The organism is Bosea sp. 685 (assembly GCF_031884435.1).
In the GTDB taxonomy this organism is placed as follows: domain Bacteria; phylum Pseudomonadota; class Alphaproteobacteria; order Rhizobiales; family Beijerinckiaceae; genus Allobosea.
Window position 1 is genome coordinate 6,342,266 of sequence record NZ_CP134779.1, and the last position, 54,271, is coordinate 6,396,536.

Here is a 54,271-nt window from a genome sequence, read left to right on the forward strand (position 1 = left end):
GCTCGGCGCCGTAGCCGGTCAATCCTAGAGAGCGCCCGCCACGGTTGATCCAGGCGCAGGTGAGGCCGAGGCGGTTGGCTGGCGTGATGTCGGCGCGAAGACTCTGGCCGACATGGAGAATGCGCCTGCGCTCGATGCCGATGGCTGCGAGTTCCCGAATGGCCGTCTCGAAATGCGGCGTGTCCGGCTTGTAGGCGCCGACGCGTTCTGCCGTGACGACGAGGTCGAACGAGACATCGAGATGCCGGCTGGACGAGGCGAGCGAGCTTTCGTCGATATTGCTCAGCGCGCCGATTTTCGCGCGTGCCTGCAACGTCTTGAGACCTTCATGGCTGTCGGGATAGGCGAGCCAGGAATGGGGAGCGCGGGAGAACTCTTCCTTCAGCTCCTCGTCCACCGCCACGCCGAACTCGGCCGAAATGCGATCGAAGCACTGGCGCAGCACGTCCGGGTAGAGAAGAGCGGGGCGCTCCTGCTGGATTTCGGCGCGGGCCCGATCGAAAGCCATGAGCAGATCCGGGCCGGGTGCGACGATCCCATGCTGCGAAGTCCATCGCGACAGGAAGGCGATGATGGACGGTTCCCAGTCGATCAATGTCCCGTAGACGTCGAATGTGACGGCATCGAAATCCGACAAGCGCAGGCCCACAGCAAATCTCCATTCCACTCGGTTGCTTGATTAGCGATAAACGATTATCGCTAATCAAGCAACACCGCTCTTGCTGGAGCCGCATCGCCATAACCATCCTTTTTGGATCGATCGCGTCCGGCTCGTCGCGCATCGCCGCTGCCTGCTTGCGCTGGGCCTTGCCGGATCTGCCGGCGACCCTGCCTGGCTCGCGGCCATGCTTCCTTGTCGGCGCTTCCCGACGGCGCGCACCGGAAGCTTGAAACCCACCTACAGCATCAGACCGAATATCGTATTCGGCCTGATGCTGTAGGGTTTTGATCTTGCATCGGCTTGTCCCGAAAACCGGTTCCCTCTTTTCGTAGCCGATGCTCTGGCCTTGACGGCCTATCGGAATCTGCGCCAAGCCTTTGCTGCCAGCGCAAATCGATAGCCTCGGAGAAGACCGTGTCGCGTTCGGCGATCTTGCCCCAATTGCAAGCCAATCAAGTGGACAATCGCTCGGCGGCGGAGACCGTTGCCGACGCATTGCGACGTGGCATCTTGCGGGGCCAGATCGAGGGCGGCGAGCGGCTCAGGCAGGATCACATCGCCTCGCAGTTCGGCGTCAGCCAGATGATCGTCAGGGAGGCCTTCAAGCAACTCGGCTCTGAAGGCTTTCTTGTTTTCGAACCTCGGCGCGGCGTCAGCGTGACGCCTCTGAGCGTCGACGAGGCGTTCGAAATGACCAAGCTGCGCAGCCTGCTCGAGGCCCAGGCGCTGGAATGGGCGATCCCCAATCAGTCCAAGGACGACATCGCCTCTGCCGCCCAGCTTCTCGACGAGCTCGATGTCGCTACAACCACGGATGAGGTCATCGCGCTCAATGCCGCGTTCCATGAAACGCTCTATTGCCCATCTCAGCGGCACCGGACGCTGCGCCTTATACGAGCGATGCGGCTCAACTTTGAACGCTATCTTCGCTTCACATGGGACCGGATGCCTCAGCATCGCGCTCAATCGCAGGCCGAGCATCGGAGGCTCCTGGATTTGTGCAGAAACGGCCGATCCGATGAGGCTTGCGCGCTCCTAAGGGAACACATCACTGCAACGGGCGACTTGCTGACCAAGAGCCTGAGGTTGATCGACCGGCAAAATTCTCAAGAGCAAGATTCTTAAGAGCAAAATTCTCAAGAGAAAGTGCCGACGCCTGGCGGGATGGCTGATTGAACGCCGCACACCACCCGATCTGCGCTCACACATGGCAAGATCGAGGTGGTTCTGCCTTGTGCGCCCGGAATGACGACGCTTGGTCGAAATCCGGTCATTCGCCAAGGGATGTCAGAGCATGCGCTCGTAATTGATCATGAAATTCTTCGGATCGGGGCGGCGCTGGGTGTCGAGATTGTAGACCGAGACCGTGGTCTCATAGCCTTGCGGGTCGATCACCACCCAGCCGCGCAATTCATTGGCGGTGATGTCGTAGTTCAGGGTGATCTTGGAGGTGCCGCCCAGCGTCGAGCGGTCCTCGATCCTGACTGACAGGATGTCGCCCTTGGTGCTGGCGCCCATCACGACCGAATCGCGCGCCAGATCCATGCGCTCCTTGACCAGGAATTTCAGCGGGGTCTGGCCGATCGAATAGATATCCTGCGTCGCCAGCTTCTTGTCACGGATGGCGACGGAGGTGCCGTCGGCGATGACCTCGGTCGTCACCGGAGCGCGATACTCGAAGCGCATCTTGCCCGGGCGCTGAATGTAAAGCTTGCCCTCAAGACGGCGCCCATCGGGGGAAAACTGGATGAAATCGGCCTGCAGAGTGGCGAATCCATTGAAATAGGTATTCAGCCGCTCGACGGCCTCGTCCTGCGTCTGCGGAGCGGAGGACTTGCCCGATGCTTTCGCCGGGGTGGCCGCGATGCGCTGAGGCGCTTCGGCGGAAGCGGTTTGCACAGGCGTCGCCGCCGACGCCATGCGCGCCAATCCGAGGCCCTCAGGCCGCACGGGAGGCAGGCGCGTGCCGCTGCGCGACGGCTTGGCGGAGGCGATCGCCGGCTTGGACGGCTGCAGATTCAGCGGCTGGGCGCTGGCCCCACCGATGGAGGCTGCGAAGCCGAGCGCGGCGAGCGCGCCGATAGAGGCCCGCATCCGGAGGCGGCGTGTCATGAGCATGCAAGCTCCACTCAAAATCGGCCCAGAGGCCGGGATCATCGTGCCTTTGCCGGCACGTTGCAACAAACGGGTCATGGAGGCGAACCCACCGCCCCGGTCAAATCCTGGCGCGGGATTCATTCGAAAAACCGGTTCCCACTCTCACGAACCCGCTCCAATCAACGCATCGCGATCGCTGAAGGTTGCAGTACCGTCATGGCAATTTGAGGACGGGATAGCGGTGTTTCAATCCTCGTCTTCGCGGGCCCTGCCGGTTTCGACCAAGATCTCGCGCTTGCCGGCGTGGTTGGCAGGGCCGACGATGCCTTCGTTCTCCATCCGCTCCATGATCGAGGCGGCGCGGTTGTAGCCGATCTGGAGACGGCGCTGGATATAGGAGGTCGAGGCCTTCTTGTCGCGCAGCACCACCGCCACCGCCTGGTCGTAAGGGTCGTCGCTCTCGGCCTGGCCCATCGCGCTCTTGTCGAAGACCGCGCCGTCCTCGCCTTCAGCTGCGCCCTCCTCCTCCTCGGAGGTGACGGCCTCGAGATATTGCGGCCGGCCTTGCGTCTTGAGATGCGCGACGACCTTCTCGACCTCGGCATCGCTGACGAAGGGGCCGTGGACGCGGGTGATGCGCCCGCCGCCGGCCATGTAGAGCATGTCGCCCTGGCCGAGCAGCTGCTCGGCGCCCTGCTCGCCCAGGATCGTGCGCGAGTCGATCTTGGAGGTGACCTGGAAGGAGATCCGGGTCGGGAAGTTCGCCTTGATCGTGCCGGTGATGACGTCGACCGAGGGGCGCTGCGTCGCCAGCACGACATGGATGCCGGCCGCGCGCGCCATCTGGGCGAGACGCTGGATCGTGCCCTCGATCTCCTTGCCCGCGACCATCATCAGATCGGCCATCTCGTCGACGATGACGACGATATAGGGCAGAGGCTCGAGGTCCATGACCTCCTCCTCATAGATCGCCTCGCCGGAATGCTTGTCGAAGCCGGTCTGCACGGTGCGGGTGATGACCTCGCCGGCCGCCTTCGCCTCGCCGACGCGGGCATTGAAGCCGTCGATGTTGCGCACCGAGACCTTCGACATCTTCTTGTAGCGCTCCTCCATCTCGCGCACCGCCCATTTCAGGGCGACGACCGCCTTCTTCGGGTCGGTGACGACCGGCGTGAGCAGATGGGGAATGCCGTCATAGACGGAGAGTTCGAGCATCTTTGGATCGACCATGATGAGGCGGCACTCCTCCGGCTTCAGCCGGTAGAGCAGCGACAGGATCATGGTGTTGATCGCCACCGATTTGCCCGAGCCGGTGGTGCCGGCGACGAGCAGATGCGGCATGCGGGCGAGGTCGACGATCACCGGCTCGCCGCCGATGGTCTTGCCCAGCCCCAGTGCGAGCTTGTGCTTGGAGCTCTCGAAATCCTGGCTCGCCAGCAGTTCGCGCAGGAAGACGGTCTCGCGCTTGGCGTTGGGCAGTTCGATGCCGATGGCGTTCTTGCCCGGAATCACGGCGACGCGGGCTGCGATCGCGCTCATCGAGCGGGCGATGTCGTCGGCAAGCGAAATCACCCGCGACGACTTCGTGCCGGGCGCAGGCTCAAGCTCGTATAGCGTCACCACAGGGCCGGGGCGAACCTGGGTGATCTCGCCGCGCACGCCGAAATCCTCGAGCACGCCTTCGAGCAAGGTGGCGTTCTGCTCCAGCGCGTCGGTCGAGATCGCGTTGGCGGGCAGCTTCTTGGGTTCCGACAGATAGGTCAGCGGCGGCAATTCGAACTGGTCGCGGTCGAGCAGCGAGGGCTGGGCCTCGCGCTGCATGCGCTTTCCCGGCTTGGGCGCGACCGCAGGCGCAGTGACGCGTGGTGCGTTGAGATCGCGCAGATCCTGCGGCTCGTCGTCGTCTTCGGGCAGGTCGAGCGCAACGGGCCGCGACGGGCGTGAAACGGGCAGGGGCTCGGGCGCGAAAGGCGGGCTTGCGGCGCGTGGTGCGGCCTCGCCGAATTGCGGCTCGCGACGGACGCGGCCGGGCACGGGGGCCGAGGCGGCCGGGCCTGTATTGACCAGCGGCTCGGGCGGCTGCGGCAGGCGGCGCAGGATCATGCCCCTGAGCGACATCGCGCCATGGGCGAGCCAGCCGATCAGGATGACGGCGATGCCGGGTTCGTCGTCGCGACGATCCTCGCTCTCGCTCCAGGATTCGTCCTCATCCTCGTTCTCGGCGATCGGATCCTCATCGGTGACGAAGCCGAAGCCGGCCGCGGCGGTGATCGCAAGGATCGAGATGCCGGCATAAAGGAAGCCGACGAGGCCGCTCAGCGCATTGCCGGCGATGCCGACGAGGTTGCGGGTGCCGAACAGCAGGCCGTCGCCGATGACGCCGCCCATGCCGGTCGGCAGCGGCCAGCGCGGCGTGGCGGGGAGCGCGCTGGCGACCGCGCCGGTGGCGACGATGCCGACGACCCAGAGGCCGAGCTTGAGCGCGCCGCGATCGAACAGATGGAAACGCACCAGCCGCAGCGCCCAGATCACCGGCGGGAACAGCAGCGCGACGACGCCGAGCCCGATCAATTGCATCAGCAGATCGGCGACCATGGCACCGGGACGGCCGAGCCAGTTCCTGACGGCGCCGCTGGTGGCGTTGTTGATGCTGGGATCGTCGACCGACCAGGTCGCGAGCGCGATCGCGATCGCCGATGTCAGGGCCAGCAGGCCGAGCCCGACGAGCTCCGCCGCGCGCCGCGACAGGAACTCCCGCACCGGATCGGGCAGGCGGTCCATCAGCGAGGAGGAACGTCGGATCGTGCGCATGCTGGTGTCGTGCTTCGGGCTTCCGGCCGCGAGAGTCGGGCCTGTCCGGTCACGTTAGGAAGGTGAGGTTAAGACCCGCTTAACCTTGCGCCGTCCGGAAGGGGCAGTTGCACGCGGAACGAAGGCAGAGCCAAAAGCGTTCCGTGCTGAACCCGGGAGAGGGAGGGCGGCATGCTCGACGGCAATGGCGGCAAGGTTGCAACGATCGCACGGATCTGGCGTGGGCGCACGCTGGCGGAGAAAGCGGATGAGTATGCGGTCTATCTGCGCGAGGTCGGCGTACCTCCGCTGCTCGAACATGCGCTCGGCGCGCAGATGTTCCGGGAGGACCGCGCGACCGAAAGCGAGTTCCTCACGATCTCGTACTGGGAAAGCGTCGAGGCGATGTCGCGCTTCGCCGGGCCCGATCCACGCAAGATCCACCATTTGCCGCGTGATGAAGAGTTCCTGATAGAGCTGCCGGAGGGCGTGCAGGTGCTCGAGATCGCGCTGAACAAGGCGCCGGTGGGCTAACCTTCATTGCTTCGCTTGGCTCGCAACGACGCCAATGAAAAACCCCGGCGGTTTCCCGCCGGGGTTTTTCACGTGAGTCGCTGAGGCGAGAACCGCTCAGTCGTGATAGGCGCGCTCGCCATGCTCGGCGATGTCGAGGCCTTCGCGCTCCTGATCGGGGGCGACGCGCAAGCCGACGATGACGTCGACGATCTTGTAGAGGATCAGCGAGCCGACACCGCTGAACACCAGCGTGAACAGCACGGCCTTGGCCTGGGAGAGGAAGGCATCGCCCAGCACATAGGCGCCGACGGCGAGTTCACCGGGCTTCGAGGAGTAGTCCGGGATGCCGACGCCGCCGAGATCGACATTCACCAGGATGCCGGTCGCCAGGGCGCCGATGATGCCGCCGATGCAGTGGATGCCGAAGACGTCGAGCGAGTCGTCATAGCCCAGCGCGTTCTTGACGGTGGAGCAGAAGACGAAGCAGACGACGCCGGCGACAAGGCCCAGAATGATCGAACCCATCGGACCGGCAAAGCCGGCGGCGGGGGTGACCGCGACGAGGCCGGCAACGGCGCCCGAGACCATGCCGAGCATCGAGGGCTTGCCCTTGACGGCCCATTCCACGAAGAGCCAGCCGACTGCCGCCGCCGCCGTGGCGACGAAGGTGTTGATCATGGCGAGCGCGGCGGTGCCGTTGGCTTCCAGGTTGGAGCCGGCGTTGAAGCCGAACCAGCCGACCCAGAGCAGGGCGCCGCCGATCAGCGTCATGGTCAGCGAGTGGGGAGCCATCAGCTCCTTGCCATAGCCGATGCGCTTGCCGAGCAGCAGGCAGCCGACCAAGCCCGCGATGCCGGCATTGATGTGCACGACGGTGCCGCCGGCGAAGTCGAGCGCGCCCCATTTGAAGAGCATGCCGGCATCGGCGTTGACGGCGTCGAGCGCGGCCTGGGCCGCAACCTTGCCGTCCGCCCCGGCGTCAGCCAGCGCCTTGGCAGCGTTGCCGACAACGTCGGGACCGCCCCAGTACCAGACCATATGGGCCATCGGGAAATAGATGAAGGTGGCCCAGAGCACGCTGAAGAGCAGCAGCGCCGAGAACTTCATGCGCTCGGCGAAGGCGCCGACGATGAGGGCCGGCGTGATGCAGGCAAAGGTCATCTGGAAGCAGATATAGACATATTCCGGAATGACGACGCCGTTGGAGAAGGTCGCGGCCGTCGAGTTCGGATCGATGCCCTTCAGGAAGGCCTTGGAGAAGCCGCCGACATAATCGTTCAGGCTGCCGCCATTGGTGAAGGCGAGCGAGTAGCCGTAGAACACCCAGAGCAGGCAGACGATGCAGACGATCGCGAAGACCTGCGTCAGCACGGAGAGCATGTTTTTGCTGCGGACGAGACCGCCATAGAACAGTGCGAGGCCGGGAATGGTCATGAGCAGGACGAGGATCGTCGAGCTCATCATGAAGGCGACGTCGCCCTTGTTGGGAACGGGCGCGGGAGGGGTGGCCGGAGCCTGCGCGAGCGCGGTGCCAGCGGCCGCCGCGAGCGCCAGCCCGACAAGTCCGGCCCGGCTGAGGGTCTTGAAATTCATCGTTGGAAACTCCTGAAGGATCGCTGGCTCAGAGGGCGTCGCCGTCGGTTTCACCGGTGCGGATGCGCACGGCTTTCTCGATCGACGAAACGAAGATCTTGCCGTCACCGATCTGGCCGGTGCGGGCGGCGGCGGTGATCGCGTCGATCACCTTGCTGACGAGCTCGTCGGACACGGCGACCTCGATCTTGATCTTCGGCAGGAAGCTCACGGCGTATTCGGCACCACGGTAGATTTCCGTGTGGCCCTTCTGGCGGCCATAGCCCTTCACCTCGGTCACGGTCAGGCCATGCACGCCGATGGCGGTGAGCCCGTCGCGCACCTCCTCCAGCTTGAACGGCTTGATGATAGCCATCACGATCTTCATTGCAGGGTTTCCCCGTTTACGCCGCCCGGAAGTCAGCCCCGGCGATCTTGTTGCGCCTCGCGCACCTGTGAGAGTTTCGGCGCACGTCGGGAATCGGCAATTCAAGGCGCGTGCCAACTGCCCCGTGGTCACACCGGGGGTTGAATTCGCGAATCAGCGAATACGCCGGCGATGAGGCCGCCAGCGCTGATCAAGAAATATGCAAATGATGATTTATTGGGCTGATGCTTAGAAAGCGCTCATGCCATGTCCGGCCTCGGACGGATCAGCCCTTCCTGTGCAACCGAGGCGACCAGCTTGCCGTCCCGGTTGAAGATGAGGCCGCGTGAAAAGCCGCGCGCACCGGAGGTCGAGGGGCTGTCCTGGGCATAGAGCAGCCATTCGTCGGCGCGGAAGGGCCGGTGGAACCAGAGCGCATGGTCGAGGCTGGCGCCCTGGATCTGCTTGTCGAAAACGTTTCTGCCATGCGCGATCAGGCTCGAATCGAGCAGCATCAGGTCCGAAGCATAGGCGAGCACGCTCTGGTGGATCGCCGGTTCGTCGGGCAAGGGCTGCATCGTCTTGATCCAGACGTTGAATTTCGGCTCCATCTTGCCGCCGCTGGCATAGCGCGCCAATTCGACCGGCCTGATCTCGATTGGCCTTTCGCGCTGGTAATAGGCGCGCACGGCGTCGGGCATATGCGGCAGCACGCTGCGTTTCATGGTCTCGCGGTCGGGCAGATCCTCGGGCATCGGCACGTCGGGCATCGGCATCTGGTGCTCGAAACCTTCTTCCGCGACGTGGAAGGAGGCCGACATGGCGAAGATCGCCTCGCCCTTCTGGATCGCCAGCACGCGCCGCGTGGTGAAGGAGCGGCCGTCGCGCAAACGGTCGACCTCGTAGACGATCGGGATCTCGGGATCGCCCGGGAGCAGGAAATAGGCGTGCAGCGAGTGAGGCTGGCGATCCTCCACCGTCTTGCAGGCGGCGTAGAGCGCCTGGCCGATCACCTGCCCGCCGAAGACGCGCGCCCAGCCGACCTTGGGGCTGCGACCCCGGAACAGATTGCGTTCGAGCGGCTCGAGGTCGAGGATCGACAGCAGGGAGTCGCTGATCTGTGACATGGTCTGAAGGCTCTTCGGGCGGGCGCGATCGCAGTCTATGCTGCATCAGCACCGACGCATCGCGCGTCGTCAAGCCGGCGCGCCTTCTGCAGGGCCGTCGGGCGAGGAGTGGATTCCAATGGCGTCTGGACTGGGCCTGGCCCGCAACCGGATCGTGATCGCGGGCGGCGGGATCGCCGGATTGTCGCTGGCGCTGGCGCTGAAGCAGGCGCTTGGCGCAGGCTTCGAGATCGTGCTGGCCGATCCGTCGTTGAGCCTGGCCCCACGCGCCGACAGCCGCGCCTACGCGGTCGCCGCCGCGGCGCAGAACATGCTGGAGGCGCTCGGAATCTGGCCGAAGGTCGCGGCGACCGCCCAGCCGATGACCGAGATGGTCGTCACCGACAGCCGCAGCCCGGATCTGGTGCGCCCGGTCTTCCTGACGTTCGATGGCGAGGTCGAACCCGGCCAGCCCTTCGCTCATATGGTCGAGAATGCGGCGCTGCTGAGCGCGCTTCTCGACGCCTGCGGCGCTGCGGGCGTGGTGCTGCGCCCCGAGGGCGTGCGCCGTTTCGAGAGCAGGGATGACGAGGTCGAACTCCGATTCGCTGATGGCGAGCGGCTCCAGGCGGCTTTGCTCGTCGCGGCCGACGGGGCGCGCTCGAAGCTGCGCGAGCAGGCCGGTATCGGCTGGGTCGGCTGGGCCTATCGACAAACCGGGCTCGTGGCGACGCTGGGTCACGAGCGCCCGCATCATGGCCGCGCCGTCGAGCATTTCCTGCCGTCGGGACCCTTCGCCATCCTGCCGCTCAGCGATGGCGGCAAGCTCGGCCATCGCTCATCGATCGTCTGGACTGAAGGCGCGGAGAATGTGCCGGCGCTGCTCTCGCTCGACGCGGCCGATCTCTTGGCCGAGATCGAGCGGCGTTTTGGGCTGGAACTCGGCGAGATTGCGCTGGAGAGCGCTATCAGCGCGCATCCGCTTGGCTTCGGTGTGGCGCGGCGCTTCGTCGGGGAGCGGCTGGCCCTGCTCGGCGACGCCGCCCATGTCATCCACCCGATCGCCGGACAGGGGCTCAATCTCGGCCTGAAGGATGTCGCGGCCCTGGCCGAGGCGATCGTCGACGCGGCCCGGCTCGGGCTCGATCCGGGAAGCGCCGAGGCGCTCGAAGGCTATGAGCGTGCCCGCCGCTTCGACACGGTGGCGATGGGTGCGGTCACAGACGGGCTGAACCGGTTGTTCTCGAACGACGTCACCCCGGTGAGGCTCGCGCGCGATCTCGGCCTGGGCCTGGTCGATCGGTTGCCGGGACTGAAGCGCTTCTTCATTCGCGAGGCCGCAGGGCTCGCCGGCGCGACGCCCCGGCTGTTGCGGGGCGAGGCGCTTTAAGGGGCAGTACTACCGCGTCATGCTCGGGCTTGACCCGAGAATCTCAGGATCAGAAGGCTCACTCCAAAGGAAGCTTCTTTTGACTCGAGATTCTCGGGTCAAGCCCGAGAATGACGCACTGGTGCTACTAGAGCATTTCCGCGTTTCTCCGAATCGCGGAAATGCTCTAGCTCTTTGTTTTAACGCGTTTTCTTCACGCGAACCGGTATCCGCTTCGCTCGAAAACGCTCTAGCACTACCCCTCCAATTGCCTTGCCTCTTCCGGCAGCATGATCGGGATGCCGTCGCGGATCGGGTAGGCGAGCTTGGCGGCGCGGCTGATCAGCTCCTGCTTGGCCGCATCATATTCGAGCGTCGTCTTGGTCACCGGGCAAACCAGGATCTCAAGCAGCTTCGGGTCGATGCGGGTCGCGGTCGGTTCCGGTCCGGTCTCGGTCATGCGGGTCTCGTTCAACTGTGCTTGTTGGGCAGGTCGGCGAGCATGCCGGCCGCGACCATCAGCTTTGGCAGGGAGAGGCCCGACATGGCAATGGCCGAGACCGTGCTGCGGGTGCGCTCGGCATCCGCGCCGCGCGTGCCGAGCCAGGCGTCGAGAGTGCCGGCGCCGTTTGCCGCGCCCGCGATCTCCTGGGTCAGGCCGGCATGGGCGTCGACCAGGGTCTCGACGGCGCGCTCGCGGGCGAGACGTTCGTAATCGTCGGTCGCGGGCACGGCGGCGGCGGCGCCTTCCAGATTCGACAGGCCGAAGACCGAATCGACTCCGAAATGAATCCGCGCCACCTCGGTGATGTCGCGTCCGGTGCGCTCCGCGATATCGACGATGTCGGTCGCCTGGGCGAGCGCCGGCAGGCTGGCGATCCGGGCGGCGAGCACCTCGGGCACGCCTTCCGAGGTCAGCACCGCGATCCGGGCGATGCGGGCCTGGGCGGCGGCCTCCGGCAGCAGGGTCTCGAGTTCGGCCGCGAGCGCGGTCACGCCCCTGGCATAGCGCGCCACCGTCTGCTCGATCGCGCCCGGCTTGGCCACGCCACGGCGCAGGAACCAGCTCATCCGGTCGCTCACCAGCTCCTGCGCGGCGGCGTAGAGCCCGAGCTGGGTCTTGCCCGGTATTTTCGCGTCGAGCGCGTCGATTGCTGCGTTGAGCGCGATCAGATCGAAGGAATCGCGCGCGATCGCGTAGGCGGCGGCGATGGCTGGAGCCTCGGCGCGGGTCTGGTCGGCGAGCGTCGTCACGATCGCCGGGCCGCCGCGATTGACGATGGCGTTGGCGAGCTGTGTCGCGACAATTTCGCGGCGCAGCTTGTGGCCGGCGATCTCCGGTGCGTAGCCGTCGCGCAGCGCTTTCGGGAAATAACGGACCAGCTCGCTGTTCAGATAGAGATCGTCGGGCACTGGCGAGGCCAGAAGCGCGTCGTGCAGAGCAAGCTTGGCATAAGCGAGCAGCACCGAAAGCTCCGGCCGCGTCAGGCCTTCGCCGCGTTTCTCGCGTTCGGCGATGGTTGCGTCGCTCGGCAGATATTCGACGCTGCGGTCGAGACGCCCTTCGGCCTCGAGCGCCTGCATCAGGCGTCGCAAGCCCGGCGTTGCCGCCTGTCCCTGCGCTTCGGTTAGCGAGAGCGCCAATGTCTGCAGATAGTTGTTGCGCAGCACCAGCAGGCCGACCTCGTCGGTCATCTCGGCCAGGAGCGCGTTGCGGTCGTCCTCGGCGAGGCGGCCATCCTTGACCGGCCCGGCAAGCGTGATCTTGATATTGACCTCGACGTCGGAGGTGTTGACGCCGGCCGAGTTGTCGATCGCGTCGGTGTTGAGCTTGACGCCCTTGCGCGCCGCCTCGATGCGTCCGCGCTGGGTTGCGCCAAGATTGGCGCCCTCGCCGATCGCCCTCGCCCGGACATCGGCGCCGGTGATGCGGATCGCGTCATTGGCGCGGTCGCCGACCTGCGCATCGCTCTCGTCGGCGGCGCGGATATAGGTGCCGATGCCGCCGAACCAGAGCAGGTCGACCCGCGCCTTCAGGATCGCCGTCATCAGTTCGGGCGGCGTGACCTCGGCCTTGGGCAGATCGAGCAGCGCCTGCATCGCCGGCGAGAGCGAAATGCTCTTGGCCTGCCGCGAGAACACGCCGCCGCCGGGCGAGATCAGCGATTTGTCGTAGTCGGCCCAGGAGGAGCGGGCTAAATCGAACAGGCGCTGGCGCTCAGTCAGGGTCCTTGCCGGGTCCGGATCAGGATCGAGGAAGATGTCGCGATGGTCGAAGGCGGCGACCAGCTTGATCGCCGGTGAGAGCAGCATGCCGTTGCCGAAGACGTCGCCCGACATGTCGCCGACGCCCGCGACGGTGAAGGGCGTGGTCTGGATGTCGATGTCGATCTCGCGGAAATGGCGTTTCACCGCTTCCCAGGCGCCGCGCGCCGTGATGCCCATCTTCTTGTGGTCGTAGCCCTGGCTGCCGCCTGAGGCGAAGGCGTCACCGAGCCAGTGGTGCTTCTCCAGCGAGAGCGCATTGGCCGTGTCGGAGAAGGTCGCCGTGCCCTTGTCGGCGGCGACGACGAGATAGGGGTCGTCGCCGTCATGGCGCACGGTGTCGGCGGGCGGGATCACGGTCTCGCCGTCGAGATTGTCCGTCAGTTCGAGCAGGGTGCGCACGAAGATGCGGTAGCTCTCGGTGCCCTCCGCCAGCCAGGCCTGCCTGTCCGAGGGGGCGGGAAGCTGCTTGGGCACGAAGCCGCCCTTGGCGCCGACAGGCACGATGACGGCGTTCTTGACCTGCTGCGCCTTGACCAGGCCGAGCACCTCGGTCCGGAAATCCTGCGGCCGGTCGGACCAGCGCAGGCCGCCGCGCGCAACTTTGCCGAAGCGCAGATGCACACCCTCGACACGTGGCGAATAGACGAAGATCTCATAGAGCGGGCGCGGCAGCGGCAATGAATCGAGCTTGGCGCATTCGTATTTGATCGAGATCGTGCCGCGCGGGTGTCCGTCCGGGCCGATCTGGAAGAAATTCGTGCGCAGGCCTGAATCGATCAGATTGACGAGGCGGCGCAGGATGCGGTCCTCGTCGAGGCTGGTGACGTCGTTCAGCGCAGTCTCGATGCGTTCGCGCTCGGCGGCGACGCGGGTCTCGCGTTGTTTCGCATCGATGCGCGGGTCGAATTTAGCGAGGAACAGCGCAACGAGGCCCGAGGCGATGCCGGCATGGCGGGTCAGCGCGTCGGCGATGTAGTCCTGCGCATAGGGTGCGCCGACCTGGCGCAGATAGCGCCCGAGCGAGCGCAGCAGCGCCGCCTCACGCCAGGCCAGCCCTGCGGCCAGGACGAGCTGGTCGAAGCGGTCGGATTCGGCCAGGCCCCGGAACTGCGCCATCAGCGCCGCCTCGATGGTCGGGTCGAGCCGTTCGACGTCGATCGCGCCGTCATCGGCGCGCTCCAGCGTCATGTCGTGCAGCCAGACGGGGGCGGTCTCCGAGCCTTCGCTCGTGGCCGGCTGCGGCAGGATGTTGTAGGTGCGCTCGTTGACGACGCGGAAGCCCATATTCTCCAGCACCGGCACACGGGCCGAGAGCGAGATCGCCGCGCCGCGCGAGAACACTTTGAGATTGGCGCGTGTCGCCGGGTCGCCTTCGCGGCGGTAGAGATTGACCGCCCGCGTGCGCTGGCCGGTAAGCTGCTGCAGCATCTCGATATCGACAAGCGCATCGCTGGCCGAGAAGCGCTCGCGATAGGCGGCCCCAAAAGCCTCGGCATAGCGCTCGACCAGCGCCCGGGCGGAGGGGCCGGCCTTCTCGTTGTCGAGCACATCCTTGAGCCCGTCGCCCCAGGTGCGGACGATCGCCGTGATGCCGGCTTCCAGCGTGGCGCGGTCGATCTTCGGGGTTTTGCCCTCGTCGCGGCCGATGATGTAGTGCGTGCGGGCAAGCGGCCCGTCGGGATAGGCGGGATAGGCGGCGGAGATGCGGCCCTCATAGATGCGGGCGAGGAATTCGCCGACGCGGCGACGCACCTGGGTGTCGTAGCGATCCTTCGGGATGAAGACGAGGATCGAGACGAAGCGATCGAACTCGTCGACGCGGGCGAGCGCGCGGATGCGCGGCCGCTCGGTCAGTTGCAGGATGTCGAGCGCGAAGCTCTCCAGGGTCGCGGTGTCGATCTGGAACAGCTCGTCGCGCGGGAAGGCATCGAGCACGTTCAACAGGGCGCGGCCGGAATAGCTTGCCGCGTCGAAGCCGGTGTTCTTGGCGACGCGGGCGACCTTGAGACGCAGATAAGGGATCGTGCGGGCGCTACCGGTATAGGCGTTGGAGGTGAGCAGGCCGACGATGCGCAATTCGCCGTCGAGCCGGCCATCGGGCGTGAACAGCTTGACCCCGACATAGTCGAGATGGACGCGCCGATGCACCCGGCTCTTGACGTTGGCCTTGGTGATGATCAGTGCCTGGGGTTTGGCCAGGAAGGCGCGGATTTCGGGCGTGGTCACTACCATTTCGCGGTTCTTGCGCAAGACCCGGACGGAGGGGTCGCGCAGAATCCCCAGGCCCGAACCGTCGATCGGGTCGGCAGCGGCATCGCCGCCCGGGAAGCGATAGGCGCGGATGCCGAGCAGGGTGAAATTATCGCCGGTGATCCATTCCAGGAACTGCAGTGCTTCGCTGACCTCGTCCTCCGGCAAGGGTGGCGGATTGGCGCGGTAGGCCTGGATCACCTCGGTGATTCGTCCGCGCATCGCCGCCCAATCGTCGACCGCCAGGCCGACATCGGCATAGACGCGCTCCAGCCCGGCCCGCAGCCGTTCGCGCGCCTCGGGCGTGTCGATGCGGTCGAGATGGATATGGATCAGGCTTTCGCGGCGCGTGCCTTCCGGCGCGCGGCCGGCGGCTTCGCCGGCAAGCTCGAGGAACTTGCCGTCCGCATCGCGCGCGACTGCCAGGATGGGGTGGGCGACGAGGCGCGGTTCGAAACCCTGTTCGGTGAGCTCGGCCAGGGTCGAATCGAGCAGGAAGGGCTTGTTGTCGTTGACGACCTCGAGAATCGTCAGCTGGCGTTCGCGGCCCTCGCTGTCGAACCCCTCGTCGCGGAAGCGCAGATTGATCGCTCCAGGAGCGCGGGCCGCGCTCAGATGGTCATAGGCAGCGATGGCGGCGCGGGCGAGCATGGCCGGCGGCAGGGCGTCGAGATCTTCGGCGACGACGCGGCCGAAGAGCAGCCGCACGAACTCCGTGGGGAGAGCGCTACCGGTCTGGGAGGCGGCAGCCTCGATCGCCGCGATGGCCGCAGCCGTCGCATTCGTTATCCGCTTAGCCATGCTTCTCCCCCTGTTCTTTTGCCGCAGCGATGACATAGGCTGCGCGGCCTTTCAACTTTCGCCGCGACTGCGGTCGCGGCAAGGCCAAATCGGACCCGGACTCGACCGATCCTGTCGAAGTCCGGGCAAAACGACGTGACAGGAGGAACCATGGCGACCAAGCATGACAAACCGAAGGTGGGCGAAGCTCCGGCGCCGCAGGATTCGCCGCCCGCGGTGATGGCGCTGTCGCTGCCGCCGGGCACGCTTTCGGCCGAGAATCAGGCCTATTTCGACAAATGCCTGGAGAAGCTCGGCTTCGTGCCCAATGTACTCCTGTCCTATGCCCATGATGACGCCAAGCTGAGTGCTTTTGCGACGTTCTACAACGACCTGATGCTGGCGCCGTCCGGTCTGTCGAAGCTGGAGCGGGAGATGATCGCGGTTGCCGTCTCCAGCGTGAACCGCTGCTATTACTGCCTCACCGCGCATGGCGCGGCGGTGCGCCAGCTTTCAGGCGATCCGCTGCTCGGCGAACTGATGGTGATGAATTACCGCGCGGCCGAGCTCTCGCTGCGGCATCGCGCCATGCTGGATTTCGCGGTGAAGCTGACGGAGACGCCGCATCTGATCGGCGAGGCCGATCGCGAAGGCCTGCGCGAGGCCGGGTTCGGCGAGCGCGACATCTGGGATGTCGGCGCGGTTGCGGCCTTCTTCAATATGTCGAACCGGATGGCCTCTGCGGTCGATATGCGGCCCAATGCCGAATATCACGGCCAGACGCGCTAGATATGAGCATCGGCCCAGGACAAGCCGGTGCAGAATCAAAGCCTCAGGCCGAAAGGGTATTCGGCCTGAGGCTTGAATCACGGAAACAGACGGCAAAAGAAAACGGCCAGCGGAGACCGCCGGCCGTGAGGTAGCCTCGAACCGATTGGCCCGGCCCATCCGAACTCCGGGGGGCTGGGGGGCTGACAAATCCGAAGATCGGCAGGCCGGGCCGTCGAGGCAACATGGTCAGTTGAACCGTCTAGTTTGGCGGTCGCTTGTCCCGTTTCGGGCGAAAATGCGGCGAAGCTGACGAAGCTGTGATGGCCTTGAATGGTCTGCCAGAGGGGAACCTTGCCAGCGCAGCATCGCAGGCGCATCATCGGCTGCCAAACAGCGTGGCGACCCGGCGGTCGCCGATCGGGAGGCGCAATGAGCGAAAGCGAAACGCCGCAATCGCAGCAGGCCGGCGGGGTCATTGCCTTCCCCAGCCCGGCCAAAACCCCCACCGTCACCTTCGATCGACGCGAACTCGCGGAATTGCTGAACCTCTACGGCCGCATGGTCGCAGCGGGTGAATGGCGCGACTATGCGATCGATTTCCTGAAGGACAAGGCGCAGTTCTCAGTCTATCGCCGCTCCTCCGAAGTGCCGCTCTACCGCTTCGTCAAGGATCCGGCGCTGGCCAAGCGGCAGGGCGCCTATTCCGTCGTGGCGGCGACGGGGCTCGTGCTCAAGCGCGGCCCCGATCTCGGCCGCGTGCTGCGCGTCGTCGACAAGCGCTTGAGCGTGGTGAGCTGAGGCTCAAAGCGTAGGCGGCGTCCCGTCGGCCTCGCCCAGCTCCTTCTGCATCAGCATCTGGTCGAGCCAGCGGCCATGCTTGTAGCCGACCTTCTCGGCCACGCCGATGAGCCGGAAGCCGGCGCGCTCATGCAGGCGGCGCGAGCCGATGGAGGCGCCGGTGCCGTCGCCGATGACCGCAATCATCTGGCGGAAGCCGCGCGCGGCGCAGGCCTCGATCAGGGCCGCCAGCAATGCACCGCCAACGCCTGAGCCTTGCGCGGCAGGGGCGATATAGATCGAATTCTCGACGGTCGCGCGATAGGCCGGGCGCGGGCGGTAGGCCCCGGCATAGGCATAGCCGAGCTGCGCCCGATCACGCTCCGCGACGAGATAAGGGTAGCCCCCGGCCAGGATCGCCTCCTGGCGGCGCAGCATTTCGGCCTCGTCTGGAGGCTCGACCTCCCAGGAGGCCGTGCCGTGCAGGACGGCATGGGCGTAGATCGCCGTGATGGCTGGAATGTCGGCGGGGCCAGCGGGTCGGATCGAGAGCGTTGTCATCCGCCGATGATGACGGGGCGCCGGCTCAAAGAAAAGCCCCGGCCTTGCGGCCGGGGCTCGTTTTCATGCAGGGCGGAGGTCGCTCAGCGACGGTCGCCGAAGAGCTGCAGCAGCATCTGGAACATGTTGATGAAGTTCAGGTAGAGCGACAGCGCGCCGTTCACCGAGAGCTTCGCGGCCGATTCCGCATCCATGTCCGAAGACAGGTACATTTCCTTCAGGCGCTGCGTATCCCAGGCGGTCAGGCCGGCGAAGACCAGCACGCCGATCGCCGAGATGGCGAAGGACAGCGCGCTCGAGGCCAGGAAGATGTTGACCACCGAGGCGATGATCAAGCCGATCAGGCCCATGATCAGGAACGAGCCCATGCCCGAGAGCGACTTCTTCGTGGTGTAGCCGGCAAGGCTCAGCGCCCCGAAGGCCGCAGCCGTGATGAAGAAGACCTGGGTGATCGACGCGCCGGTGAAGACGACGAAGATCGAGGACATCGAGACGCCCATCACCGCCGCGAAGGCGAAGAACATGATGCGCGCCGAGGCCGAGCTCATGCTTTCGGCCTTGAACGAGAACAGCATGATGAAGGCGAGCGGGGCCAGCATCACGACCCATTTCAGCGGGCTGAGATAGAGCGCCTTGCCGAGTTCGGTCAGGCCGGCGATCTTGCCACCATCCGTGTAGCCGGCGATCGCCAGCGTGGAGATGCCGATGGCGGCAAGGCCGGTGATGGCCAGGCCGATCGACATGTTGTTGTAGACGCCGAGCATGAACGAGCGCAGGCCCTGATCCATCTCGACGGCGCTGGTCTGCTGTGCGCGGCCGGCACCCCAGACTGGAGCATTGCGGTCGAAGTTGCTCATCGAGCGAGTTCCCCTGACGTTGATTCCGGAGACGGATATCGCCTCTGCGAAACCCATCATCGCCGACAATCGTGGCGATGTCGCGAATATGAGGGGGATCGGCCGCGCTTACAAGGGGGCGTCATGGTTAAGACGGGCGTCGCATAGAAACGCGGCGCGCGAATGATGCAATGCAGCGGCAGTTTCATGTCTATCGTTAGCCGGGGCAGATAGTCATCACAAATTCCGCAGATGAGAAGCCGGCGCTTTCGATAGTATCTGCAGCGTGCCGACAAGCCCGAACAGGACGGTAACGCCGACAGCCGCAGTCGCAGCCAGTAGAGCGCCGGTCGGATCACTGACGAATGCAATCTTCATCACTTGCGTGACGACGCCCCAGCCCGCCAGAGCGCCCGCGAGAACGCCGAACAGCGCCGAAACGAGGCCGATCGCAGCGTACTCAAGGGCGTACGACGAAAGTATGAAGCGCCTCGTCGCGCCGAGCGTCTTCAGGATCATTGCGTCATAGAGCCGCGCGTGCTGCCCGGCCGCGAGCGCGCCGCCCAGGACCAGCAGGCTGGCGGCGATGGCAAGGGCGGACGCGCCGCGGATCGCGGTGGCGAGCTGGCCAACGATGGTGTTGACCGCCTCCAGCGCGTCCTTGACCCGCACGGCCGTCACCGTGGGGAACGTGACGGCGAGCTTGCGCAGCAGGCTCGCATCGTCGGCGCTGCTCGCATTGGTGGCGGGCGTGATCGTGGCGAGGTTGGTGTGGGGGGCGACGGCGAAGGTGTTGGGCGAGAACAGCATCACGAAATTGATGCCGAGCGAGCGCCATTCGACCGCGCGCAGATTGGCGACGCGGGCGGTGATGTTGCGGCCGAGCACGTTGACAGTGAGCGTATCGCCGACCTTGAGGCCGATTCCCGCCGCGATCGGCGCGTCGAAGGAGACGAGCGGTTCGCCCTTGTAGTCGGCCGGCCACCACTCGCCGGCGGTGAGCTTCGAGCCTTCCGGCAGAGCGGCGGCGTAGGTGATGCCGCGGTCGCCGTCGAGCACCCAGGCGGACTGCTCGGTCGCCTTGACGTCCTCGGCCCTGACTCCGTTCACGCTGACGATGCGCCCGCGCATCATCGGCACGCGCTCGGTCACCGCACCGGGCCGCTGTTCGGCAAGAAATGCGTCGAAGCGCGCCGATTCGGCATTGGGGATGTCGAGGAAGAAGAAGCTCGGGGCTTTCTCCGGCAGGGCCTGGGTGAGCTGGCGCGTCAGGCTGACATCGATGAAGGCCAGGGCCGAAAGCAGGGCGACGCCCAGTCCCAGCGAGAGCACGAGCGAAGGCGTCAATGCGCCGGGGCGGTGGCTGTTGGCGAGCGCCATGCGCAGGCTCGGATTGCGCGGCCGCGGCAGGGCTCGCGCCAGCGCCATCAGCCCCCATGAAACCGCGCGCAGCAGCAGGAAGATGCCGGCCATCACGGCGAGGTAGATCAGCGCGATGCGCTGGTCATAGGCGAAGACGAGCGCGACGCCGACGAGTCCCGCCAGCGCCAGGGCGAAGATCGCCATGTAGACCGGGCGGGGGCGGCGGGCATCCGGCTCGATCTGATCGCGGAACAGCGCCGAGACCGGCACGTCATGGGCGCGGCCGAGCGGCAGAATCGCGAAGACGAGCGCTGTCAGCATGCCGTAGAGCGCCGCGATGCCGAGTTCGCCCGGCGCCAGGGTCGGCTCGAAGGGCAGCGGCAGGATGTCCTTGAGCGCATAGCCCAGGGCGAAAGGCGCGGCCGCGCCGAGTGCGAGGCCGATGGCGGTGCCGAAGGCTGCGACCAGCATGACCTCGGTCAGATGGATCGCGACGACGCGCCCGCCGGTCGCCCCGATCGCCTTCATCGTGGCGAAATCGAGCTTCTTGGCCTCGACGAAGCGGCGCACCGCATTGGCGACACCGACACCGCCGACGAGCAGGGCAGTCAGGCCGACCAGCGTCAGGAACTGGGTAAAGCGCTCGAGATTGCGCTGGAAGCCCGGATTGGCGTTGGAGCGCGAGCGGATCTCCCAACCCGCCTCGCGCTGCTGCGTGCCGGCGGCTGCGATCAGCGCGTCGAGCGAGGCTTCATCAGAGGCGGCGGCGGGCAGGATGACGCGGTAGGTCCAGCGCACCAGGCTGCCGGGCTGGAGCAGGCCGGTGGCGCGCAGGGCGGCCTGCGTCGTCAGCAGGCGCGGGCCGAAGCCGACGCCGGCTGCGATCTTGTCGGGCTCCGAGACGAGATTGGCGCGCAGCTGAAGCTTTGCGGCGCCAACCGAGATGATGTCGCCCGGCTTCAGGTCGAGGCGCCCGAGCAGGACCGGATCGGCGACGGCGCCGAAAACGCCGTCACGCTCAGTGAGGAGGTCCGGGAGCGGTGCCGCCGGTTCGGTCGTGACCGCGCCGATGCTGGGATAGCCGGTATCGACGGCCTTGATCTCGACCAGCGCCGCGCCCTTTTCGCCGGCATTGGCCATGCCGCGCATCGTGGCGATGGTCGAGACCGCGCCATGGGAGGTGAGGAAGGCGAGCTCCTGCGGCGTCGCTTCGCGGTGGATCAGGCTGAAGGCGGCGTCGCCGCCGAGGATGCGCCGCCCTTCCCGGGAGAGGCCCTCGGTTAGGCCGCGCGAAGCCGAGGCCACCGCTGCGATTGCCATCACGCCGAGCGCGAGGCAGGCGATGAAGACGCCGAAGCCGCGCAAGCCCCCGCGCAGATCACGCCAGGCAAGCCGCAACGCCAGCGCAATGCCGGCGGCGTGGGAAGGGGGCAGGGCTTCCGGCTTCACGATTGCGTGCATGATCAGGCGACCGCCAGATCGGCATCGGCCTCGATGCGCCCGGCGCGCAGGCGGATCGTCTTGTCGCAAAGGGCTGCAAGCGAGAGATCATGCGTGACCAGGACGAGCGTCGCGCCGCGCTCGCGCCGGAGCGCGAAGATCAGGTCGACGATCGAGCGGCCGGTGTTTTCGTCGAGATTGCCGGTTGGCTCGTCGGCGACGAGGATCGCTGGATCGGGCGCGACCGCACGCGCGATCGCGACGCGCTGCTGCTCTCCGCCCGAGAGCTGGGCGGGATAATGGTCCATGCGATCGCCGAGGCCGACATTGCGCAGTTCCGCCTCGGCGCGGGCGAAGGCGTCGTTCGCGCCGGCCAGCTCCAGCGGCAGCGCGACATTTTCACGCGCCGTCATGGTCGGGACGAGATGGAAGGACTGGAAGACGATGCCGATGCGCTTGCCGCGGAACAAGGCGAGGCCATCCTCGTTCAGGCTGCCGAGGTCCTGGCCCGCGACCTTGACGATGCCGGAATCGGGGCGCTCCAATCCGGCCATGGTCATCAGCAGGGTGGATTTGCCGGAGCCGGAAGGGCCGACCAATCCGGTCGCCTCGCCCGAAGGCAGCGACAAAGAAACACCCTTCAGGATATGGACGCGGGCGGCGGCACGCCCCAGACTAAGGTGGACATCCTGCAATTCGATCGCCGGGGCGGGCTTTTCGCTCATCGTGACATGATCCTGACTTCGCATTCCATCACACCCTCTCGCACCGCATCATGGAGCGAGTGGGGCGGTACCGCAGCGCACCCCGTTCCGAGGCGATATGGGCGTGCGCATGCGCTTGTCCAATCGCTCGCCGCCGTTTTTCTGTTCTGCCTCATGCTGCTTCCGGTCGCGACCATGGCCCAGACACCGCCACGCCCGCTCAAGCTCGTCGCGTTCGGCGACAGCCTGTCAGCCGGCTACGGCCTGCCCGGTAGCGCCGCATTTCCCGCCGTGCTGGAGCAAGCCCTGCGCCAGAAGGGCGTTCAGGTCGAGATCGCCAATGCAGGCGTCTCCGGCGATACCGCCTCGGGCGGGCTGGAGCGACTGGACTGGTCGGTTCCGGACGGGACCGATGGCGTCATCCTCGAGCTCGGCGCCAATGACGCGCTGCGCGGTATCGATCCGGCGATCACCGAGAAGGCGCTGGATGCCATCGTCACGCGGCTCAAGGCGCGCAACATCGCCGTGCTGCTGGCGGGCATGTATGCGCCGCGCAATCTCGGTACGGACTACACCAGCCGCTTCGACGCCATGTTCCCGCGACTTGCGCAGGCGCATGGACTGGTGCTTTACCCGTTTTTCCTGGACGGCATTGCGGGCGATCGCGCGTTGAACCAGGCCGATCTGCTTCATCCCACCCCAGAAGGCGTCCGCGTCATCGTCCAGCGCATCCTGCCGACTGTCGAGCGCTTCCTCGCGACGCTGCCCGCCAAATCCTGAGCGCGGTTCTCGGCCCGAAAATCGCTTCCTCTCCTTTTTCGTCTTGCCCGCCTTTTCCGTTTTGCCTTCCTCGCGGCGCGCGCCTGCTCGCCGGTCTTTTCTCGGAGTTGCATCGCCATGGAATACCGTCGTCTCGGGCGCACCGATCTCAAGGTCTCGGTGATCTGCCTTGGAACCATGACCTATGGCGAGCAGAACACGCAGGCCGAAGGCCATGAACAGATGGACTACGCCCTCGACCAGGGCGTGAACTTCTTCGACACGGCCGAGATGTACTCGATCCCGCCCAGGGCGGAGACGCAAGGCTCGACCGAGCGGATCATCGGCAAGTGGTTCAAGGCCAGGGGCAATCGCGACAAGGTGATCCTCGCCTCCAAGGTCGTCGGGCGCGGCACCAGCGACTGGCTGCGCGACGACAAGGGCCCGACGCGCGTCACCCGCAAGCAGATCTTCGAGGCCGTCGATAAGAGCCTGGCGCGGCTTCAGACCGACTATATCGACCTCTACCAGATCCATTTTCCCGAGCGGCCGATGCCCTGGGGCTCGAACCCGACGCGCTTCAGCAAGGCGGCCTTCGAAAAGCCGGCCGACGAAACGCCGATCGCCGAACAGCTCGATGCCTTCGCCGAGGTCATCAAGGCCGGCAAGATCCGCCATCTCGGCCTCTCCAATGAGAGCGCCTGGGGCACGGTGAGCTTCGTACGCGATTCGGAAACACGCGGCAGCCCGAGGGTCCAGTCGATCCAGAACGCCTACAGCCTGCTGAATCGCACCTTCGAGACGGCGCTGGCCGAGGTCGCCATCCGCGAGGATGTCGGTTTGCTCGCTTATTCGCCGCTGGCTCAGGGTTTCCTCACCGGCAAATATCTCGATGGCGCGCGACCGGCCGGGGCCCGCACCACCCTGTTCAATCGGGCGCAGCGCTATGAGACGGCAGGCGCGGAGGATGCGATCAAGCGCTATGTCGCGCTTGCCCGCGAGGCGGGGCTCGATCCGGCGCAGATGGCGCTGGCCTTCGTCAATTCGCGCTCCTTCGTGACGGCCAACATCATCGGCGCTACCAAGATGGATCAATTGAAGACCGACATCGCCTCGATCGGCGTGACGCTCTCGCCCGAGCTCGAGGCCAAGATCGACGCGGTCCACCAGCTCGTCGGCAACCCCTGCCCCTGAAGAGGGTCGGCAGTCCCGGTACTTTTGCCGTCATGGTCGGGCATGTCCCCGATCTAAACACGTGTCCCGAGCATCCACGCCGCGCTTCGTCGAGAGCTTGCGTTCAAGGCGTGGATGCTCGCCACAAGCGCGGGCATGACGGGTGAGCAACTCTGTCTTGTGGACGAAGGCAGTGCTTGCCCGGCTTTTCGTCTCGCCAGAGTCACAAAAAACTGGCACTGATTCGTCATGCCGAGGCTGTTCACAGCTCTGGAAATACCCGCCGAGGTTGCCTCGGTGTTGACGCTGCATCGAGGCGGGCTCGTCGGCGCGCGCTGGATCGAGCCGGCCGATTATCACATCACCTTGCGCTTCCTCGGCGATATCGATCGCCGCATGGCCAATGACGTCGATAGCTTTCTGGCCGATCTGCAATCCTATCCCTTCCAGGTGACGCTCGATTCGCTCGGCAGCTTCGGCGGCGACAAGCCGCGCGCGGTCTTCGCCAGGGTCCAGCCGAGCCAGAAGCTGAGCGAACTCCAGGCCGATATCGAGCGGTTGATGCGCCGGCTCGGCCTGCCGCCGGAGGCGCGCAAATTCGTACCGCACGTCACCCTGGCGCGGCTGCGGGACGCCTCGCCGATCGATGTCGCGCATTATCTCAGCCAGCACCCGATCGTCCGGCCGATCAGCTTCACGACCCGGCGGCTGGCGCTGATGTCGTCGCGTGATTCGGTCGGCGGCGGCCCCTATGTGCTGGAAGCGGCTTATCCGCTTGGACCTGCCTACCCCAACCGGCTGTCCCAGACCGGTTTCCAGCGGAGATGACGATGCCGAAGCGATTAGGCGCGGAGGCCCGCAACGAGGCGCTGGTGACGCTGACCGGCTGGCGGCTCGTCGAGGGGCGCGAGGCGATCACCAAGCGCTTCATCTTCCGCGATTTCAACGAGGCCTTCGGCTGGATGACGCGCGTCGCGCTGCTGGCGGAGAAGATGGACCATCATCCGGAATGGTCGAATGTCTACAAGACCGTCGAGGTCACGCTGGCGACGCATGACGCCGGCGGCCTGACCGAGCTCGACGTCAAGCTCGCCCGGGCCATGGACGCGCTGGCGGGCTGAGACCTTTCAGAACCGCGCCGTCATCCTGGGCGACTGAAGGTCGTCCCGGGATGACGGGGAGGTTCCCGGCCAAGGCTGAACTCGTCAACCCTTGCCGGTGTTCGACCAGGCGGCGAGGCGGCGGGTCACCGGCTCCGGCAGGTTCCGGACGGCGGCCCGCAGCGCTGGGCGCAGATGACGCAGCCCGAGCCGGCAGACCAAGCGGCCCCGCCAGGATAGCGGCAGCACCGAATCACTCACCACGGTCAGCCCGTCGGCATGCTCGAGCTTGTAGGCGTCGGCCGGGGCCAGCAGATCAAACAGCATATTGCCGCGCGCCTTGGCGGCGGCGAAGCTGCGATGCACCAGGATGCCGCCGACGCCGCCTCGCTCATGGTCGGGATGGGTCGCGATGACATGGCCGAAGCTGACCTGTTTGCAGTCGAGCGCGAGGTCGATGCCGATCGCCTGGTCATCGCAGCGAATCACGGCGATCCGGAGCGGCGAGCCGCCCTCGGCGTCGCCGGCGAGATCGTGGAAAAAGGCGGCAAAGCGCGGATCGGCGACGGTCGGGGCAACAATGCCGTGCCGGGTCAGCGCCACCTGCTTCATCGCGATTGCCTCGGCGGCGAGCACGGCGGCCTGTGGGCCTGGATCCAGCGTCGCAAAGGAGATGTCGCCGCGCTCGCTCAAACGGCGCAAGCGCCTGCGATGGTTCGAGCGTTCGCGCGCGGCGTAGACGGCACTGGGGCCCTCCCGGCCGACGCGCAGGTCAAGGTCGGCGTAAGGCGCCTCGCGCTGCTCGAGCAGGATCGCATCAGCCGGCATTCCGGCTGGGGCAAGCGCGGCATCGGTACGCAGCTTGCGCAATTCGAACAGGTCGGCACGCAGCGTGCGGACCGCCGCCCAGCCGGCCTGCAACAGCTCGACCTCATGACCGCCGCGCTCGACGAGCACATCGCCGAACTGTGCGACCGGTACGCCCATGAAGCGCAGGATGGTTACACCGAAGCGGCGTTGGGCGATCAGCGGCCAGACCATGACGAGCCGGCCTCCGCGCCTGGCCGTGACGATGCTGAGGTGGCTGCCGGCTTCGAGGTAGTGCCGCGCCCAATGGCGCAGGAAGACATGGCTCTGGAAGACCTGCTGCGGCAAAGCGGAGCGGGCGAAGAGCGCGTCCCATTCAGGCTGCAGCGCCAGGAAGTCATCATGCCCGCTGACGATGTCGATAGCGAGCGCGCCATCGCGTGTGGTCGGGGCAGCCATGCTCGCTGCGGAGGGCTCGATGCATTTGGTACGCAGCGCGGTGAGGGCGGCCATCAGGCGCCGGTCCGGACATGCGAGATCAATCGTTTCACGCCCGCCAGCGGAAAGCGCGCGAGATAAGGCACCAGCAGGAGTGGGTGGCGGGCTGCGAAGGGGGCGTCCTGCTCGACCATGTGGCGGATGGCGAGCACCGGCAACGGCGCGCGCAGCGGCCGGAATTCGGGGTTCCACAGTCCCGGCGCGTCGGAATCGGCATACATCAATCCGATCATGCGGTTGCGGGTGAGCGAATAGAATCTGTGGCGCTTCTGGATGCGCTTGAGCATCGCGATGCCGTCGGGCGCGGCGCAGGCGGGAAAGCCGATGATCACGGTGCGGAAATGCGCCATGGCGGGCTTGGCGGGAATCGCGTTCAGCGCCTTGAAGCCGTCGCGAAGCAGCATGAAGATCGCTTCTTCGTCGCCGGGGCCGGCATCGCTGATGCTGAGCCGCACCGTGTCGAGCTTGGCGGCCTGACGGGTGAAGGGGCAGACCGCGCCGGTGCGGCCGAGATCGGCATGAGCGCTCATCAGATAGTTCTCGACCCAGCCGAGCAGGATCGACAGCGCTGTTCCGGTTTGGCCTGCGCAGCGGGAGCGCGCTTCGGGCAATGTCAGGAGAGGCCGCGCAGTTGGAACAACCGACATTGGAGTGTCGGCTGCGCTGATTGTCTGATGCATGGCCCCGCCCGGCTTTGGTGTCGCGGCGAGTTCTACTGGGTACACGTTAGGGAAGGGTTTCCCGCAACCTCCGGTAGCCGATGAGCGGCGTTAGGATTTTGTAAAAGATTTCGTCCAGCCGCAGAGCGAAAGCGCCGCCTGCATATGCTCCGGCGGCGGGGCCTCAACATGGATCGGCGCGCGCTTGCGGTAGAGCGGGATCGTGATGCTGCGGGCATGCAATTGCAGTCCCGGCCCGCCCTCGCGCGGCGCCGTGCCGTAGATTTCGTCGCCGAGTATCGGCCAGCCGGAGGCCGCGCAATGCACGCGCAATTGATGGGTGCGGCCGGTCAGGGGCTCCAGAGCAAGCCAGGCCAGCGGCCCGGTCTCGTCGGCGCCACGCCCGAGCACACGGAAACGTGTCTGCGAGGGCAGGCCGTCGGGATCAACCTTCATCCACCAGCCGCGATCGGGCGCACGCTTGCCCAGCGCCAAGTCGATCAGGCCTTCGTCGAGAGCGGGATCTCCCTGCACGACCGCCCAATAGGTCTTGTCGATGCGGCCCTCACGGAACATCTGGTTGAGTTCGGCCATGGCGCGGGGATGGCGGCCGAGCACGAGGCAGCCGGAGGTATCCTTGTCGAGCCGATGCGCGGCCTCGGGCCGGCGCGGCAGGCCGAAGCGCAGCGCGTCGAGGTGATCGGTGAGGACCGGGATGACGCGGCGCTTGGCCTGGGGACCGCGATGCGAGGGCAGCCCCGCCGGCTTGTCGATGACCAGCATCATGGCGTCGCGATAGAGCAGCGGCACGGGAAGCTCGGAATCCGGCGTCGCTTCCGGCGTTCCTTGCGAAATTTCTGGTTGATCGGGCGCGGTCATGGCATTGCGCTAGCGAACGCGGCCGGACGACGCAACCTCGAGGCGCGGCGCGGCCGGACGACAGGACGGATGATGAGCGAGACGCAACCGAAGAAACGCGGTTTCTTTTCCAGGCTTTTCGGCGGTGAGGACGAGCAGGCGAAGTCGGCGGAGCAGCCCAGCGCGCCCGCCACGCAGGCGCCGCCGGAGCCGGAACCTGACGCGCTGATCGCGCCCGACCTGCTGATGGGTGAGGCCGCGCCCTTGCCGATCGCGATGCCGGAGCCCGCGCCGGTGCAGGCCCCTCCGGTCATGGCGCCTCCAGTCGTGGCCCCTCCAGTGATGGCTCCCCCGCCGGTGGTCGCCGCGCCGGAGCCGAAGCGGAGCTGGTGGCGCAGGCTGACCGAGGGGCTGTCGCGAACCTCATCGGCTCTTACCACCGGGATCACGGACCTCTTCACCAAGCGCAAGCTCGACGCCGGCACGCTCGAAGACCTGGAGGACATCCTGATCCAGGCCGATCTGGGTCTCGCGACCTCCGCCCGCATCGCCAAGGCGGTCGGCGAGGGGCGTTACGACAAGCAGATCGATCCGGCCGAGGTGAAGGCGATCCTGGCGCGCGAGGTCGAGGCGATCCTCACCCCCGTGGCCTTGCCGCTGGCGATCGACGCCACGAAAAAGCCGTTCGTGATCTTGATGGTCGGCGTCAACGGCTCGGGCAAGACGACGACGATCGGCAAGCTCGCGGCCAAGTTCAGGGCCGAGGGCAAATCCGTGATGCTGGCTGCCGGCGATACCTTCCGGGCGGCGGCGATCGAGCAGCTCAAGGTCTGGGGCGAGCGCACCGGGGCCGAGGTCATCTCCGGCCAGCAGGGCGCGGATGCGTCGGGCCTGGCCTATGAGGCCTTGCAGAGGGCCAAGGCCACTGGGGCAGACGTGCTGCTGGTCGATACCGCCGGGCGGCTGCAGAACAAGACGGGATTGATGGACGAACTCGCCAAGGTGGTCCGCGTCATTCGCAAGCTCGATCCGGAAGCCCCGCATGCGGCGCTGCTCGTGCTCGACGCGACAGTGGGGCAGAACGCGCTCGCCCAAGTCGAGGCGTTCCAGCACACCGCTGGCGTCACCGGGCTGGTCATGACCAAGCTGGACGGTACGGCGCGCGGCGGCATCCTGGTGGCGCTGGCGGCGAAATTCGGCCTGCCGGTGCATTTCATCGGCGTCGGCGAGAGCGTCGAGGATCTGGAGCCGTTCTCGGCGCAGGAATTCGCCCGCGCGGTCGCGGGATTGGGAGAAGCAGCGTGAGCGAGAATGTGATCGTGGCGAAGCCTGGCAAAAGCGTCAATCCGCTGCTCAAGCTCGCGCTCGAATTCGGGCCGCTGGCGATCTTCTTCTTCGCCAACTCCTATGGCGACCGACTCTTTGGCATCGCGCCGGACCGGCGCATCTTTGTCGCGACCGGCATCTTCATCGCCGCCTCGCTGGTCGCGCTGGCGCTGTCGCGGATCGTGCTGGGCTATCTGCCGCGCATGGCGATCGTCAACGCGGTGGTGGTCAGTGTCTTCGGCGGGCTGACGATCGCGCTCGACGACGCCTTCTTCATCAAGGTCAAGCCGACCATTGTGAACGCGCTGTTCGGCTGCGTGCTGCTGGGCGGCCTGTTCTTTGGCCGCTCGCTGCTGGCGCTGGTGCTGGAGACGGTGCTCCAGCTCGACGCGGAAGGCTGGCGCAAGCTGACCTTCCGCTGGGGCCTGTTCTTCTTCGTGCTGGCGGCCCTGAATGAGGTGGTTTGGCGCACGCAGACGCAGGATTTCTGGGTCGCCTTCAAGGTCTGGGGTGTGATGCCGCTGACCATGGCCTTTGCGCTCGCGCAGACGCCACTGATCCTGAAGCATGAGCTGAAGCCGGCGAAGACCGAGGAGTAGCAGGCGGCCTCGCGAGCTGGTTGCTCCCGTAAATCGGGCTCGCGCCATGCCATGGGCGCATCGTGGCATTGCGGGGAGAGGCGAGGTCGCAGGTTGCGATCGGCGGATATCGGCGCTCTGCTGACCTCACTCAGGCAGTTTGACAACCAAGGCCTGTCGACAACGAAGACCTGTCGACAACCAAGACCTGAGACGGAGGTAACGCCCATGCCGTCGCTTCGTTTTCCGTCGCTTGCCCTCATCTTCGCCATCAGCGGTCCCATAGCCGCCTGGGCCCAGGCCGTTCAGGCCCCGCAGGCTGCGCCGCCGGCCAGTTTCGCTGCCGAGCAAAAGGCCGCAAACGCCACAGATGGCCCACGCAGGACGCCGCCGCGCAGCTTCCCGGTGCCGACCGAGGAGGTCAGCCCGGAGATGCGCAAGCTGATCGCCCTGCCGTTCCCGCCGCATATGGACGCTGCGCCCAAGAGCGCCGCCGAATGGACGGAATTGGTCGACCGGCGCGCCAAGCTCGCCATCGCCGCCCTGCCGGCGATGAAGGAGAAGCTGAAGGTCGATGTCCAGCCCGCCGTGATCGGCGGCGTGAAGGCCTTCATCGTCACGCCCAGGACGATCCCACGCGCCAACCGGGACCGGCTGCTCGTCCATGTCCATGGCGGCGGCTATGTCTTCGGGCCGGGCGAGGCGGCGCTGCCCGAAGCGATCCTGCTCGCCGGCTTCGGCGGCTACAAGGTGATCTCGGTCGATTACCGCATGCCGCCCGATGCGCCCTATCCCGCCGCGATGGACGACGCCATGGCGGTTTGGAAGGCGGCGACCAAGATGGCCAAGCCGCGCAACATGGCGATCTTCGGCACCTCGACCGGCGGCGCGATGACGCTCGCCATGGTCCTGCGCGCCAAGGCGGAGAAGCTGCCGCTGCCCGCCGCGATCGCGCCGGGCACGCCCTGGTCGGACATCGCCAAGATCGGCGACAGCTACGCCACCAATGAATGGGTCGACAATGTCCTGGTGAGCTGGGACGGCTGGCTCGGGCGCGCGGCCTTGCTCTACGCCAATGGCCACGATCTGAAGGACCCGCAGCTCTCGCCGATCTATGGCGATTTCCACGGTTTCCCACCGACGATCCTGACCTCGGGCACGCGCGACCTGTTCCTGTCGAACACGGTCCGGACCCATCGCAAGCTGCGGCGCGCCGGCGTCGTTGCCGACCTCAACGTCTATGAGGGCCAGAGCCATGGTCAGTATGGCGGGGATATGAACGCGCCTGAGACGAAAGAGGCCTTCACCGATATCGCCAAATTCTTCGACCGCCACCTCGGGCGATAGGGGCAGTCTGTTGGCTTGGACACGCGGTGCAGATCCGGGATCCGAAGCGCGTCATGGTCGGGCTTGCCCCGACCATCTCGTGACGGGGGAGCGCGCCTTTGCCGACGCCCCTTCCGGCCCCGGATTCTCGGGTCTGCGCTTTGCTCCGCCCGAGAATGACGCGGTGTTTCCGGGGCGATCATCGGTCTGATCTTGCCATTTGGCATTTTATATATTATTTGATGCCAAATGGAGATCGCTTCATGACGGCCTTGCAGCGCATCGAGACGACCCAGCGCGACTTCGTCCCCGATCCGATCTCGGATGACGAAGCCGCCGCGATGTTTCGCGCCGCGATCAATCTGTTCCGGCTCTGGCGCGTCACCGACGAGCAGGCGGCGACGCTCCTCGACCTGCCCTTGCGCAGCTACCGGCGTTGGAAGGCCGGCGAGATCGGCCGCATCTCGCGCGATGGCAAGGCGAGGCTCTCCAATCTGATGGGCATCCACAAGGCGCTGCGCCTGATCTTTCGCGAGCCGCAGCGCGGCTATGACTGGATCCAGGCGCCCAATGCAGCCTTCTCCGGCCATACGGCACTGGCGGTCATGCTTGGCGGCGAATTGACGGATCTGATGCGGGTCAGGCGCTATCTCGACGACGAGCGGGGCGGCTGGTGATCGATGTCAGCGCCGTCCCCGCCACCGATCTGGTGTGGCGGGGGGCGGTCCGGATCATCCGCAGCCTGTTTCCGCCGATCGACCTGTTCGAGGATATCGCCGATCCCGCCGACTGGCCATTGATCCTGGCGGCCGAGCAAAAGACCAATCCGCGCTTGATGGAGAGCGTCGGCAATCTCGCTCTCGTGCCGCCGGAGAGGCGCGTCTCGGGCCCGGGCGCGAGCTGGCTGATGGCGCCCTTCACCCATGTCAGCCCCGACCGGCCGAGCCGCTTCAGCGCTGGCGGGTTCGGCGTGCTCTATGCCGGCGACAGCTTCGAGGTCGCGCTGTTCGAGACGGTGCACCACCATGGCCGCTTCATGGCTGCGACCAAGCAGCCGCCGGGCTGGACCTCGCAATTTCGTGAAATCCTGCTCGATGTCGAGGCGCGGCTGCATGATCTGCGCGAGCCTGGGCCGGGGGTCAGCGCGGTGCTCGATCCGGGTGATTATGCGCAAAGTCAGGCACTCGGCAGCGCGCTTCACGCGGCGGGTTCGGAAGGCGTGGTCTATCCGAGCGTTCGCCGTGGCGGCGGGGCCTGCGTCGGCCTGTTCTATCCCGACGGCGCCTCGAACCCGGTTCAGGGCCGCCATCTCGACTATCACTGGAATGGCGAGCGGGTTGACCTCTACCGCGACCTCAGCCGTAGCGAGGTCTACCGTATCGTTCAGGGTAGTGGTTGAGGATATCGATCGAGGCTCTTTCGTTGCTCAAGCATCGGCCGAACGCAGCGACTCGAGCAAGGGCCGGTATTCCTCGAGGGCAAGATCAGGAAGCGCGAGGGCTTCCTCCAAGCGAAACCAGCCGAGCTCGGTGTGCTCATCATCCATGATGCGCGGCTCGCCCTGCCATTTCCTCACAGCATAGATATGGAAGGCAACCGGCTCGGCCGATGTATGCGGACCGGCGATTCGGCCAAGAGCATCGCAAGCCAGGATCGCGATGCTCATCTCTTCGTGAATTTCGCGGATGAGCGCCTGTTCCAGCGTTTCTCCGACCTGAACATGGCCGCCGGGAAAGCTCCACAGGCCAGGATGAGCCTTTCGATGCGGACTACGCCTGGCCAGGAGGACGGCATCGTCTCTCAGCAACAGGGCGTTGACGATGTCATGCATTCGAACCTCCGGGTGCTGATCCCGAAGGCTGGCCTCAGCCGGGACTGACGGCAATGAACCGGAGTCCACCACATTGTTCTACTTCGCCGCGAGCCGGATCGCGCCGTCGAGCCGAATTGCGGTGCCGTTGAGCATGTCGTTCTCGATGATGCTCTTGACCAGGGCCGCATATTCGCCAGCCTTGCCGAGGCGCGAGGGGAAGGGGATCGAGGCGCCCAGCGAGGCGCGCGATTCCTCCGGCAGACCGTCGAACATCGGCGTCTCGAACAGGCCGGGCATGATCGTCATCACGCGGATACCGTAGGCGGCGAGTTCGCGCGCGATCGGCAGCGTCATGCCGACGACGCCGGCCTTGGAGGCGGAGTAGGAGGCCTGGCCGATCTGGCCGTCCTCGGCGGCGACGGAGGCCGTGTTGACGATCACGCCACGCCCGCCATCCCCAGTGATCGGGTCGAGGGCGGCCAGCGCCACCGCCGATTTCGCGATCACGCGGAAGGTGCCGGTCAGGTTGATGGCGAGGCCTTTCTCGAAGGTCGCCATGTCATGGGCGATGAGCTCGCCGGTCTCGCGCTTCCTGGAGATGACGCGGCGGCCGGGCGCGATGCCGGCGCAGTTGACGATGATGCGGGCGACGCCTTGGGCGGCCCGCGCCTTGGCGAGCGCCGCGTCGACGGAGGCGTCATTGGTGACGTCGCAATGGCAGAAAACCCCACCGATCTCGGCCGCGACGGCCTCGCCGCGCTCCGTGTTCAAATCCAGGAGCGCGACCTTGACGCCGAAGCCTGCGAGCATGCGCGCGGTGCCTTCGCCGAGGCCCGAGGCGCCGCCGGTGACGATGGCGGAGAGCGAGGAATCGAGTTTCATGGGGCGGTTCCCGTTCGCAATGGCGTTTGCAACGCGTTTAGAGGCCCTGCCGCCCGGCTCCAAGCGAGATTCTTGGGCCGCCCCTTGTGCAGCCTTGGGCTTGGGGCCACATCTCGCGACGTCCCGGCCGGGCATCGTCCTGGTGTTGCCGGGATCGGAAGCCCGCAAGGAGGGGCTGGCATGAGCGACACGTTCCATTCGCGCTTTTCGGCGGAGGAGATGGCGGAGATCCGCCGGAGCCTGCGCGACGAGGCCCGCTTCGGTTCGGAGTTTCTGGGCCGGCTCAAGCGTGTGGCGAAGCGGGTGCCCTTCGCCGAGGATCTGCTGGCGGCCTGGATTTGCACGCGCGATCCGGCGACGCCGCGGCGCGTCCGGCTGACGCTTTTGGCGGCGCTCGGCTATTTCGTGCTGCCGCTCGATGCCATTCCCGACATCCTGCCCTTCATCGGCTTCACCGACGATGCGGCGGTGATCGCGGCCGCCCTCGCCGCGGTCGCAGGCTCGATCACGCCCGAACACCGCGAGAAGGCGAAGCAGACGCTGGCGGAGCTCTAGGCCAGGCTAGGTCATTGTTTTAACGCGTTTTCTTCACGCGAACCGGTATCCAGTTCGCTCGAAAACGCTCTCGCTATTCGTTGAAGCACGCATCATTCCGGGTCGCTCCGGAATGATGGCGAGATCACAGCGTCAGGATGATCTTGCCCTTGGCCTTGCGGTCGCCGATCAGGGCGAAGCCCTCGGTCCAGCGCTCCAATGGCAGGGCGGCGTGGACATGGGCGCGGATATGCCCGTTCGCGGCCCAGTCCAGCAGGCGCTCCATATTGCGGCGATGTGCGACGGGCTCGCGCCGGACGAACTCGCCCCAGAACACACCGCGCAGGTCGCAGCCCTTCAGCAGCAGCAGGTTGAGCGCGATCTTTGGAATCGCGCCGCCGGCGAAGCCGACCACGAGATAGCGGCCTTCCCAGGCCATGGCGCGCAAAGCCGGTTCGGCCAGGTCGCCGCCGACCGTGTCGTAGAGCACATCGACGCCGCGCTCTTCGGTCAGGCGGCGCAGGCCGGCCTTGAGATCCTCGCTGCTGTAGTCGAGCTCTTCCTGCGCGCCATGAGTCTGGGCCAGCGCAAGCTTATCGGCCGAGGAGGCGCAGGCGATGACATGGGCGCCGAGCAGCGCGCCGATTTCGACCGCCGCCAGCCCCGCGCCGCCGGCAGCTCCGAGCACCGCCAGGGTTTCGCCGGCCTTGAGGCCGGCGCGCTGGATCAGCCCGTGCATCGCCGTGCCATAGGTGACGAACAGCCCCGCCGCCTGGGCGTCGTCGAGCGCATCGGGCACGCGCACGATCTGCTGCGCCGAGACAGCCACGCTTTCGCGCGCCGCGCCATGGCCGAGCCAGGCGGCGACGCGCTCGCCGACGCGCCAGCCGGTGACGCCTTCGCCGATGCTGGCGATCGTGCCGGCGCATTCGGCACTGGGCGAGAAGGGTAGCGTCGGCTTGGTCTGGTAGCGCCCCTCGATGATCAACGTGTCGAAAAAGTTGAGCGCGGCCGCCTTGACCGCAATGACGACCTCGCCCGGCCCGGGGCTAGGCTCGGCAATGTCGCGGATGACGAGCGTCTCGGCCGGCCCATGGGCCTCGCAGAGCAATGCCTTCATCGTTTCTCCAACCGCTGCGATGCGCTTGGCGGCGAATGTGGCATGCTCAGATGACGAACGGAACTGTAGCTGAGGGTGTAGGGCATTCGCATTTTCGCCCGGATCGTGACATCCTATCGTTTCCGCGATCTTGAACTCTCGGGTCAAATGCACCGGGAATAGAGACGCTGTTAAGATTTCTGCTGATTGATGGCGGCTTATGAATCTCTGTTTGCTCCGCACCGATTTCGCCGCCTCACGGCTCATGATCGTCGCATCGCTGTTCGCCGCGAGCGTGATCGCTGCCGTGCCGGTCTCCGCTCAACCCAAGCCGAAGCCCCAGGCGAAGCCTGCGCCGGTCGCATCGGCAAGCGCTGGCCAGGCCCAGGCGATGCTCCTGGAGACGGCCGGCAAGTGGCAGGCCTTTTCCTCGCAGCAGGGCCGCTCGAAGGTCTGCTACGCTCTCTCCAAGGCGGAGGCGCGCCTGCCCGCCAATCTCAAGGAGGTCGAGGGACTGCTCTTCGTCTCCAGCCGCCCGACCGAGGGCGTGCGCAACGAGATCAGCTTCGTGCTGAATTTCGACCTGAAGGAAGATGTCGAGCATCAGGCGATCATCGGGTCCGAGCGCTTCGCGCTGGTCGCGAAGGGCCAGAACATGTGGCTCAAGAACCCGGCCGAGGAGCCCCGCATGCTGGACGCGCTGCGCAAGGGTTCGGGGCTTGAGGTCAAGGGCACCTCGAAGCGCGGCAATCCGACCAGCGACAAATACTCGCTCGCCGGCATGAACCAGACGGTCAAGCGCGCCGAAGACGCCTGCAAGTAGGGCAGCCTGGAATCCGCGAGCGCGGCCGTCTGACGCAGCTTTCTGCGCTTCCGGTGCTCACGGACATGAAGTCCGCTGCGCTCCGGTTCTCGAAATCCGCGCCAGCCGGCTCACGCTGGCGAATTCCCGTTGCCACCCTGCGTCGCACCGGTTTGTGCGGGTGTTCGGACCGTGATTTCGCGGCTGGGCGTTCTCGTGCTATGAGCCGCGGATATTCGGGCCGATGATCGCCCGTCCGAGCCAGAGTTCCGATGACCTTGTCCGTGCTTGAGCCCGCCGCGCCAGCGGCCGAACCCGTTGTTACGAGCCGCGTCTCGCTGATCGGGCGCACGCGCGCCGGTCTTGGCGACGCACTGGCCGAGATCGGCGTTCCCGAGAAGGAACGACGCATGCGCGTCGGCCAGCTCTGGAACTGGATCTACCATTACGGCGTCCGCGATTTCTCCGCGATGACGACGATCGGCAAGGGTTTGCGCGCGGCGCTGGGTGAGCGCTTCACGCTCGACCTGCCGGAGGTGACGGCCGAGCAGGTCTCGACCGACGGCACGCGCAAATGGCTGATCCGCATGGCGTCGACCGGCCCGCGCGATCGCGGCGCCGAGATCGAATGCGTCTACATCCCCGAGGTCGACCGCGGCACGCTTTGCGTCTCCAGCCAGGTCGGCTGCACGCTGACCTGCACTTTCTGCCACACCGGCACGCAGCGCCTGGTGCGCAACCTCACCTGTGAGGAGATCGTGGCGCAATTGATGGTGGCGCGCGACCGGCTTGGCGATTTCCCCAATCGCGCTAAGCCCGACGGCGCTTTCGTGCCCAATGATGGCGGGCGCTTCGTCTCCAATATCGTCTTCATGGGCATGGGCGAGCCGCTCTATAATTTCGACGGCGTGCGCGATGCCATCGACGTGATCTCGGATAATGAGGGATTGTCGCTCGGCCGCCGCCGCATCACGGTCTCGACCTCCGGCGTTGTGCCGCAGATCGGCCCGCTCGGGCATGAGATGGGTACGATGCTGGCGATCTCGCTGCATGCGGTGCGCGACGAATTGCGCAACGAGCTCGTGCCGCTGAACAAGAAATATCCGATCGCCGAACTGCTTGAGGCCTGCCGGACCTATCCCGGTGTTTCGAACGCGAAGCGGATCACCTTCGAATATGTCATGCTCAAGGGCGTCAACGACAGCGATGCCGATGCGCGCGAACTGGTGCGCCTGCTCAAGGGCATTCCGGCCAAGATCAACCTGATCCCGTTCAACCCCTGGCCCGGCACCAAATACGAATGCTCGGACTGGGACCGGATCGAGCGTTTCTCCGAGATCGTCTTCCGGGCGGGCTACGCCTCGCCGGTGCGCACCCCGCGCGGGCGCGACATCCTCGCCGCCTGCGGCCAGCTCAAGAGCGAAACCGAGAAGCTCTCGGCCCGCGCGCGATTGATGCTGGACCAGGACGAGGCGGCGGCTGCCGCCGCCGTCGCTGCGGAATAATCGCCTTGCTGCGCTGGCTGCTGCTGATCCCCTTCGCCTTGCTCGTCGCCATGGCGGCGGGGCTGTTTGCCATGCTCGTCGCCAGCGTGGTCTCGCCCGAGATCGCGCTTTTGATCGGTGGCGGTTTCCAGCGCTTGATGGAGGCGCTGTTCGGCCTGGCTGAAAGCGACATCGATCCCACGCCGGTGGCGCAGGCCGCCTTCAGCCTGCTCGGGCGGCTCGGCATGGCGATCATCGTCGCGCCGGTCGTGCTGGTTGCGGTGTTCAGCGAGCTTTTCCGCTTGCGCAGCGGGCTGATCCAGAGCGGGCTCACCGGCCTGCTGGCGACCGTAATGCCGCTCGCCATGCTGCGCCTGTCGCGCGCGCCGAGCGAGGCCGAGATGCGGGTAATCGGCGCCCTGTTCCTGATCGGGGCGGCGACGGGGTTCGTCTATTGGCTGATCGCGGGGCGTGGGGCGGGCGCCGCCCGGACCGTTCCGGCCGGCGCTCCGCCCCGATAGGCTTTGCCGCTCAGAGCCGGATGATTTCAGATGGGATCACTTGGTGATCCCATCTGAAATCTGAATCCGTCTCTCATCAAAGAGCGAGAGCAGGATCGATTGCGAAAAACCGGTTCCCGCTTTTTCGTATCCTGCTCTAAAGGCCGAGGACCTTGCGCAGTTCGGTCCTTGCGACGGCGTATTCAGCCTGGAATTCGGGCTGCTCCATGATCTTGGCGGCGATCACCGTGCCGGCGATGCGGCCGGCCTCGATATCGGCGCGGAAATGGATGCCGCCGATGATCCGGTTCTCGCCATACGCCCAGGCGCGCGCCATGATCTCATTGCGCTTCTCCGGAACCATGTTCGACAGGACGACGCCCATCAGCGTGCCGACGGTGGTGTGGCCCGAGGGGTAGGCACCGGAGTTCGAGAGCTTCACCGCGGGCTTGACCAGCGGGCTGTACTGATGCGGGCGCGGGCGCTTCCAGCTATCCTTGGCCGGGTCGACGACCTCGCCTTCGGTTGCAACGATACGGTCGAAGAAGGCGGAGAAGGCCGGCAGCGCCTCGGTCTTGAAGTTGGGGCCCATGACATTGGCGAAGCGCCAGACATTCTCGACCACATCGGCCTGGGCCTGCGCCTCCATCTCCGGCGTGCGCGTGACTTGGATGCTCAGCACCTCGGCGAGTTCGGCGCGGGTCTGGGCCGAATCATTGGCTGGTGGCGGCTTGAGCAGGGTCAGGAGATCGATGGTCTTGGCCGTGGCGAAGGGCTTTGCCTCCTCGGCGTGAACCGGAGAGAGGGTGAGCACGGCCGTCGTCAGGGCGGCGAGGAAGAGGGAGCGCATGGTGGTTTTCCTAGTGGGAAGAAACCGACGCGCCCAAAACATGACAGGGCTATGAAGCCAAGCGGGGGCTCTGCACAGCTTCAAAGGGACGTGAGCGAAAGCGGGCACTGCCTCTCAGAGCAGATGCGTGAGATCGCGGCGGCCGTCGATGACGCGGACGATCTCGACGCTGTCGATCGACCCCTCGTCGCTGTCTGGCTCGGTCTTATAAAGTAGCAGAAAGGGTGGTTCGATCAGCATGCGAAGGCTTGGCCGAATCTCGGCCAAGAGCCGGATGATTTCAGATGGGATCACAGAGTGATCGCATCTGAAATCTGAATCCGTCTCTCATCTAAGAGTGAGAGCAGGATCGCTGCGAAAAACCGGTTCCCACTTTTTCGCACCCTGCTCTCGCGCACGCCTAGGCACGGATGCTCCGCAAGGACCACGGCCTTGGCCTCAATGCGCTCGAAGTAGCGCTCGGCCGCTGCTGGGCTCTCAAGCCCAATCACCACATAGAGATCGAGCAGGTCCCTGCGCGCTTGAGGTGACCAGAGAACCTCAGTTGCGGCCACCGGCCACTGCCTTTCTGGCCTTGGCAAGACGATCGCGCGCCTCTTCGCGCAAAGCAGTCATGTCGATCGCTTTGGCTTGGCCGCTTTGCGAGCCCTCATCCCAGAGCTGCCTAAGGCGTTCGATTTCGCCGCGCCGCATATCCCTCTTGATCTGCCAGTCGCGAAGGGCGTCACGGACGACTTCGCTGGTCGTCGCATAGTCTCCGCCATCGACGGCCGCACGAACTGCGCTCAATTGCTCGCTCGTCAAGGCAATGCTGATCTTTTCTATGGTCGGCATCCGGCAATTCTCCCCGTTGAGGTGAGCGATAATGCTACTCAGTCATACCACGGGGATAAAACTTCAGGAACCGCTCAATCGCCGATCGCCACACCCTCGCGCCGGCCATCCGCGCCGCCGACGAAGCCCTCCGGCGTCTTGACGATCGCCTGGATGCCCGAGGTCATCTCCAGCAGCCGGACCTCATGGCCTTTCGCTTCCAGCGCGGCTTTCCAGGGCTCGGCTTCGGTGCCCTCTTCCAATTCGGTCGGGCCGTTGCGACTGCCGAAATTGGCGAGGTCGACGGCATTCTGCGGATCCATCTTCCAGTCGAGCAGCGCGACCAGCGTCTTGGCGACGAAACCGATGATCTGGCTGCCGCCGGGCGAGCCGACCACAGCATAGAGCCTGCCGAAGGCGTCGAAGACCAGGGTCGGCGCCATCGAGGAGCGCGGGCGCTTGCCGGCTTCGACACGGTTGGCGACGGGTTTGCCGTCCTCTTCCGGCGCGAAGGAGAAATCGGTCAATTCGTTGTTGAGCAGGAAGCCACCCTTGCTCATCAGGTGCGAGCCGAACCCACCCTCGATCGTCGTGGTCATCGCGACGGCGTCGCCATTGGCGTCGATCACCGAGATATGGCTGGTGCCGTGCTCGACGCCGTCCGAGGGCGCGAGCAATTGGGCGCGCTTATGCGGCGGGTCGCCGGGTGTGGCGCGGCCCATGGATTTCTCGGGGCTGACGAGGCTCGCGCGCGAGCGGATATAGTCGCGGTCGATCAATCCCGAGACCGGAACACTGAGGAAGGCGGGGTCGGCGAGATAGAGCGCGCGGTCGGCGAAGGCGAGGCGGCCGGCCTCGCTGAACCAGTGCACCGCCTCGGGCCCGGGACCCATGCGTGCCAGATCCTTGGTCTCGAGGATGCCGAGCATCTGCTGCACGGCGATGGCGCCTGAGCTTGGCGGGCCCATGCCGCAGATCCTGTAGACGCGGTAAAGCCCGCAGACGGCCTCGCGCTCCTCGATTTTATAGGCGGCGAGGTCGGCAAGCGTGATGTCGCCTGGATTGCTCTTGTGGCCGGTGACCTTGGCGACGATGTCCTCGGCGATCGGCCCGGTATAGAAGGCGGCCGAGCCGTTCTCGGCGATGGCGCGTAAGGTCGCGGCGAAGGCCGGGTTCTTCAGGATGGTGCCGACGGCCTTGGGCTTGCCGTCGGGCTCGTAGAAATAGGCGGCGGCGAGCGGGTCGGCGCTCAGGGCCTTCTCGCCGGCCAGGAGGCCGTTGAGGCGCGGGGAAATCGCAAAGCCGTCCTCGGCGAGCTTGATTGCGGGTGCGACAACCTGCGGCCAAGGCAGCTTGCCCCAGCGCTGATGCGCGCCCTCGAGCAACTTCAGCGTGCCCGGCACGCCGACCGAGCGGCCGCCGATGACGGCCTCCATGAACTTCATCGGCTTGCCGTCCGCGCCGATGAAGCGGTTCGGCCTTGCCGCCGCCGGCGCGGTTTCGCGCCCATCCAGCGTCGAGAGTTTCCGGCCGGCCTCATCCCAATGCACCATGAAGGCACCGCCGCCGATACCCGAGCTCTGCGGTTCGACGAGGTTGAGCACGAGCTGGATCGCGATCGCCGCATCGACCGCACTGCCGCCGGCGCGCAGGATCTCGCGGCCGGCATTGGTGGCCAGCGGATTGGCGGCGGCGACCATATAAAGCTGGGCGTGGCCGGAGGTCTTGGCGATACGCCCCGTCGCGGCTTCGGGCGCCGGAGCGAGGCTCTGCGCGACCGCAGAGCTCACGACAGCTGCGGACAGGGCGATCGCAAGGAGAGCACTCCTCGATCCTGACAGGGTCGTCATCTCGTCCTCCTCGCCGTTGCGCCGCGCTGCCAGACTAGCGCCAGATCGCGCTGGCGCGCCATGGTCTCGGCGGCAGGGCTTCGCATCCGCCTTGGAGCGGGAGCCCGGGACGGCTAAGGTCACGGTCCTGCCTGTCGATACGTCAGCAAAGGGGCCCGGCATGTCGTTCCCAGTTTCCATCGCCTTTCGCCGCAGTTTGACGGTGGCAGCGCTCGCTTTCCTCGGTTTCGCGCTCGCGGGTTGCGGTTACAACAACGTCCCGACGCTGGAGGAAAAGGCCAAGGCGTCCTGGTCCGAGGTGCAGAATCAATATCAGCGCCGCGCCGACCTGATCCCGAATCTGGTCGAGACGGTGAAGGGCTATGCCGCGCAGGAGCGTGAGGTGCTGACGCAGGTCGTCGAGGCGCGCGCCAAGGCGAGCCAGGTCAAGGTCGATGCCTCGACCATCACCGATCCCGCGAAGTTCAAGGAGTATCAGGACGCGCAGAACCAGCTCACCGGCGCGCTCGGCCGGTTGCTCGTCACGGTGGAGCGCTACCCCGACCTCAAATCGAACCAGAACTTCCTCGCCTTGCAGTCGCAGCTCGAAGGCACCGAGAACCGGGTCACGGTGGCGCGGCGCGACTACATCCAGGCGGTGCAGGCCTTCAACACCGAGATCCGCACCTTTCCGGGCGTGATCTGGGCAAAACTGCTCTGGGGCTCCAAGCCGATGGAGACCTTTGCCGCGACGGCCGGGGCGGAGCGGCCACCGACGGTGAAGTTCTGAGGCCGCGGCAGTCGCGAGGCGCGTGATGGCGCGCAGCCACCTTTGGTCGCTGATCCTGCTCGCTGCGCTCGTATGTGCGGGCGCGGGCGCCTGGGCGGCGGATCCCTCCTATCCCGCCCTCACCGGCCGTATCGTCGATGGCGCCAAGCTCATCGCGCCCGAGGCGCAACAACGCATCGAGGCGAAGATCAAGGCGCATGAGGACAAGGCCGGCGACCAGCTCGTGGTCGCAACCGTGCCTTCGCTGCAAGGCATCGGCATCGAGGATTTCGCCAATGGCCTGTTCCGCTTCTGGAAGCTCGGCGAGAAGCCGCGCAACAACGGCGTGCTGTTCATCGTCGCGCCGAATGAGCGCAAGGTCCGCATCGAGGTCGGCTACGGGCTGGAAGGGGCGCTGACCGATGCGCTCTCCAAGGTCATCATCACCACGGCGGTGGCGCCGAAGTTCAAGACCGGCGATTTTGCCGGCGGCATTGAGGGCGGCGTCGACGCGATCCTGACGATCCTCTCCGGCGATGCCGAGGAATGGCAGCGCCGCGCCCAGGTGCGGGACGATGAGAGCTCGCCGGCCGAGACGCTGGCCGTCATCCTGGTGATGCTGTTCATCTTCATCCTGGTGGTCTCCTTCATGCGCGGCCTGAGTCAGAGCGGCGGAGCCGGGAGCCATCGCCTGCGTGACGGGCGCTGGATCTCGTTGCCGCAGAATTCGAGCTGGGGTTCCGGGTCGGGCTCGAGCTGGGGAGGCGGCGGCGGTGGCTGGAGTTCCGGTGGCGGTGGCGGCTTCTCCGGTGGGGGCGGTTCGTCGGGCGGCGGCGGGGCTTCAGGGAGTTGGTGATGGATTCAGCCGACAGGGACGCGATCGCGGCGGCCGTCGCCCAGGCTGAGCGCCTGACCAGCGGCGAGATCGTGGTGGTGATCGACCGCGCCGCGAGCAGTTATCGCTCGGTGCCGATGGTGCTGGCCCTGGTGCTGTCGCTGTTGGTGCCTTGGCCGCTCCTGGCGCTGACGATGACGAGCGCGCCGCGCATCTTCCTGATCCAGTTGATCTGCGCGGCGCTGCTGATGGCCGCGCTGCTTTGGTATGGCCGCGGCGGCCGTTTCGTGCCCGGCTTCGTCAAGCGCGGCCGCGCACATGACGTGGCGCTGCGCGAGTTCACCGCGCGCGGGCTGACGCAGACGCGCGGGCGCACCGGCGTGTTGCTCTATGTCGCCTTGCAGGAGCGCTATGCCGAGGTCGTCACGGATATCGGCATCGACGGCAAGGTTGACCCGGAGGCATGGCGGGACATCGTCGCGGCCCTGCTCGACGCTGCGCGGCAGGAGCGTCTGCGCGAGGGGCTGATCGATGCGGTCGGGGCGCTCGGGCGTGTCCTGGCGCAGCACGCACCGCCGGCCGCCGATGATGTCGACGAACTGCCGAACAAGGTGATCCTGCTGTGAGGCGGCTGCGCGTCTCGAGCAGGGGCGATGCCGACAGGCTTTGAACGATCAGCCCGGGGTCACCGCAATCAGGGTACCGATGCCGGCTGTTCCGGCCGCCGCCAGACATAGACGAGCACGCCGAGCATGATCACGGCCACAACGGCCTGAAGCAGGCGGGAATTGGTTTCCAGGAAGATCAGCGAAAAGCTCGCAATCATGCTGATCGTGATCAGCCATTTCGCACTGCGCGGTATGGCGCGCGACGCGTTCCAGTTCCGGATCAGCTTGCCGAAGCGCGGATGGGTCGTCAGCCAGGTCTCCATCCTGGGCGAGGATCGGGAGAAGCAGGCCGTCGCCAGCACCAGGAAGACGATGCCGGGAATCAGGGGCACGACCAGCGCGACGACGCCGATCGCCACACTCAGGCAGCCGAGCGCGAAATAGACCGGGCGCTGCCAGCGCGGCTTCAGGGACGTATTGGGTTCCACTCGAGATCCTTGCCGCAGGGGTCGCGCCGCGCCATGGCGATGAGCCGGCTGCACGTCACTGGCATTTAGAGCAGGATGCAAAAAAGTGGGAACCGGTTTTTCGCATTAATCCGGCTCTCGGGGAGGTCGATACAAGCCGGTTCCGAGATCCTGGATCAGCGCGCGCTGCGGGCCGCGCCCAGCATCGCGGCGGGCATCATGCCGTATTTGCCGAGCGTTTCGGCCTGCACGACGACGATATAGCTGTCGGAATCGGCGGCGCGCGTCGCCGTGAGGGGAGCCGTCAGGGTCGTCTCCCCGCCATCCCATTCGCCGACGCGCACCATGCCGCGCACGACATTGGCGTAGGTGATGGTGCGGCCTTCATTCTCGCCGCGCGTGATCGGAACGGTGACCAGCTTCGCCACGGGGAGAATCCAGACGCCGGCGGGCTTTTCACCGGGGCTGGTGGAGGCTGCGATCTTGATCCGCAGCGTCGTGCCATCCTCCTGGAGCGAGAGCTTTGCGGGCAGGGCACTGGGCGCCTGCTCGCGCAGCATGCGCTCGATCTCGGTCTTGTCGGAGCCGACGATGTGGGAGGCGCCGTTGATCACGGCCTGGGGCGTGTAGACCTGGCCGTCGCCGCGGGCCTTGGCATAGAATTTCTGGCGCTTGGTGAAGACGTCCTGGCCGAGCGTGTCCTTCCAGCCGAGATAATCCCAATAGGTCACCGGCAGCGTCAGCGCGATGACGGCCGGGTCCTTGGCAATCTCGCGCAACAGCGCGTCCGCGGGCGGGCAGGACGAGCAGCCCTGGCTGGTGAAGAGCTCGACGACCGCCTTCGGCTGTATTGCCGGAGCCTGCGCATGCGCCGTCGCGCCGCCCAGGAGGAGCGCGGCAATGGATACAGGAAGGAGGCGGGCGCGAAGGGTCATGGCTGAACTCGGCGACCATTACAGCTGTGAGGTATTACCAAAGCGCTCAACAGCTCTCACTTGGAAATCACGTTGCCTTGAAAACCGGTTGAATCGTCATCGCGGGCGTGTCGCCGCCCTTGGCCGCGGCGATCAGGTTAGGCCGCCAGCGCCGATGCATCCAGAGCCATTGCTCGGGATGCTCGCGCACCCAGCCCTCGACGACGGCGGTCATCATCGCCATCGCACCTTGAACGTCGATCTCGCCATTGGCATCGCGCGGCAGGTCGAGCGGCGGCGTCAACTCCAGCCGGAAGCGATGATGGGGCAAGCGGATGACGCGCACGCCATGGACCGGGCATTCGAAGCGCCGGGCAAATTTGCCGAGAATCGGGTTGGTCAGCGCCGGCCGGCCCATGAAGGGCACCACCACGCCGCGGGTGAAATGCTGGTCGATCAGCATGCCGAGATGGCCGCCCTTCTCCAGCACGCCCTGCATGGCGAAGGCCGCGCCCTGCTTGGCGGCGGCGAGGCCGCCCATCGCGCCGGAACGGATCTCATGCACGATCGCAGCGATGGCGGGGTCGTTGGGCGCACGGAACACGGCGGTGGTATCGAGCTTGTAGGCGGCGGCGCAGATCGCCGGCAGCTCCCAATTGGCGAGATGGGAGGAGAAGATCAGGCCCGGCTTGCCATCGTCCTTGAGCGCGATGAATTGCTCGATGCCGTCGACCTCGACGCGAGACGGCGCGTCCCGGTTGTCGTCGTCATAGTCGAACAGGGTGTTGAGATGGGCGTATTCGGCGGCGGTGCGGCCGAGATTCTCCCAGGCCCCGCGCGCGATCCGCCGAACCTCGTCCTCCGCCATCTCCGGGAAAGCCGCGCGGATATTCGCGAGCGCGACGCGGTTGACCGGGATCACGGGGCTGACGCTGCGCAGCAGCCAGCCGCCGAGATCGCTCGCGCGCTCGGGTCCGAGCCAGCGCAGGACGCTAAACAGCGCCCTGATCAGGCCGATCATCACCACGGCGCCGGCGCGCGCGGCGAGAGCTTTCAGTCGTCTCAAGGTCAGCCCGGTCCCATCTCGCCCGTGCATTGAGCTTATCGGGCAGGAACCGGGGACTTGCGGCAGGAAGGCGGCTTGCGTCAAGTCTTCCGGGCGCGGACAGTCGCGTCAGAAGGCGACGATGACCTTGCCGAAGACCTGCCGGCCTTCGAGCCGGGCCAGGCCTTTTTCGAAATCGGCGAGCGGAAACACCGAATCGATCACGGGTTTCATGCCGCCGGCCATTTTTTCCAAGGATTGCGCGATGTTTTCGATGCGGCAGCCGAAGGAACCGGTGATGCGGTATTGCTGCTGAAAGAGCTGCATCAGGTTCATCGTCGTCGAGGCGCCCGACGTCGCGCCGCACGTGACGAGTCGGCCGCCGCGTTTGAGGCAGAGCAGCGAGCCGTTCCAGGTGTCGGCGCCGACATGTTCGAAGACGACATCGACGCCCTTGCGCTTGGTGAGCTGGCGAACCTCGCCCTCGAAGCGCTCGGTCTTGTAGTTGATGACGAAATCGGCCCCGAGCGCCTTGGCCTTGCGGCCCTTCTCGTCATCGCCGACGGTCGTATAGACCGTGCAGCCGATCGCCTTGGCCATCAGGATGGCGGCCGTGCCGATGCCCGAGCCGCCGGCATGGACCAGGATGGATTCGCCGGGTTCGAGCTTGGCGTTGTCGAACAGCATGTGCTGGACCGTGCCGAAGCCGATCGGCGCGCAGGCTGCGTCCTCAAAGGAGACGCCTTCAGGCGCCTTGATCACCAGGCGCGCCGATTTGTTCAGCAGTTCGCGCGCGAAGCCGTCGATATGGAAGCCCATGATGCCGGCGACGTTCTCGCAGAGATTGTCGCGGCCCTCCCTGCAGGCCTTGCAGTGGCCGCAGGTCTCGGCGCCATAGGCGGTGACGGTGTCGCCGACCTTGAGATTGGTGACGCCCTCGCCGACGCAGACGATCTCGCCGGCGGCCTCGACGCCTGCGGCCTGGGGCATCTTGCGCTTGGCGAAGGCCATGCCGCGAAAGCCCCAGACGTCGAGATAGTTCAGCGCGACCGCGCGGATGCGGATCTGCACCTCGCCGGCGGCGGGCGGCGGCGGCGGCTCGATCTCCTCGAGACGGAGGTCGCGGTCGCCATGAAGCTGGAGGGAACGCATCGGTATAGTGCCTTTCAGAACTGGTCGGGCCAGTCACGCGCGGCGTGCAGCGCGGCCAGGATTTCGACGCGTCCTTCGCGGACGCGATAGGGAAGGATATAGCTCGTGCCGGAGACCACGAGTTCACGCGTTTCCTCAACCCGGCCCGGCCGGCCTATGGCGGGGTTGTCGGCAAGCGTTTTGGCCGCAAGTCGAAGCCTTCGAACCAGTGTCAGCGCGGCAGTCGGATTGAAATCAGCGATATAATGGCCGATCTCGCGTAAGTCATCTTTGGCACGAGGCGTCCAGATCAACTTCATCGGGCGGCATCGATGCGAGCTTGCAACTCCGCTTCAATCGCGTCGAGCTCTTCCTCTGTCGCGAACTCGCCGCGGTCGGCCTGGGCGATGCCCTCCTTGATCTTGGCGATCTGCCAGGCATTCAGCTCGACATAGGATTCGATCGCCTTGGCCGCGATCCAGCTGCGCGAGCGGTCCGTGTCGGCGGCCAGCGCGTCGAGCTTGGCCAGCATCTCTTCGTCGAGGCGGATGGTGAAGGCTGCAGTCATGGCGGTTCGCTCCGGTTCGGAGTGAACCTAGCATATTTGGGTCGTCGGGTCGAATTCAGCGATGCACGCCGAGCTGCGCCGTCACTCCGCCGTCGATCGGCAGCACGGTGCCGGTGATGTAGGCTGCCGGCTCGCTCATCAGGAAGGCGGCGAGCCCCGCGACCTCCTCGGGCTTGGCGAAGCGGCCGGCCGGGATCTGGGCCTGCATCTTGTCGCGATAGGCGGCGTAGGGCGCCATCATGTCGGTGTCGACGAAACCCGGCGCGATCACGTTGACGGTGAGGCCGCGCTTGCCGGTCTCGACCGCGAGCGTCTTGGCATAGGAGATCAGCGCGCCCTTGGAGGCGGCGTAGGCGGCATTGCCCGGGTTGCCGCGCAAGGCCGCGACGGAGCCGATCGCGACGATGCGCCCAGCGCGGGCGCGGATCATGTTGCGCATCAGGCTCTTGGCGAGGCGGGTGAAGGCCCAGAAATTCACCTGCATCGCCGCTTCCGCCTTGTCCTGCGCCATCATCGCGGCGAGCGAATCATAGGGCTGGCCGGCATTGTGGATGAAGCCGAAATAGCTTTCCGCCTCGCGCCCCTCGCAGAAGGCGTCGAGCGCGGCCTTGTCGGAGAGATCGAGCGGGAGGGCGGTGAGCAGGCGATCGGGGTGGGCCGCATTGATTTCCGCGACCAGCGCCTGCGCCTGGTCGGGCGATGAGCGATAGGTGAAATCGACATCATGACCGGCCGCGGCCAGCGCACGGACGATCGCGGCGCCGACGCCCTTGGCGCCGCCTGTGACGAGGATGCGGGTCATGCGTGGGTAGGCTCCACCGTCAGCACGAGGCAGGTGTTCTGGCCGCCGAAGCCGAAGGAGTTCGAGATGACGGTGCGCACCTTCGCGTCGCGCGCCGTGTTGGGCACGACGTCGAGCGCTATCGCCGGGTCGGGATTGGCGTAGTTGATCGTCGGCGGAATGCGGCCATTGGCGATGGTCATGAAGGAGATCACGGCCTCGACCGCACCAGCCGCGGTCAGGGTGTGGCCGATCATCGACTTGTTGGAGGAGATCGGCAGCGTCGCCATGCGCTCGCCGAAGACGGCGGCGCAGCTCATCGCCTCCATCTTGTCGTTCTCGGGCGTCGAGGTGCCGTGCGCGTTGATGTAGTCGACATCGTCGGGTGTAAGCCCGGCATCCTCGAGCGCATCCTGCATGGCCAGGATCGCGGGCTTGCCGTCGGGGCTCGAGCGGGTGCGGTGAAACCCGTCGCCGCGCTCGCCACAACCGGCGACGATGCCCAGGATGGTCGCGCCGCGCGCGAGCGCATGGTCGTAATCCTCCAGTACCAGCGCGCCGGCGCCTTCGCCCATGACGAAGCCGTCGCGGTTCTTCGAGAAGGGTTTCGCGGCGGCTTCCGGCGGATCGTTTTGAGTCGAGAGCGCCGAGAGCAGCGAGAAGCGGATCAGCGCCTCGGCATGGACCGAGCCGTCGGTGCCGATGCAGAGCGCGGCCTCGGTATCGCCGCGGCGGATGGCTTCGACACCCATCTGGATCGCGGTCGCGCCGGAGGAGCAAGCCGTCGAGAGCGAGATCGGCGAGCCCTTGGTGCCGAATCTGTCGGCGATATGATCCGCGACCGCGCCGAACAGGAAGAGCTCGTGCATGGGCTTGAATTTCTGCGAGGCGGCGGCGCGCAGCAGCCCGTCATAATCCACGTCGCCTTCGAAGGTTTGGGCCAGCTCCCGCTTCTGCGGCCATTCCATCTCGACCGGCGGCACCGCCATGAAGAGCTCGCCGGGAAAATCGCCGGGCTGACCGAGGCCGCTCTGGCTAACCGCCTCGTCGGCTGCAAGCGTCGCGAGCTTTTCCGAGAGCTGCGGGGCGGTGAAGGAGCCGTCGAAGAGATAATCGACCGTGCCGGCGATGGTGGTGCGCAGGCCCTCGGTCGGGAAGCGCTCGATCCGGTGGATGCCGGATTTGCCGGCGGTCAGCGCTTGCCAATTGGCCTCCTTGCCCTGGCCGAGCGAGGTGACGATGCCAAGGCCGGTAACCGCGACGACCCGGCGGCCCTTGGCGTCGCGATGGGCCGCAGCCTGGCTGGCCGCAATCTGGTTCACTGCAGTCGGGTTCACCGCAGCCTGGTTCTTGGCGCTCATCGCTTGATCCTCACGCTTTCACCAGGCGCGCCGCGCCCTCGCCGCGCCAATGGCCGGCGCCGGTGACGATCGCCTCCTTGGCCTGCCCCGCCGAGATGGCGGCCGCGGCCAAGGCGACGGAAGCCGGGAATGCGGCCTCCACGGCATGGCCGACGAGATCGCCGGTCGCGACGCGCATGGCTTGCGGCAGCGCAGCGATGACCGAAGCCTCCTCCGCCGTGACTCCGGCGGCGCCGGTCGCGGCCGATATCGCCAGGGCGCCAGGCGCAATCGCGCCAAAGCCCGAGAGCAGTCCGCTCAGGGCCGCCTCGACCGTGCCGGGCTGGCGCTTCGAGCGCGCCGCGGCAACATGGCTCAGCCGAGCATGGATCCTGGCGCCGCGCGCGGCGGCGCGCGCGGCCGATTCGAGCACCAGGAAGGCTCCGGCGCTGCCGGTGATGAGGCCCGGCGCTGCCTCGCGCGCGAAAACCGGCGCAAATTCGCCCTTGCGCAAGTAGCCGCCGAGTTCGAGCAGCAGCAGCATGTCGCGCCGCTCGGCATTATAGGAGCCGCCAACCAGCATGACCTCGGCCTGGCCGGCCGCGATACGGGCATGCGCGGTGCGGATGGCGTCGACGCCGGCCTGCTCTTCGCCCATGAAGGTGCGCGAGGCGCCGGTGACGCCGTGGACGATGGCGATATTGCCGGCAAGCAGGTTCGAGAGCTGGGCGAGGAAGAGCGTGGGGCGCAGATCGCCCATCAGGCGCTCGTTCAGAAAGGCTCCCGGCTCGCCCGCGCCGCGCAGGCCGGTGAGGATGGCGCCGTCGACGGCATGGTCGCGCTCGCCGCCGCCGGCGGCGACGATGACCTGCAGCACGCTCTTGGCTTCGGCATCCTGCTTCAGCCCGGCATCATCGAGAGCCAGGCCAGCGGCGTAGACGCCGAGCCGCTGCCAAGGCTCCATCTGGCGCTGATCCGATTTCTTCGGGATCTGGCGGTCAAGTTCGAGCGGTTTCAGCGGGTGCAACGGATAGGGCGCGAAGCTCGTAGCGTCGGTATTCGGCACGGCGCCGACGGCTAGCGCCTGCGCATGGGTCTCCAGCCCCTCGCCGAGACTGGACGCCAGTCCGATCCCGGTGATGACGACGTCGTGCGGGTTCATCGTGCAGGCTCCGGCTTGAGGCCGATGGTTTTGATGCGGCCTTCCATCAGCGTGCGCATGTCGGCCGGGAAGGGCATCAGTCGGAACCGCAGTTCAGCGTCGCAGATCGGCTTGCCGGCGATGGTGATCTTCGCCTTGGTGGCGGCGTAGCCCGACCCCTCGATCACCAATTCGGCGGAGACGTCGAGAATGGCGTCTGGCTCGACGAAGGTGCGGAAGCGCGCCTTGTCGACCGTCATCAGGAAGGGCATCTGGGTCAGCCCGTTCAGGCCCAGCAGCAGATAGCCGGAGGCCTGCGCCATCGTCTCGGTCAGCAGGACGCCCGGTACGAGCGGATGGCCGGGGAAATGGCCTTCGAAGACCGGGCTCGCAGTTGCGGACGGTACGGTCGAGCGCGTGGCGATGCGCTTTTCCGAAGGTTCGAATGCGACGACGGTGTCGATCATGTCGAAATATTCGAGGCGCATGCGATCCTTGGCCTTGTCGGGCGCGACCGGAAACGGCGCGCGCCCGCGCCGCGGACCGAAGTCTCCGCGCGCGGGCTTGCATATGCTCTATCGGGAGAGTGTGCCCGGCTCAAGGCCGAGCGCAGATCGAGCGCGCTTCAGGCGCTGGACCTGCCGCCGACCTCAGGCCTTCTTGCGACCTCAGGCCTTCTCGCGACCTTAGGCCTTCTTGGCAGCCACGAGCTCGTCGATGCGCTTGCACAGATTCTCGAGCACGAAATACTGCTCGGCCGGCGCCTTGCCCTCGTTGACTTCCTGGGTCCACTGCTCGAGCGGCAGCTTGATGCCGAAGGCCTTGTCGATCGCGAAGGCGATGTCGAGGAAGGCGAGCGAGTCGATGCCGAGGTCTTCGATGGCATGGCTCTGCGGCGTAATCTTTTCACGCGGAATGTCGCAGGTCTCGGAAATGATGCCGGCGACCGTCTCGAACGTGGCGGACATGCGGGTGCTCCCGTCTTGAATGATGATGGCGGACGACATCCGGGCGCGGGGATCCCGCGCCTGCCCCAAGCCCCCCGCCGAGGATGACTGTGACGCCCCCTTACACCGAGGGCGGAAAGAGAACAACCTTGCGCGCCGAGAAGCGCGTCATGGCCGGGCTTGACCCGGCCATCGCTTGCTGAGGAGCCTCTTGTGGAAAGAGGTTCTCGGGTCCGCGCATCGCGCGGCCCGAGAATGACGTGCCGGGATCAGGCTGCGATACCGCGCAGCACATATTGCAGGATGCCGGCGTTCTTGAAGTAGTCGATCTCGTCCAGCGTATCGATGCGGCACAGGATCGGCACCTTCTTGACCTTGCCGTCGGCCGAGGTGATCTCGGCTTCCAGCATCTGGCGCGGCTTCACGGTGGCGAGGCCCTTGATGGTCACGCTCTCGTCGCCCTTGAGATCGAGCGAAGCCCAGCTCGTGCCCTCGGCTAGGGTGAACGGCACCACGCCCATGCCGACCAGGTTCGAGCGGTGGATGCGCTCGAAGCTCTGGGCGATCACGGCCTTGACGCCGAGCAGGTTGGTGCCTTTCGCCGCCCAGTCGCGCGAGGAGCCGTTGCCGTATTCGACGCCGGCGAAGACGACCAGCGGCACTTTCTCCTGCTGATAGCGCATCGCCGCGTCATAGATCGGCAGCTCTTCCTTGCTGGGATAGTGGATGGTGTAGCCACCTTCGCGCCCGTTGGGGCCCATCATGTGGTTGCGGATGCGGATATTGGCGAAGGTGCCGCGCATCATCACCTCATGGTTGCCGCGCCGCGTACCGTACTGGTTGAAGTCGGCGACTTCGACGCCGTGCTCCATCAGATACTTGCCCGCGGGCGAAGCCGCCTTGATCGAACCGGCCGGCGAGATGTGGTCGGTGGTGATCTTGTCGCCGAACAGGCCCAGGATGCGGGCGCCGATGATCTCGGTGACGGGCTTCGGCGTCTTGCTGATGCCCTCGAAATAGGGCGGGTTCTGCACATAGGTCGAGGCGTCTTCCCAGGCATAGGTCTGGCTCTGGGGCGTCTTGACCTTCTGCCAGTTGGCGTCGCCCTTGAAGACGTCGGCATATTTCGCCTTGAAGATCGCCTTGGTGACGTTCTTGGCGATGAAGGCCTGGATTTCCTTGTTGGTCGGCCAGATGTCCTTCAGGAAGACCGGCTTGCCGGTCTTGTCCATGCCGAGCGGCTCGGTGGTCAGGTCGAGCTGCACCGTGCCCGCCAGAGCGTAGGCGACGACCAGCGGCGGCGAGGCGAGGTAGTTCGCCTGCACGTCGGGCGAGACGCGGCCCTCGAAATTGCGGTTGCCGGAGATGACGGCGGCCGCGATCAGGCCCTGCTCGTTGATGGTCTTGGAGATCTCCGTCGGCAGCGGCCCGGAATTGCCGATGCAGGTGGTGCAGCCGAAGCCGACCAGGTTGAAGCCGAGCTTGTCGAGGTCCTTCTGCAGGCCGGCCTTGGCGAGATACTCCGCCACGACCTGCGAGCCGGGGGCGAGCGAGGTCTTGACCCAGGGCTTGACCTTCAGGCCCTTGGCGACCGCGTTGCGGGCGAGCAGGCCCGCCGCCATCAGCACCGAGGGGTTGGAGGTGTTGGTGCAGGAGGTGATCGCGGCGATGACGACGTCGCCATGGCCGAGGTCGAAGTTCTTGCCCTCGACCTTGACCCGGCGCGCGAGCTCGACACCCTTCTTGTATTCGGTGTCCATCGCGGCGGCGAAGCCGGCCTTGATCGCGCCGAGATCGGCGCGGCCTTC

56 protein-coding genes (2 of these 56 cut by a window edge) are annotated in these 54,271 nt (G+C 66.2%); 21 read left to right on the forward strand and 35 right to left on the reverse strand.

Annotation, left to right across the window (positions count from 1 at the left end; all coding sequences use genetic code 11):
• Positions 1-649: the 5' portion of an HAD-IA family hydrolase gene (locus RMR04_RS30845; protein ID WP_311912298.1), read on the reverse strand. 80 nt of this gene lie to the left of the window's left edge; 649 of the gene's 729 nt are visible here — the first part of the coding sequence; its start codon is at positions 647-649; the stop codon falls past the left edge of the window.
• Between the two features lie 426 nt (positions 650-1,075).
• Here RMR04_RS30845 and RMR04_RS30850 point away from each other — a divergent pair, with 426 nt between their 5' ends.
• Entirely contained in the window at positions 1,076-1,786 is a 711-nt protein-coding gene (locus tag RMR04_RS30850) for a GntR family transcriptional regulator (RefSeq protein ID WP_311912299.1), read from the forward strand.
• 162 nt (positions 1,787-1,948) lie between these two features.
• Here the strand turns inward: RMR04_RS30850 and RMR04_RS30855 are convergent, their stop codons facing one another.
• Entirely contained in the window at positions 1,949-2,773 is an 825-nt protein-coding gene (locus RMR04_RS30855) for a LolA family protein (protein ID WP_311912300.1), read from the reverse strand.
• Between the two features lie 231 nt (positions 2,774-3,004).
• Complete coding sequence (locus tag RMR04_RS30860) at positions 3,005-5,569, reverse strand: DNA translocase FtsK (RefSeq protein ID WP_311912301.1); 2,565 nt, start codon at positions 5,567-5,569, stop codon at positions 3,005-3,007.
• Positions 5,570-5,740: 171 nt separating this feature from the next.
• Between RMR04_RS30860 and RMR04_RS30865 the strand changes: the two genes are divergently transcribed.
• Positions 5,741-6,082, forward strand: coding sequence for an antibiotic biosynthesis monooxygenase family protein (locus RMR04_RS30865; protein ID WP_311912302.1), 342 nt, complete (start codon positions 5,741-5,743; stop codon positions 6,080-6,082).
• A 96-nt stretch (positions 6,083-6,178) separates the two neighbouring features.
• On the opposite strand, the gene RMR04_RS30870 is transcribed toward RMR04_RS30865, so the two are convergent.
• From RMR04_RS30870 to tesB, 3 genes are all read right to left on the reverse strand, one after another.
• Positions 6,179-7,657, reverse strand: coding sequence for an ammonium transporter (locus RMR04_RS30870; protein WP_311912303.1), 1,479 nt, complete (start codon positions 7,655-7,657; stop codon positions 6,179-6,181).
• Between the two features lie 28 nt (positions 7,658-7,685).
• Positions 7,686-8,024 carry a P-II family nitrogen regulator gene (locus RMR04_RS30875; protein WP_069689062.1) on the reverse strand — a complete coding sequence of 113 codons (339 nt, stop codon included), beginning with the start codon at positions 8,022-8,024 and terminating at the stop codon, positions 7,686-7,688.
• A gap of 239 nt (positions 8,025-8,263) precedes the next feature.
• Entirely contained in the window at positions 8,264-9,130 is an 867-nt protein-coding gene (tesB, locus tag RMR04_RS30880; protein ID WP_311912304.1) for an acyl-CoA thioesterase II, read from the reverse strand.
• Between the two features lie 118 nt (positions 9,131-9,248).
• On the opposite strand from tesB, the gene RMR04_RS30885 reads away from it, so the two are divergent.
• Complete coding sequence (locus tag RMR04_RS30885; protein ID WP_311912305.1) at positions 9,249-10,499, forward strand: ubiquinone biosynthesis hydroxylase; 1,251 nt, start codon at positions 9,249-9,251, stop codon at positions 10,497-10,499.
• 235 nt (positions 10,500-10,734) lie between these two features.
• On the opposite strand, the gene RMR04_RS30890 is transcribed toward RMR04_RS30885, so the two are convergent.
• Both RMR04_RS30890 and RMR04_RS30895 read right to left on the reverse strand, forming a co-directional pair.
• Positions 10,735-10,938: a Trm112 family protein gene (locus RMR04_RS30890; RefSeq protein WP_092178252.1), complete on the reverse strand. Its 204-nt coding sequence runs from the start codon at positions 10,936-10,938 to the stop codon at positions 10,735-10,737.
• Between the two features lie 11 nt (positions 10,939-10,949).
• Positions 10,950-15,797, reverse strand: a complete 4,848-nt coding sequence (locus RMR04_RS30895; RefSeq protein ID WP_311912306.1) for an NAD-glutamate dehydrogenase — start codon at positions 15,795-15,797, stop codon at positions 10,950-10,952.
• 219 nt (positions 15,798-16,016) lie between these two features.
• Here RMR04_RS30895 and RMR04_RS30900 point away from each other — a divergent pair, with 219 nt between their 5' ends.
• Both RMR04_RS30900 and RMR04_RS30905 read left to right on the forward strand, forming a co-directional pair.
• Complete coding sequence (locus tag RMR04_RS30900) at positions 16,017-16,565, forward strand: peroxidase-related enzyme (RefSeq protein WP_311915997.1); 549 nt, start codon at positions 16,017-16,019, stop codon at positions 16,563-16,565.
• Positions 16,566-16,976: 411 nt separating this feature from the next.
• Positions 16,977-17,345: a DUF2794 domain-containing protein gene (locus RMR04_RS30905; protein ID WP_311912307.1), complete on the forward strand. Its 369-nt coding sequence runs from the start codon at positions 16,977-16,979 to the stop codon at positions 17,343-17,345.
• 3 nt (positions 17,346-17,348) lie between these two features.
• On the opposite strand, the gene RMR04_RS30910 is transcribed toward RMR04_RS30905, so the two are convergent.
• The 4 genes from RMR04_RS30910 to RMR04_RS30925 form a co-directional block, all read right to left on the reverse strand.
• Positions 17,349-17,885: a GNAT family N-acetyltransferase gene (locus RMR04_RS30910; protein ID WP_311912308.1), complete on the reverse strand. Its 537-nt coding sequence runs from the start codon at positions 17,883-17,885 to the stop codon at positions 17,349-17,351.
• Between the two features lie 83 nt (positions 17,886-17,968).
• Positions 17,969-18,742 carry a Bax inhibitor-1/YccA family protein gene (locus RMR04_RS30915; protein WP_311912309.1) on the reverse strand — a complete coding sequence of 258 codons (774 nt, stop codon included), beginning with the start codon at positions 18,740-18,742 and terminating at the stop codon, positions 17,969-17,971.
• Between the two features lie 216 nt (positions 18,743-18,958).
• Positions 18,959-21,544: an ABC transporter permease gene (locus tag RMR04_RS30920; RefSeq protein ID WP_311912310.1), complete on the reverse strand. Its 2,586-nt coding sequence runs from the start codon at positions 21,542-21,544 to the stop codon at positions 18,959-18,961.
• Positions 21,545-21,546: 2 nt separating this feature from the next.
• Entirely contained in the window at positions 21,547-22,248 is a 702-nt protein-coding gene (locus RMR04_RS30925; RefSeq protein ID WP_311912311.1) for an ABC transporter ATP-binding protein, read from the reverse strand.
• A gap of 153 nt (positions 22,249-22,401) precedes the next feature.
• Between RMR04_RS30925 and RMR04_RS30930 the strand changes: the two genes are divergently transcribed.
• The 4 genes from RMR04_RS30930 to RMR04_RS30945 all read left to right on the forward strand — a co-directional run bounded on the left by RMR04_RS30930 (position 22,402) and on the right by RMR04_RS30945 (position 25,280).
• Complete coding sequence (locus RMR04_RS30930; protein WP_311912312.1) at positions 22,402-23,007, forward strand: arylesterase; 606 nt, start codon at positions 22,402-22,404, stop codon at positions 23,005-23,007.
• A 117-nt stretch (positions 23,008-23,124) separates the two neighbouring features.
• A complete protein-coding gene (locus RMR04_RS30935) occupies positions 23,125-24,180 on the forward strand; it encodes an aldo/keto reductase (protein WP_311912313.1) in 1,056 nt (351 codons plus the stop codon).
• Between the two features lie 228 nt (positions 24,181-24,408).
• A complete protein-coding gene (thpR, locus tag RMR04_RS30940) occupies positions 24,409-24,987 on the forward strand; it encodes an RNA 2',3'-cyclic phosphodiesterase (protein ID WP_310160116.1) in 579 nt (192 codons plus the stop codon).
• Positions 24,988-24,989: 2 nt separating this feature from the next.
• The gene (locus RMR04_RS30945; protein WP_311912314.1) at positions 24,990-25,280 is read left to right on the forward strand and encodes a 4a-hydroxytetrahydrobiopterin dehydratase; all 291 of its coding nucleotides are present in this window, start codon (positions 24,990-24,992) and stop codon (positions 25,278-25,280) included.
• Positions 25,281-25,364: 84 nt separating this feature from the next.
• On the opposite strand, the gene RMR04_RS30950 is transcribed toward RMR04_RS30945, so the two are convergent.
• From RMR04_RS30950 to RMR04_RS30960, 3 genes are all read right to left on the reverse strand, one after another.
• Complete coding sequence (locus RMR04_RS30950; RefSeq protein ID WP_311912315.1) at positions 25,365-26,579, reverse strand: GNAT family N-acetyltransferase; 1,215 nt, start codon at positions 26,577-26,579, stop codon at positions 25,365-25,367.
• Positions 26,579-27,211: a DUF6875 domain-containing protein gene (locus tag RMR04_RS30955; RefSeq protein WP_311912316.1), complete on the reverse strand. Its 633-nt coding sequence runs from the start codon at positions 27,209-27,211 to the stop codon at positions 26,579-26,581. The genes RMR04_RS30950 and RMR04_RS30955 overlap by 1 nt, the downstream gene beginning before the upstream one ends.
• Before the next feature lie 123 nt (positions 27,212-27,334).
• Entirely contained in the window at positions 27,335-28,102 is a 768-nt protein-coding gene (locus RMR04_RS30960) for an RluA family pseudouridine synthase (RefSeq protein ID WP_311912317.1), read from the reverse strand.
• A 69-nt stretch (positions 28,103-28,171) separates the two neighbouring features.
• On the opposite strand from RMR04_RS30960, the gene ftsY reads away from it, so the two are divergent.
• The 5 genes from ftsY (at position 28,172) to RMR04_RS30985 (ending at position 32,710) form a co-directional block, all read left to right on the forward strand.
• Positions 28,172-29,386 (forward strand): signal recognition particle-docking protein FtsY, encoded by a 1,215-nt coding sequence (gene ftsY / locus RMR04_RS30965; protein WP_311912318.1) that lies wholly within the window; start codon positions 28,172-28,174, stop codon positions 29,384-29,386.
• Positions 29,383-30,006: a septation protein A gene (locus RMR04_RS30970; protein WP_311912319.1), complete on the forward strand. Its 624-nt coding sequence runs from the start codon at positions 29,383-29,385 to the stop codon at positions 30,004-30,006. Before ftsY ends, RMR04_RS30970 begins: the two co-directional genes overlap by 4 nt.
• Before the next feature lie 207 nt (positions 30,007-30,213).
• Positions 30,214-31,332, forward strand: coding sequence for an alpha/beta hydrolase (locus RMR04_RS30975; RefSeq protein ID WP_311912320.1), 1,119 nt, complete (start codon positions 30,214-30,216; stop codon positions 31,330-31,332).
• Positions 31,333-31,574: 242 nt separating this feature from the next.
• On the forward strand, positions 31,575-31,988 hold the full coding sequence (locus tag RMR04_RS30980; RefSeq protein ID WP_311912321.1) for an MbcA/ParS/Xre antitoxin family protein: 414 nt from the start codon (positions 31,575-31,577) through the stop codon (positions 31,986-31,988).
• Positions 31,982-32,710 (forward strand): RES family NAD+ phosphorylase, encoded by a 729-nt coding sequence (locus RMR04_RS30985; protein ID WP_410492304.1) that lies wholly within the window; start codon positions 31,982-31,984, stop codon positions 32,708-32,710. Before RMR04_RS30980 ends, RMR04_RS30985 begins: the two co-directional genes overlap by 7 nt.
• Before the next feature lie 27 nt (positions 32,711-32,737).
• Here the strand turns inward: RMR04_RS30985 and RMR04_RS30990 are convergent, their stop codons facing one another.
• Together RMR04_RS30990 and RMR04_RS30995 are read right to left on the reverse strand one after the other, a co-directional pair.
• Complete coding sequence (locus RMR04_RS30990; protein WP_311912323.1) at positions 32,738-33,142, reverse strand: NUDIX domain-containing protein; 405 nt, start codon at positions 33,140-33,142, stop codon at positions 32,738-32,740.
• A gap of 78 nt (positions 33,143-33,220) precedes the next feature.
• Entirely contained in the window at positions 33,221-34,006 is a 786-nt protein-coding gene (locus RMR04_RS30995; RefSeq protein ID WP_311912324.1) for an SDR family NAD(P)-dependent oxidoreductase, read from the reverse strand.
• Positions 34,007-34,186: 180 nt separating this feature from the next.
• Here RMR04_RS30995 and RMR04_RS31000 point away from each other — a divergent pair, with 180 nt between their 5' ends.
• The gene (locus RMR04_RS31000) at positions 34,187-34,561 is read left to right on the forward strand and encodes a YkvA family protein (protein ID WP_311912325.1); all 375 of its coding nucleotides are present in this window, start codon (positions 34,187-34,189) and stop codon (positions 34,559-34,561) included.
• A 124-nt stretch (positions 34,562-34,685) separates the two neighbouring features.
• On the opposite strand, the gene RMR04_RS31005 is transcribed toward RMR04_RS31000, so the two are convergent.
• Complete coding sequence (locus tag RMR04_RS31005) at positions 34,686-35,660, reverse strand: NADPH:quinone oxidoreductase family protein (protein WP_311912326.1); 975 nt, start codon at positions 35,658-35,660, stop codon at positions 34,686-34,688.
• A 211-nt stretch (positions 35,661-35,871) separates the two neighbouring features.
• Between RMR04_RS31005 and RMR04_RS31010 the strand changes: the two genes are divergently transcribed.
• The 3 genes from RMR04_RS31010 to RMR04_RS31020 all read left to right on the forward strand — a co-directional run bounded on the left by RMR04_RS31010 (position 35,872) and on the right by RMR04_RS31020 (position 38,446).
• The gene (locus tag RMR04_RS31010) at positions 35,872-36,462 is read left to right on the forward strand and encodes a hypothetical protein (protein ID WP_311912327.1); all 591 of its coding nucleotides are present in this window, start codon (positions 35,872-35,874) and stop codon (positions 36,460-36,462) included.
• A gap of 251 nt (positions 36,463-36,713) precedes the next feature.
• Positions 36,714-37,946 carry a dual-specificity RNA methyltransferase RlmN gene (rlmN, locus tag RMR04_RS31015; RefSeq protein WP_311912328.1) on the forward strand — a complete coding sequence of 411 codons (1,233 nt, stop codon included), beginning with the start codon at positions 36,714-36,716 and terminating at the stop codon, positions 37,944-37,946.
• A gap of 5 nt (positions 37,947-37,951) precedes the next feature.
• Positions 37,952-38,446 (forward strand): hypothetical protein, encoded by a 495-nt coding sequence (locus tag RMR04_RS31020; protein ID WP_311912329.1) that lies wholly within the window; start codon positions 37,952-37,954, stop codon positions 38,444-38,446.
• Between the two features lie 136 nt (positions 38,447-38,582).
• Here the strand turns inward: RMR04_RS31020 and RMR04_RS31025 are convergent, their stop codons facing one another.
• The 5 genes from RMR04_RS31025 to ggt all read right to left on the reverse strand — a co-directional run bounded on the left by RMR04_RS31025 (position 38,583) and on the right by ggt (position 41,938).
• Positions 38,583-39,275, reverse strand: coding sequence for an acid phosphatase (locus RMR04_RS31025; RefSeq protein ID WP_311912330.1), 693 nt, complete (start codon positions 39,273-39,275; stop codon positions 38,583-38,585).
• Positions 39,276-39,389: 114 nt separating this feature from the next.
• On the reverse strand, positions 39,390-39,515 hold the full coding sequence (locus tag RMR04_RS31030) for a hypothetical protein (protein WP_311912331.1): 126 nt from the start codon (positions 39,513-39,515) through the stop codon (positions 39,390-39,392).
• 50 nt (positions 39,516-39,565) lie between these two features.
• Positions 39,566-39,829 carry a type II toxin-antitoxin system RelE/ParE family toxin gene (locus RMR04_RS32180; protein ID WP_410492175.1) on the reverse strand — a complete coding sequence of 88 codons (264 nt, stop codon included), beginning with the start codon at positions 39,827-39,829 and terminating at the stop codon, positions 39,566-39,568.
• Positions 39,816-40,109 (reverse strand): ribbon-helix-helix domain-containing protein, encoded by a 294-nt coding sequence (locus RMR04_RS31035; protein WP_311912332.1) that lies wholly within the window; start codon positions 40,107-40,109, stop codon positions 39,816-39,818. The genes RMR04_RS32180 and RMR04_RS31035 overlap by 14 nt, the downstream gene beginning before the upstream one ends.
• A gap of 74 nt (positions 40,110-40,183) precedes the next feature.
• Entirely contained in the window at positions 40,184-41,938 is a 1,755-nt protein-coding gene (gene ggt / locus RMR04_RS31040; RefSeq protein ID WP_311912333.1) for a gamma-glutamyltransferase, read from the reverse strand.
• A gap of 160 nt (positions 41,939-42,098) precedes the next feature.
• On the opposite strand from ggt, the gene RMR04_RS31045 reads away from it, so the two are divergent.
• Genes RMR04_RS31045 through RMR04_RS31055 form a run of 3 tightly spaced genes read left to right on the forward strand, consistent with a single transcriptional unit; the run spans position 42,099 to position 44,147 of the window.
• Positions 42,099-42,707 carry a LemA family protein gene (locus tag RMR04_RS31045; RefSeq protein ID WP_311912334.1) on the forward strand — a complete coding sequence of 203 codons (609 nt, stop codon included), beginning with the start codon at positions 42,099-42,101 and terminating at the stop codon, positions 42,705-42,707.
• Between the two features lie 25 nt (positions 42,708-42,732).
• Positions 42,733-43,542, forward strand: a complete 810-nt coding sequence (locus RMR04_RS31050; protein WP_311912335.1) for a TPM domain-containing protein — start codon at positions 42,733-42,735, stop codon at positions 43,540-43,542.
• Positions 43,542-44,147, forward strand: a complete 606-nt coding sequence (locus RMR04_RS31055; RefSeq protein ID WP_311912336.1) for a TPM domain-containing protein — start codon at positions 43,542-43,544, stop codon at positions 44,145-44,147. The genes RMR04_RS31050 and RMR04_RS31055 overlap by 1 nt, the downstream gene beginning before the upstream one ends.
• 68 nt (positions 44,148-44,215) lie before the next feature.
• On the opposite strand, the gene RMR04_RS31060 is transcribed toward RMR04_RS31055, so the two are convergent.
• The 12 genes from RMR04_RS31060 to acnA all read right to left on the reverse strand — a co-directional run.
• Positions 44,216-44,617, reverse strand: coding sequence for a YbaN family protein (locus RMR04_RS31060; RefSeq protein ID WP_311912337.1), 402 nt, complete (start codon positions 44,615-44,617; stop codon positions 44,216-44,218).
• Between the two features lie 155 nt (positions 44,618-44,772).
• Positions 44,773-45,531 carry a DUF1223 domain-containing protein gene (locus tag RMR04_RS31065; RefSeq protein WP_311912338.1) on the reverse strand — a complete coding sequence of 253 codons (759 nt, stop codon included), beginning with the start codon at positions 45,529-45,531 and terminating at the stop codon, positions 44,773-44,775.
• Positions 45,532-45,598: 67 nt separating this feature from the next.
• A complete protein-coding gene (locus tag RMR04_RS31070; RefSeq protein ID WP_311915998.1) occupies positions 45,599-46,531 on the reverse strand; it encodes a lipid A biosynthesis lauroyl acyltransferase in 933 nt (310 codons plus the stop codon).
• Between the two features lie 153 nt (positions 46,532-46,684).
• Entirely contained in the window at positions 46,685-47,707 is a 1,023-nt protein-coding gene (locus RMR04_RS31075) for a zinc-binding dehydrogenase (protein ID WP_311912339.1), read from the reverse strand.
• A gap of 14 nt (positions 47,708-47,721) precedes the next feature.
• A complete protein-coding gene (locus RMR04_RS31080; protein ID WP_311912340.1) occupies positions 47,722-48,006 on the reverse strand; it encodes a type II toxin-antitoxin system RelE/ParE family toxin in 285 nt (94 codons plus the stop codon).
• A complete protein-coding gene (locus RMR04_RS31085) occupies positions 48,003-48,254 on the reverse strand; it encodes a CopG family ribbon-helix-helix protein (protein WP_311912341.1) in 252 nt (83 codons plus the stop codon). Before RMR04_RS31085 ends, RMR04_RS31080 begins: the two co-directional genes overlap by 4 nt.
• Positions 48,255-48,309: 55 nt before the next feature.
• A complete protein-coding gene (locus tag RMR04_RS31090) occupies positions 48,310-49,056 on the reverse strand; it encodes an SDR family oxidoreductase (protein WP_311912342.1) in 747 nt (248 codons plus the stop codon).
• On the reverse strand, positions 49,053-50,396 hold the full coding sequence (locus RMR04_RS31095) for a beta-ketoacyl-ACP synthase (RefSeq protein WP_311912343.1): 1,344 nt from the start codon (positions 50,394-50,396) through the stop codon (positions 49,053-49,055). Before RMR04_RS31095 ends, RMR04_RS31090 begins: the two co-directional genes overlap by 4 nt.
• Positions 50,397-50,406: 10 nt before the next feature.
• Positions 50,407-51,537, reverse strand: coding sequence for a beta-ketoacyl-ACP synthase (locus RMR04_RS31100; protein WP_311912344.1), 1,131 nt, complete (start codon positions 51,535-51,537; stop codon positions 50,407-50,409).
• A complete protein-coding gene (locus RMR04_RS31105; protein WP_311912345.1) occupies positions 51,534-52,004 on the reverse strand; it encodes an ApeI family dehydratase in 471 nt (156 codons plus the stop codon). The genes RMR04_RS31100 and RMR04_RS31105 overlap by 4 nt, the downstream gene beginning before the upstream one ends.
• A gap of 198 nt (positions 52,005-52,202) precedes the next feature.
• The gene (locus RMR04_RS31110) at positions 52,203-52,484 is read right to left on the reverse strand and encodes an acyl carrier protein (protein WP_092178340.1); all 282 of its coding nucleotides are present in this window, start codon (positions 52,482-52,484) and stop codon (positions 52,203-52,205) included.
• A 248-nt stretch (positions 52,485-52,732) separates the two neighbouring features.
• Positions 52,733-54,271, reverse strand: partial view of an aconitate hydratase AcnA gene (gene acnA, locus RMR04_RS31115; protein ID WP_311912346.1) — the 3' portion only. 1,173 nt of this gene lie beyond the right edge of the window; 1,539 of the gene's 2,712 nt are visible here — the last part of the coding sequence; the start codon falls outside the window, past its right edge — the gene reads right to left on this strand; the stop codon is at positions 52,733-52,735.

What these genes read in the sequence shown, in the direction of transcription:
- ftsY (WP_311912318.1), top strand. Translation starts at nt 28,172, where the DNA reads ATGATGAGCGAGACGCAACCGAAGAAACGCGGTTTCTTTTCCAGGCTT.
- RMR04_RS31005 (WP_311912326.1), bottom strand. Translation starts at nt 35,660, where the DNA reads ATGAAGGCATTGCTCTGCGAGGCCCATGGGCCGGCCGAGACGCTCGTC.
- RMR04_RS31070 (WP_311915998.1), bottom strand. Translation starts at nt 46,531, where the DNA reads ATGATCGGCCTGATCAGGGCGCTGTTTAGCGTCCTGCGCTGGCTCGGA.
- RMR04_RS31080 (WP_311912340.1), bottom strand. Translation starts at nt 48,006, where the DNA reads ATGAAGTTGATCTGGACGCCTCGTGCCAAAGATGACTTACGCGAGATC.
- RMR04_RS30960 (WP_311912317.1), bottom strand. Translation starts at nt 28,102, where the DNA reads ATGACCGCGCCCGATCAACCAGAAATTTCGCAAGGAACGCCGGAAGCG.
- RMR04_RS30855 (WP_311912300.1), bottom strand. Translation starts at nt 2,773, where the DNA reads ATGACACGCCGCCTCCGGATGCGGGCCTCTATCGGCGCGCTCGCCGCG.
- RMR04_RS30875 (WP_069689062.1), bottom strand. Translation starts at nt 8,024, where the DNA reads ATGAAGATCGTGATGGCTATCATCAAGCCGTTCAAGCTGGAGGAGGTG.
- RMR04_RS31025 (WP_311912330.1), bottom strand. Translation starts at nt 39,275, where the DNA reads ATGCGCTCCCTCTTCCTCGCCGCCCTGACGACGGCCGTGCTCACCCTC.
- RMR04_RS30915 (WP_311912309.1), bottom strand. Translation starts at nt 18,742, where the DNA reads ATGAGCAACTTCGACCGCAATGCTCCAGTCTGGGGTGCCGGCCGCGCA.
- RMR04_RS30930 (WP_311912312.1), top strand. Translation starts at nt 22,402, where the DNA reads ATGCTGCTTCCGGTCGCGACCATGGCCCAGACACCGCCACGCCCGCTC.
- RMR04_RS31050 (WP_311912335.1), top strand. Translation starts at nt 42,733, where the DNA reads ATGGCGCGCAGCCACCTTTGGTCGCTGATCCTGCTCGCTGCGCTCGTA.
- RMR04_RS30925 (WP_311912311.1), bottom strand. Translation starts at nt 22,248, where the DNA reads ATGAGCGAAAAGCCCGCCCCGGCGATCGAATTGCAGGATGTCCACCTT.
- RMR04_RS31065 (WP_311912338.1), bottom strand. Translation starts at nt 45,531, where the DNA reads ATGACCCTTCGCGCCCGCCTCCTTCCTGTATCCATTGCCGCGCTCCTC.
- RMR04_RS30935 (WP_311912313.1), top strand. Translation starts at nt 23,125, where the DNA reads ATGGAATACCGTCGTCTCGGGCGCACCGATCTCAAGGTCTCGGTGATC.
- RMR04_RS31085 (WP_311912341.1), bottom strand. Translation starts at nt 48,254, where the DNA reads ATGACTGCAGCCTTCACCATCCGCCTCGACGAAGAGATGCTGGCCAAG.
- RMR04_RS31110 (WP_092178340.1), bottom strand. Translation starts at nt 52,484, where the DNA reads ATGTCCGCCACGTTCGAGACGGTCGCCGGCATCATTTCCGAGACCTGC.
- rlmN (WP_311912328.1), top strand. Translation starts at nt 36,714, where the DNA reads ATGACCTTGTCCGTGCTTGAGCCCGCCGCGCCAGCGGCCGAACCCGTT.
- RMR04_RS31055 (WP_311912336.1), top strand. Translation starts at nt 43,542, where the DNA reads ATGGATTCAGCCGACAGGGACGCGATCGCGGCGGCCGTCGCCCAGGCT.
- RMR04_RS31075 (WP_311912339.1), bottom strand. Translation starts at nt 47,707, where the DNA reads ATGCGTTCCCTCCAGCTTCATGGCGACCGCGACCTCCGTCTCGAGGAG.
- RMR04_RS30910 (WP_311912308.1), bottom strand. Translation starts at nt 17,885, where the DNA reads ATGACAACGCTCTCGATCCGACCCGCTGGCCCCGCCGACATTCCAGCC.
- RMR04_RS31095 (WP_311912343.1), bottom strand. Translation starts at nt 50,396, where the DNA reads ATGAGCGCCAAGAACCAGGCTGCGGTGAACCCGACTGCAGTGAACCAG.
- RMR04_RS30955 (WP_311912316.1), bottom strand. Translation starts at nt 27,211, where the DNA reads ATGTCGGTTGTTCCAACTGCGCGGCCTCTCCTGACATTGCCCGAAGCG.
- RMR04_RS30865 (WP_311912302.1), top strand. Translation starts at nt 5,741, where the DNA reads ATGCTCGACGGCAATGGCGGCAAGGTTGCAACGATCGCACGGATCTGG.
- RMR04_RS31000 (WP_311912325.1), top strand. Translation starts at nt 34,187, where the DNA reads ATGAGCGACACGTTCCATTCGCGCTTTTCGGCGGAGGAGATGGCGGAG.
- RMR04_RS30860 (WP_311912301.1), bottom strand. Translation starts at nt 5,569, where the DNA reads ATGCGCACGATCCGACGTTCCTCCTCGCTGATGGACCGCCTGCCCGAT.
- RMR04_RS30945 (WP_311912314.1), top strand. Translation starts at nt 24,990, where the DNA reads ATGCCGAAGCGATTAGGCGCGGAGGCCCGCAACGAGGCGCTGGTGACG.
- ggt (WP_311912333.1), bottom strand. Translation starts at nt 41,938, where the DNA reads ATGACGACCCTGTCAGGATCGAGGAGTGCTCTCCTTGCGATCGCCCTG.
- RMR04_RS30870 (WP_311912303.1), bottom strand. Translation starts at nt 7,657, where the DNA reads ATGAATTTCAAGACCCTCAGCCGGGCCGGACTTGTCGGGCTGGCGCTC.
- tesB (WP_311912304.1), bottom strand. Translation starts at nt 9,130, where the DNA reads ATGTCACAGATCAGCGACTCCCTGCTGTCGATCCTCGACCTCGAGCCG.
- RMR04_RS30990 (WP_311912323.1), bottom strand. Translation starts at nt 33,142, where the DNA reads ATGCATGACATCGTCAACGCCCTGTTGCTGAGAGACGATGCCGTCCTC.
- RMR04_RS30920 (WP_311912310.1), bottom strand. Translation starts at nt 21,544, where the DNA reads ATGCACGCAATCGTGAAGCCGGAAGCCCTGCCCCCTTCCCACGCCGCC.
- RMR04_RS30900 (WP_311915997.1), top strand. Translation starts at nt 16,017, where the DNA reads ATGGCGCTGTCGCTGCCGCCGGGCACGCTTTCGGCCGAGAATCAGGCC.
- RMR04_RS31090 (WP_311912342.1), bottom strand. Translation starts at nt 49,056, where the DNA reads ATGACCCGCATCCTCGTCACAGGCGGCGCCAAGGGCGTCGGCGCCGCG.
- RMR04_RS30885 (WP_311912305.1), top strand. Translation starts at nt 9,249, where the DNA reads ATGGCGTCTGGACTGGGCCTGGCCCGCAACCGGATCGTGATCGCGGGC.
- thpR (WP_310160116.1), top strand. Translation starts at nt 24,409, where the DNA reads ATGCCGAGGCTGTTCACAGCTCTGGAAATACCCGCCGAGGTTGCCTCG.
- RMR04_RS31035 (WP_311912332.1), bottom strand. Translation starts at nt 40,109, where the DNA reads ATGCCGACCATAGAAAAGATCAGCATTGCCTTGACGAGCGAGCAATTG.
- RMR04_RS31030 (WP_311912331.1), bottom strand. Translation starts at nt 39,515, where the DNA reads ATGCTGATCGAACCACCCTTTCTGCTACTTTATAAGACCGAGCCAGAC.
- RMR04_RS30895 (WP_311912306.1), bottom strand. Translation starts at nt 15,797, where the DNA reads ATGGCTAAGCGGATAACGAATGCGACGGCTGCGGCCATCGCGGCGATC.
- RMR04_RS30950 (WP_311912315.1), bottom strand. Translation starts at nt 26,579, where the DNA reads ATGGCCGCCCTCACCGCGCTGCGTACCAAATGCATCGAGCCCTCCGCA.
- RMR04_RS31100 (WP_311912344.1), bottom strand. Translation starts at nt 51,537, where the DNA reads ATGAACCCGCACGACGTCGTCATCACCGGGATCGGACTGGCGTCCAGT.
- RMR04_RS30995 (WP_311912324.1), bottom strand. Translation starts at nt 34,006, where the DNA reads ATGAAACTCGATTCCTCGCTCTCCGCCATCGTCACCGGCGGCGCCTCG.
- RMR04_RS30980 (WP_311912321.1), top strand. Translation starts at nt 31,575, where the DNA reads ATGACGGCCTTGCAGCGCATCGAGACGACCCAGCGCGACTTCGTCCCC.
- RMR04_RS31045 (WP_311912334.1), top strand. Translation starts at nt 42,099, where the DNA reads ATGTCGTTCCCAGTTTCCATCGCCTTTCGCCGCAGTTTGACGGTGGCA.
- RMR04_RS31105 (WP_311912345.1), bottom strand. Translation starts at nt 52,004, where the DNA reads ATGCGCCTCGAATATTTCGACATGATCGACACCGTCGTCGCATTCGAA.
- RMR04_RS30975 (WP_311912320.1), top strand. Translation starts at nt 30,214, where the DNA reads ATGCCGTCGCTTCGTTTTCCGTCGCTTGCCCTCATCTTCGCCATCAGC.
- RMR04_RS30905 (WP_311912307.1), top strand. Translation starts at nt 16,977, where the DNA reads ATGAGCGAAAGCGAAACGCCGCAATCGCAGCAGGCCGGCGGGGTCATT.
- RMR04_RS30890 (WP_092178252.1), bottom strand. Translation starts at nt 10,938, where the DNA reads ATGACCGAGACCGGACCGGAACCGACCGCGACCCGCATCGACCCGAAG.